The following is a 57,671-nucleotide window of genomic DNA, read 5'->3' on the forward strand; positions in this document are numbered from 1 at the left end:
TCTGCGATCTGGTTCTGGGATTCTTCGGTACTTATGGTGGTTCGCTGTGCCGATCTGCGATCTGGTTCTGGGATTCTTCGGTACTTATGGTGGTATGCTGTGCCGATCTGGTCCCTGTATTCTTCGATATTTATAGTGATACGCTGTGCCGATCCTGTTTCTGTATTCTTCAATACTTATAGGAATATTCTGTACCAGTCTGACATTTCAGGACAGGACGCCCAGTCCGCTTCCATCCCCCGCATGTTTTTTCCTGTCGATTGGAAGCGTCAGCCAGAGGAAGGTGGCATCGGGCCGGGCTGCTGCGGAGGAGGGGTGATTACTACTTGGGCTGCGGGAGACGGCGTTATTGCGGCAGGGCCTGCTATCTGAGCCGCAGGCGAGTTCTGGCCCTGCCGCAATGCTTTTAGCCGTCTCACGGAGCCCTAGTAGTATCCCCCGACGGAGTCCCTGCCCGGAGCGATGCCTCCTTCCTCTGGCGTCCCTCGACCACATCCACCTCTCAAAACCTCAAAAAACATCCCCAACTGCATCCACTCCCGGGCCAATGCCTCCTTCCTCTGGCGTCCCTCGACCACATCCACCTAACGAAACCTCAAACGTATCCCCGCCTGCCTCCAACGCTAAAAGCAGACGTCAAAAAAATCTCTCGCACAGACATGAGACTCCGGCATTCTCTTTCCCTGGCCTTCCGAAAAAAAATAAAATGTATTATACTTATTGACAAGCGGATAAAAACATCCGCCGCTGTTTATGGCAAATATCACACAAAGGGAGGTTTTTATCATGGAATACAGACGTTTTGGAAACACAATCTATCTTCGTCTTGATCCGAAGGAAGAGATCCTGGAGGAGATCGGCAAGGTTGCAAAAAAAGAGAATATCCGCCTTGCACAGGTCACAGGCCTTGGCGCCATCAATGATTTCACTGCAGGCGTATACAACACAGTGACAAAGGAATACCACTCTATTCAGTTCCAGGGAGCGTTTGAGATCGTATCACTTACCGGTACCGTTACCCGCAAAGACGGTGACGTTTATCTTCATCTCCATATCGCAGCCGGTGACGAGGAAGGCCATGTACACGGCGGTCATCTGAACCGTGCCATCATCAGCGCTACTGCCGAGATCCAGATCCAGGTGATCGACGGAGAGATCGGCCGTGAGTTCAGTCAGGAGATCGGTCTGAATCTGTTTAAATTCTGATTTTGCCAGAGGGATTCCGGACACAGTCTACTGCTTTACAGTTTAAAAATTTCATCACACATAAAAAGGGTGAAACTACACAGCATAATGCTGTCAACTCACCCTTTTCTTTAGCTTCAATATTACCCTCTCCCGCAATATCTGCAATACTGTCACTGCTGTCGCCAAACTCTTCCGCACTCTCTGTCACGGTTCCGGCTTCCGCCAGCGGCATTTCCTCCTGTGCATAGGCCGTCACTGTTCCCGCTGACAGAGATGTGACTGTCACGGACGCCGCAAGCAGCCAGGCCATGATGGTACTCGTCTTTTTCGCATACCTGTTCCTCCCTTTTCCTCTAATTCACTTTACAGTTTTCTGTAAAGCTGATATCACTGTGAATTTGCCTGATATTTTCTGCTCTGTCAACAAAGTGGATTTTAACAAAATCTGGTCCGACGGATGTTCGTAATTGAAACAGGGGACTTCCCTGATTCACCGACATTTACATTGACAAATTTCCCTGTTATGATATACTTTGATAATAAAACTATTTTATACTAAAATTATTTAACGAAAGCAAATGAATGTGAGGATCTGATCATTATGAAGAATTTTAAAATCGGTGATAAACTTACGAAATTTCCCCTGATCCAGGGTGGAATGGGCGTTGGTATCAGCCTTGGCCGTCTGGCAGGCACCGTTGCAAAGGAAGGCGGGATCGGAATCATTTCCACCGCTCAGATCGGCTACCGGGAAAAGGATTTCGACCGGAATACCGAAGAAGCCAACCAGCGGGCTATCCTGTCCGAGATGAAAAAAGCACGCAGGATTTCTCCTGACGGTATCATCGGCTACAACATCATGGTTGCACTGAAGGAGTACGCATCTCATGTAAAAGCCGCTGTCCATGCCGGCGCTGACCTGATCATCTCCGGTGCAGGACTTCCTACAGAGCTCCCTGCTCTTGTCAGCGGAAGCAAAACAAAGATCGCCCCCATTGTCTCAACGGACAAATCTGCAAAGGTTATCCTGAAATACTGGGAAAGAAAGTACAAGCGCACTGCAGACCTTGTGGTGATCGAAGGTCCCCAGGCAGGCGGTCATCTGGGCTTCCACAAGGAAGAGCTGGATTCCTATACACCGGAAGCCTACGACAATGAGATCCGAAAGATCGTCCAGACTGTAAAAAGCTATGCCGCAAAATTCGGCACGGAAATCCCTGTAGTAGCTGCCGGCGGCATCGCCACGCACGAGGATGTAAAGCATGTCCTTGATCTTGGTGTGGACGGCGTTCAGGTCGCCACCCGTTTTATCCCAACGGAAGAATGTGACGCAGACATCCGGCTGAAAGAATCCCTGATCCACGCCGCAAAGGACGACATTGCCATTGTAAAAAGTCCGGTAGGTATGCCGGGACGTGCCATTATGAACTCCTTCATGCAGCACGTCATGGCCGGTAAAAAAATCCCGCACAGTCCCTGCCACCGCTGCCTTGCCAAATGTTCCCCCGGCGAGATCCCTTACTGCATTACAGACAAGCTGATCGCCGCCGTAAAGGGCGACGTGGAAAACGGCCTGCTGTTCTGCGGAGCAAAGGCCTATATGGCAGATAAGATCGAAACCGTGCACGATGTGATCGCTGATCTGTTTGGCACAGAATCGGAGTGCATCCGGCTGTCATAAAGATAAACCTGCGCTGTCAGGCACCTAAACAAAAAGCCCCTGCTTTCATTGCTTTTCGCAGTGAAAACAGGGACTTTTTGTTTTTCTACCGGTTATCGATCTTTTCCGGGTACATGTCATGCTCTGTCAGACGTTTCCAGGCAATCTCCTCCCATCTGGTTCCGGCCTTTCCGTAATTGCAGTAGGGATCAATGGAAATGCCGCCTCTCGGCGTAAATTTTCCCCAGACCTCAATGTATTTCGGGTCCATAAGACGGATCAGATCCTTCATAATGATGTTCACACAATCCTCATGAAAATCTCCGTGATTGCGAAAGCTAAAAAGATACAGCTTCAGAGATTTGCTCTCCACCATTTTTTCACCGGGTACATAGGATATCGTGATCGTCGCGAAATCCGGCTGTCCAGTAATGGGACAAAGGCTTGTAAATTCTGGGCAGTTGAATTTTACAAAGTAATCGTTGTCCGGGTGCTTGTTCAAAAATGTTTCCAGTACCTCCGGAGCATAATTGTCCGGATATTTTACTTTCTGATTTCCGAGAAGGGTGATCCCTTCTTTTTCCAGGTTTTCTCTGCTCATATTTTTTTCCTTTCTATGGTCAGGCGGATATTTATGATCCGATCTATCTGTCAAGTGCCGGGTCCTTCACTCCATTGAGCCGGAATGCCTCTGCTCTGTCAATACAGGTTCCACACACACCACAGGGCTTTTCGCCGCCTTCGTAACAGCTCCAGGTCAGTTCATAAGGAACATTCAGCTCCAGGCCGGTTTTTACGACCTCTGCCTTTGTGCAGCTGACAAAAGGCGCCTCAACCTTCAGCTGGCCGCCGCTTCCCTGATAGATCGCCTCGTTGATCGCATTGTGAAACGCACTGCTGCAGTCCGGATATGCATTTCCGGCTGCATCATCCGCATGTGCTCCGTAATAGATCACACTGCAGTTTTTTGACAGCGCAATACTTGCTGCCGAGGAAAGAAACAATCCGTTCCGGAACGGCACATAGGTTGAAACCGGTGAGCCATCGGTTTCCTTCAGCTGCTCTGCATAGCTTTCGTGCGGGATCTCTCTGTCTGAATGCTTCAGAAGCGAACAGTCACTGTACCGGAAGATCGGCTCCAGATCCAGATAAAGATGCTCCACTCCGTAATATTCTGCTGTTTTTCTGGCAGCCTCGATTTCTTTTGTGTGCTTCTGTCCGTAAGCTACTGTTAATGCAATTACATTCTCTTTTCCATATTTGTTTACGGCAAGCCCCAGGCAGGTGGTGGAATCCACACCGCCGCTTGCAAGTACAAGTGCTTTCATAGCGTTCTCCTTTTCTGCGGTATTTCTTGTTATATTGTGATATGTTTTCCTGTCATACTCCCCGTTTCTGCGGGTCCCAGATCACCTTATGAAGCTGGATCTGAAGCTTTATATCGTTGAGCTTTTTTTCCATAAGGAAATCCACGATCTCCACCGGCTGGATCCTGCCAAATACAGGGCTGAAATAAACTGCCGTTTTTCCGACCAGCCTGTACTTTTCCAGGATTTCCAGGGCTTTTTCCATATCTCTGCGGCTGCTGACCACAAATTTCAGCGTATCCTCACTGCCCAGAAGCTCCAGATTGGAAAGGAGCATCTCTTTTTCCATGCCGCTGTCCGGTGCTTTATAATCCATGGTAAAGGACGGACGTTTTTTTAATATATGATAAGGCTTCAGATCCACGCTTCCATTGGTCTCAATCTCCACCCGCCGGGATGGATCCTCCAGGATTGCCTCGATCAGCTCCTCCATCCCTTTCCGCAAAAGTGGTTCCCCGCCTGTAAGTGTCACATTTTTTACGCCTGTTTCACGGATCCAGGAAAGGATCTCTTCTTCTGTCAGCCTTTCACTCTCACATCCCGGCTCATTTGCCCAGCTGGTATCACAATAGCTGCATTGAAGATTGCAGCCCTTAAACCGGATAAAAGCGGCAAGCTCTCCTGCCCGTCTGCCCTCTCCGTTGATGCTGACAAATTTCTCTACAACCTGATAGGTACTCATAGCCATACCGCCTCCGTTTCTTCTTCCGTTTCCCGGTAAGCTGCACAGTTATTTGGTGTTTCGTAAACAACAGCTCTTTTTACAGGATAGCCCTTTTCTTCCATTTTTCTGAAAAAATACTCTGAAAAATTCTCTGCTGTAGGGCGAAAGGGAACCTTCACCAGATGAAAGCCTTCCTCATCCAGTGCTTCCAGGGTTTTCGGACGTAATGTATTTTCTTCATAGATCAGCGTGTGATCCATGGAATCTGCCAGCTCCCGAAGATCCTTTTTCAGATCTCCGAAGTCTACCAGCATCCCGCGCTCCTGGCCGTTTTTCTCCAGCTTCCGGCTTTCGATCTCAATCTCCACATGCCAGCGATGACCATGGATGTTGGAACATTTGCCGGTGTAACCGGACAGAAAGTGTGCCGAATCGAAATCTGCTTCTGTTTTTAACTGATACATAAATTTTTCCTCCTTCTGGATCTGTCACACCAACCGAATATTTCCATAAATAAGAAAGAATCCTGCTTGCAGGATTCTCCGCCTGCGACGGGTCGCTTCAGCGACATTATTCCTCTCCGTCGCAGTGCGATCCTGCCCGGAGGGCTTTTTTATGTTATAGGAACATTACGGAGTAATTTCCTATAACATAAAAAAGCCGGGATTCCCGGCCTTGATCCTTCTGTGACCTGCATGTCAGGCGGATACTCGCGATCCGCATTCGCTGCGCAGCTTTAAACCGAATAACTGCTTGATCCGGTTTAAATAAAAAAGGGCAGACCCGCCACGAGTCTGCCCTGATTCTCACATCTTCTTCAGCCCTGGTTTTATTTATAGACAGGATGGTGCAAACGAACTGTCTTATATTAATTTGTATGGTATTTCCGGAGATACTGCATCAAACGATAAATCGGACCAGATCATCCGCGTTCGATGCTCACTCATGAGCGCAGTCGCTCCGCAACGATCTATGGGAACTTTCAGCTCCGGAATTACGGTAAATTTTCTGCAGAATTATCTTCTTCCGCAGCACTTCTTATATTTCTTACCGCTTCCGCACGGACACGGATCGTTGGGATAGATTTTTCTTGCAGATGCCGGCTGCATCGGCATTGCTGTCGGCACAAAGCTGTTCGGCATTGCAGTGTGCGGCTTGCCTGTGGCAAACGGCCATACTGCTCCTGAGATCTCATTCGGTGTGTAACCGCGGAATTCCAGCATTCTTGTGTTATTGTTTGCCTCCATGATCAGCTTTGTAAATTTCTCAAGCTGCTCATCGTTAAACTGGATTCCCTTCTGGTTCAGGTTTTCCATGATCACTGACATTCTGCCATCCATGGAGCATTCTTTGTAAATAAAGAACAGTACCTGATCCTTCACTGCATCGGAAACCTTCATCTCATCCAGCAGGAATCTGCCCAGTCTCTGGTAAGAAGCAGATTTTGTCGGATACCCGTTTTCGGAATAATCCAGGATCTCATCTACAGACGGAATATAGAATTTCCGTCCGCCCTGACGTCTCTCGATATCCTTGTAGATGTTATTGACCAGTGCGGATTTCAGGATCAGCTGATCCTCCGCAAGCTCACAGATGCAGGCCTTCTCCGGAATGGTATGATACAGCTCGATGAAGCTGTCATATCCGATGTCAAAGCCTTTTCTCTGCTTAAACATCTCATATACGGTCTTTGCCGGTGCAGATACATACAGATAGCTTACCATAATAAGGCAATCCTTCAGCCAGTTTACCTGGCTGCGAAGTGTCTGGAACTCCGGTGTATTGATCTGATCGTAAACAGCTGCAACCTCTGCCGGAACTTCTGCGTAATCATCACTGTAGGAAACAAGGTAGCCCATATCGTTCAGCCATTCTAACGTATTCCACTCATCCTCTGCAACATGGAAGCATTTTCTCTGAATAGCTGCCTCAAAAGCCAGTACCTCCTGATCGTCTGCTACGAGGAAGCTTGCTTTCATAACCTCCGGTTTAAGAACCTCTGCAGCAACCTTTGCGGCGATCTCTTCCTGATCCATTCCCTTGCAGTGAAGTCCAAGCTCACCTGCAATGCTGAGAAGGTCTTCTTTACGATAGGACATGAGGAAATCTTTTACTGTAGGATTTCTTCTGCTGCCTGTGGCTGCCTCATCTGCTTTTGCAGCTCTGGCTGCTGCCTCTACTGTTGCAACAATGTCTTCCGATGCTTTGGCTGTTTCCGCCTCAGTTTCAACTGCTGCAGTGCATCCCAGCTCCGGTGCCTCTGTCCAGTACGGATCATCCTCACCCTTTACTTCTTTTATAATAGAAGGAGCTTCTGCTGTTCCCTCGTCTTTCTTCTCAATATCAACTCTGTATTCCGGAGCTTCCTTATCCGCACCATACTGACGAAAGGTAAACCATTTCTCGGAATCCATAAGCTCTACAGTCTCTGTCTCGCCTGCATTTAATAATGTGAAATTATTCTTCGCTTCTCCGTCACCGTTCTCACGGATCTGTACTTTTTTCTGAAAAAATTCAATCTCATATAGGCTGCCTGCCGGATACTGAACCAGTTTTTCAAGCATGGCTGCCATATTTGCAAATGTAACGTCAGCCGCAACAGTACAGCGTCTCCATACCGGCGGTTTCGTTCCTTTTCTTGTGATTTTTAACTGATAAAACATTCCTGTGTTCCTCTCCTGTAAATATATGCCGGATCAGGAGATACGAATAACTCCTGATCCGGCGTAAGCAACTTCCCCTATGTTATACAAAAATAGAGAAATTGTCAATATTTGAGAGGCTTCTACAACACAATATCATATTTCTCAACCTGGATCACAGCATTTCCATCACTGTGAAACAGGATCTCATCTGCTTCCACTGGTGTTGGGATCACGGTAGTCGCAGTTTTGCTTCCATCATTGATAAAAAGCTCTATGGAGCTTCGATCCAAGATAAAACGCAGCTTCAGATTTTGTCTGTCATCTGTGATCTGGAGCTTTCTTGTACATACAACATCACGCTGCACCCCGCTCCAGGTTCTGTCGATTTCCAGTATCTGTCTTTTTCGATCATAGGTAAAGACCGTTGTATATTCTTCATTGCGTGCAAGCTCGATCCGGAACTCATTGTACACATCCAATGCTTCCTGATTTGGATTTCCGGAGTTCCTGCTTCCATCCATGATGCCATCTGCGTTCTGCAGTTCCACAGTCAGATCGATCATTCGGCCACGGACGCCTTCAAGGCTTAAGCTCTCACCCACTTTTACATTCTCATAACAGCAACGGTTTTTCCGATAATTCTCAATTTCCCGAACCGGCTTCTGCCAGATCTTTCCGTCACGATATTCCAGCTCTCTCGGAAGAGTCATCATTCCCTGCCATCTCTGCTTTTCCTTGATCACACAGCTATCCCAGGATTTCATCCAGGCGATCATCACTCTTCTTCCATCCGGAAGAAGGGTTGTCTGCGGCGCATAAAAATCAAGTCCGTAGTCCAGACTTACCGGTGCGTCTTTTTCAAATGTATGTTTTTCGCTGTCATAATCTCCCGTAAAATACAGGGAATTATGTCCATTATGAAACTCATACCCTTTTGCACGCATATGCTGCGGAGAACAGATCAGCACATGTTTATCCCCGAGCGGAAAGAAATCGGGGCATTCCCACATAACACCGATTTCTCCTGTGGAGTTCTCCGCAAGAATTGTTTCAAATTTCCATTCTTTCAGATCTTTACTGGAAAACAGAACTACCTGTCCAGGAATTTCTTCGCTGCGGCATCCTACGAGCATATGGTATGTTCCGTTATCTTCCCATATCTTCGGATCACGGAAATCAACTCTGCTGCATTTCTCCGGAAGCATATCCCCGGTGACTACCGGATTTTTCTCTGCCTTTACATAATCTTTTCCGTCACCCCAGGCAAGGCACTGATTCTGCCGGACTTCTTCTTTTCCATCAGGCAGCTTTTCTGTTGTAACTCCTGTGTAGATCAAAGCCTGTTTTCCATCCGCTTCAATAGCACTTCCGGAAAAGCATCCCTCTCGATCATATTCCTGATCCGGTGCAAGCGCTGCAGGAAGCTGCTCCCATCTGATCATATCCTCCGTCACACTGTGGCCCCAGTGCATAGGGCCCCAGTCACGGCTGTAAGGATGATACTGGTAAAAAAGATGTACCTTTCCTTTAAAAACAGAAAATCCATTGGGATCATTGATCCAGCCAACCGGTGCAGATACATGAAAGGCCGGTTTCTCTTCCTGCGGGATATTTTTTGCTTCCTCTATTTCATAAAGACGTGCTTTTTCAAGTTTTTCACTCATACTCTGCTCTCTCTTTCTTTTTTATGTTTCTGACCGGTATCTTTTTCTGTTTTTATTTCTCTGTCTCACTAAGAGACTTCTGATACTGGTCAAAATATTTCTGTTTGATTGCCAGATAATCAGACAGTCCATACTTCTCCATCTTTTTCAGATAGGAATCCCATTCTTTTTCGATGCCGCCATTCAGGATCCAGTCTGCTTTTTTCTGTTCCGCATACTTCTTGATATCCGTGTCGTACTGAGATACCTTATTGGTATCATCAATACTCATAAATACATTCGGATACACATATTTACTGTTCATATCCTTAAGATATGTTTCGTGCATATTGTCGAGACGCCATTTTGCATCTGCCGGCTCTGTTACATATACATCGTAATACTCGTTAAGTATTGCCAACGGTCCGTTTACAGACTGTGCTTCACGAACCTCTACCGGAGATGCATCTCCCAGATCCATATGTTTCAGCATCTGACCACCTTCTGCATTCTCGGACATCTCAAAGATATTAAATGAATCTTTTTCCCCGTAAGTACCCCAGTTATTCTGCGGAGACTGGATCGGTGCATACATCTGATCGATCCATGCTGCTGCCAGTGCCGTATTCCGACAGCTTGTAGTCAGAACGCAGCGTCCTCTGTCAAAGCCACTGGTTTCACTGTTATTCTGTCTTGTGATATTTACAAGACCATCCGGACCGGCCAGCGCCGGGAGCATTACATAATCTTCATTGTTATCAATATTTGCAATATCCCAGGTGAAACACAGACCATATCTGTGGTTCTTACCTTTTGCAACATAAGTTGACCATTCCTGGGTAAAAGCCTCCGGATCCACCAGCTTTTCTTCTACCAGCTGATGGAGCCACTGAATACCTTCTTTATAGCCTTCCTGTACAGTTGTATAAATAACGGTTCCATCATCTTTCACTGCAAAATGATCACCGGTGTCACCATATCCTTCTCCGAATCCGTTGATGAGAATTGCAGGATCCTGATCACCATTATTGATGATAAAGGACATCGGGATCACACCGCCCTCAATATCAAATTCTTGTTCCAGTTTATCTGCATTGTCGCGGAAAGCGATCAGAACCTGTTCCAGTTCCTCAGTTGTAGTCGGAACGTCCAGCTTCAGATAATCCAGCCATTTTTTATTAATGTAGGGAATATCTCCAATTGCCTGAATGGCTTCTTTCCCCGCACCAAGCTGCTCGATCCATGGGAAAGAATAAATATGTCCGTCCGGTGCTGTACACATTGTTCTGTATTCCGGGTATTTTTCAAATACAGCCTTAAGATTCGGCATGTATTTATCAATGAGATTTTCTACCGGAATAATGATTCCCTGTTTGGCATAACGAAGAAGATCATAATCACTCATCCCTGCGTTAAAAAGTCCATCCGGAAGATTTCCGAACTGTGCCAGCGCCAGATTTTTTTTGTCATTAAACTGATCCGATACAAAACAGGTCCAGTCAATGTGGACATTGGTCTGCTTTTCCAGTCTTTTAAAAATCGTTCTTTCATTAGGTTCCTGTGTAGATGTTGCAGGTGCACTGGTAATAAAAGACAGCTCTGCTTTTTCTTTCAGAGGAAAGGACACATCTTCCACCGGGATATCCGGATCTGTTTCTGCTTTCATGTGTTCTTTTCCGTTTCCACATCCGGCACTGCATACCATTATAATTGCAGAAAGCCCGATTGCCAATAATGCCTTCATTCTTTTTTTCATCATTATCAACCTCCTGTCATCAGCCTTTTACAGAACCAACCATAATGCCCTGGTCAAAATATTTCTGGAAGAATGGATACATGATCAGAAGCGGTAAACTTGATACAATGATCGTAGCATATTTCAGAAGTTCCGCTACCTTTGCCATCTGTGCAGTACTCTGGATATCTGCGATCATTCCGGGCTGCGGTGTATTCTGTACAAGGATGGAACGAAGTACCAGCTGCAATGGCTGCAGTTTCGCATCATTCAAATAAATCATAGCGTCAAAATAACTGTTCCACATTCCTACAAAGGACCACAGTGCAAGCACTGCGATGATCGGTTTGCATACCGGCATCATAATCTTGAAAAAATGCTCGATTTCCGTGGCACCGTCAATGGCAGATGCCTCTCTGAGTTCCTTGGGGATAGACTGATAATAGGTTCTGGCAAGGATCATGTTCCAGACATTAAACGCACCCGGAAGCAGGATTGCCCAGATTGTATTTACCAGATGCAGCTGATTGATCAGGATAAAAGTCGGGATCATTCCTCCACCGAAAAACATGGTAATGAGAAAAATAACATTGAAGAAATTTCTTCCCACAAATTCTTTCTTGGACATTGGATATGCTGCCAGCAGAGTTACCAGAACTGAAATAATGGTAAACACCAGGGAATAAAAAAATGAGTTTGCAAAGCCTCTCCAGATCATATTATTTTCAAGAACTCTGCGGTACGCATCGATCGTCCACTTCCGCACATCAAAGCTGATCCCCTGGCTGTTCAGCACATTCGGATCCATAAAGGATGCGATCACAACATATAAAAGCGGAACCAGAATGGAAAGTACAAATGCACCCAGAAGTACGTATCCGATTCCTAAAATGGCTTTGTCAGATGCCGAATATTTCTTTTTCTTTGCTTTTGCCATAACAGCACCTCCTATAATCCCTCTCCGTCATTCAGTTTCTTGACTACCCAGTTTACAAAGATCAAAAGAATTACATTGATCACTGAATTAAACAGCCCCACTGCTGTAGAATATCCATAGTCTCCATTCAGAAGACCGATTCTGTATACATAAGTAGAAAGAATCTCAGATGCAGGAAGGTTCATATCTGTCTGCAGTGCATATGCTTTTTCAAAACCAATGCTCATAATATTTCCGGCCTGAAGGATAAACTGGATCACAATGATGTTTTTAATAGCCGGAAGCTGTACATACCAGATCTGCTGCAGGATATTTGCACCATCCACCACTGCTGCCTCTTCCAGATCCTTACTTGCATTGGCAAGTGCTGCAGTATACATAATGGATGCCCATCCGGCTGTCTGCCAGATTCCGCTGGCTATGTAAATCGTACGAAATGCTGCCGGCATAGTCATCCAGTTGGCATCGGAACCGATCAGTTTATTCAGTGGACCTACAGGTGAAAGAAACATACGAACCATACCGCAGAGTACGATAACGGAAATAAAATTCGGCGCATAGATCAGAAGCTGAATTTTTTTCCTGATCCCGGCTCTCCGGATCTGATTCAGAAGAAGTGCCAGGATGATCGGAATCGGAAATCCCCACAGTAGTCCGTAAATACTCAGTTTCAGAGTGTTCACAAGATAATTCATAAAATCCGGTGATGCCAGAAATCTCCGGAAGTATTCCAGTCCTACCCATTTGCTTCCAAATACACCATCAATGACATTGTAGTCCTCAAAAGCGATCAGTACGCCACCCATGGGCACGTATTTGAAGATGATCGTCAGAAGAAGTGCAGGCAGCAGAAAAAACACATACAGCTGCCAGTTCTTTTTCACATACTGAAGCTTTTCTGCAGCAGTTCTTTTTCCTGCCGGAACAGCTTTCGCAGAACCTTTTTTCATTCTCTTTTCCTCCCTTTTTTGTTCTTTCGTTCTTGTTTAGTAACCGGTAAAGTAACCGGTTACTTTATAATTTGATACTACTATATGACATAGCTTCTGTCAACCTTTTTTGTTAATTTATTCAAGAAAAGTTACCGGTTACTTAACTGGTTATTTTTTTATTGCTATTTAACGTCTGTATTGTTATACTTAATTATATCAATCTAATCATCCTGTACGGTCTGCAGATTTCTCTTATATGATCACATCTGCTTTCCGTATCATAACTTTCTGCTGTTAAAAGGAGACTATTTTTTTATGGCTAAAAAACAGGTAACATTTGCCGATATTGCAGAATACACTGGTTTTTCCAAGACTACGATCTCCAGATATTTCAATCATCCGGATTCTCTGACCCTGGAAAATCAGGAAAAGATCGCAAAAGCCCTTGATGAGCTCGGCTACAGAAAAAACAAGCTTGCCAGGGTTCTTGCCAATGGAAAAAGCGAATTTGTAGGGATCATTGTCCCGAACCTTTATCTTCATTATTATTCCGAAATGCTGACACAGCTTCTTCGAAGTTACTCCGACTATCATTACAAATTTCTGGTTTTTGTCAGTGATGGCGGCCCGGAGAAAGAAATGCAGTATCTGGACGAGCTGATGGCTTATAAGATTGAAGGACTTATTGTTCTCAGCCATACTCTTTCCTCTGAAAAACTGGCTTCCTATAATATTCCTGTGATCGCCATTGAACGTGAAGCAGAACATATATGCAGCGTTACAACAGACAATTACATGGGCGGCATGCAGGCTACTTCTCTGCTGATACGCAATCAGTGTGATGTACTGATCCACATCAATGTCCATGTACCTGAGAATATTCCGGCTTATGACCGTATCCGTGCCTTTGAGGAAACATGCCGGGAATATCATGTTCCTTATGAACTGAACCTTAATGTTTCCGGTGATTCCTATCAGGAGCTTTTTGAACAGATGCGTGTGATCTTTCAGGATATTGACAGTAAATATTCCGGTCAGAAAAAAGGCATATTTTTATCCAATGATACTTACGCAAATATATTTCTCAATCTGATCTTCCAGAAATACAACTGTCTGCCGGATGAATATCAGATCATCGGATTCGATAATTCACCCATTGCTGCGGAGTCCATCATCCCGATCACTACTATTGGACAGCAGATTGATGTGATCGCACAGACTACCATGGAACTGCTTGTGGAACAGATGAACGAAATGAAGAAAAGAAAACCGGCACCGCTTCAAAAACCGATCCACAAAAAGATCACTCCTGTTCTGATACGACGGCAGACAACAGGAGACTGAAAATACTTACAACATTTTTCCATATTCCATAACAACCCGTATATTCATGTACCGGAAACTTCATGCTATAATTCTGTGGAAAAATGTCAGATAACCATTACCGCCGGGAAATGTTTTACAGGTTTCCCGACATCTATAAATATCTATTCAGGGAGGAAATCATGAAAAAAGATCAGGAAATTTTTCAGGAACGTTTAAACCATCATCACGACGAGCTTCGATGGCTGTACACAGAGCTTTATCACAATGACGATATGTTTGCAGAGCTCTGCGACCAGATGTACCAGTATTTTACAGCACGCCGCCGCGCGCTCAAAAACCGCGACCTGGAAAGAGAAAAAAATCCGGACTGGTTCCGCCAGAAGGATATGCTTGGCATGATGCTCTATATTGACAATTTTGCCGGCAACATCAAGGGAGTTTCTGCCAAGCTTCCATATCTTAAGGAATGCAACGTGAACTGTCTTCATCTGATGCCGTTCCTTGATACCCCGAAGGGCCGTTCCGACGGTGGTTACGCAGTAGCCGACTTCCGCAAAGTCCGCCCGGACCTTGGTTCCATGAAGGATCTGGCTGCCCTTGCAGATAAATGCCACAAAAACGGAATGAACCTGTGTATGGATTTTGTTATGAACCACACTTCCGAGGATCATGAGTGGGCCAAAAAAGCACGCCAGGGTGACGGCGAATATATGAGCCGCTACTTCTTCTACAATAACCGTGAGATCCCGGACGAGTACGAAAAAACCGTACCACAGGTATTCCCGACCACTGCTCCGGGGAACTTTACCTGGCTTCCGGATATCGGTCACTATGTCATGACTACCTTTTATCCGTACCAGTGGGATCTGAACTATGGCAATCCCCGTGTTTTCAATGAGATGATGTACAACTTCCTCTTCCTTGCAAACCAGGGAATGGACGTGATCCGTATCGATGCGGTTCCGTATATCTGGAAGGAACTGGGAACTCCATGCCGTAACCTGAAGCAGGTGCATACGATCGTTCGTATGATGCGTATGATCGCCGAGATCGTCTGCCCAAGTGTCGTACTTCTGGGTGAGGTCGTTATGGAGCCGGAGAAGGTTGTTCCCTATTTCGGAACCGTAGAGAAACCGGAATGCCATATGCTTTATAATGTAACAACCATGGCTACAACCTGGAACAGCATTGCCACTCGTGATATCCGCCTTCTGAAAAAACAGATGGATATTGTAAACAGCCTTCCGAAGCAGTACACCTTCCTGAATTATCTCCGCTGCCATGACGATATCGGCTGGGGACTTGATTTCGCCACCCTGAAAGAATGGGGCATGGATGAGCCATCTCATAAGCGTTACCTGAATGATTTCTTTACAGGAAAGCATCCGGGAAGCGACAGCCGCGGAGAGCTCTATAATGATGACCCGGTAACTCAGGATGCCCGCTTCTGCGGAACTACTGCTTCCATGTGCGGGATCGAGGCTGCTCTTTTTGAAAAAGATGACGAGAAGCTGAAAAGGGGTATCCGCGAGGATCTGATGCTTCACGCATATATGCTTACCCAGTCCGGAATCCCGATGCTTTACAGCTCCGATGAAATCGGACGTCTCAATGATTATTCCTATAAAGAGGATCCTGATAAGGCTGCAGATTCCCGCTATATCCACCGTGGTGCTTTCCAGTGGGAGCTTGCCGGAAAAAGAAACTCCAAATCCTCCGTTGAGGGACAGATCTTCCAGACTCTTAGCCGAATGGAGCAGATCCGCAGCCAGGAATCTGTTTTTGATAAGGACTGTGATGTATATACATACGATGTTCATGATGACAGCATTCTCTGCATCCTTCGCCAGAAAGGAAACGAACGTTTCATCGGAATCTTCAATTTCAGTGACAGCGAAAAAACTGCCTGGATGCAGGAGGAGGGAACCTTCCGTGATCTGATCACTGACCAGACACTGGAGCTTAAGGACGTGGAGCTTCCGGCTTATGGATTTATGTGGTGTAAGAGAATGTAACTGTTACTTGGTAAATAAAAAAGACGTGGCCTTACGGATCCACGTCTTTTTATTATGTTATATCTTTATTTTTTATAAGCTGTTCTGGTATTCAGAAATTACTTACAGGAGTTCCTCCCTCTGCATTGTAGATATTATTGCATAAGCTGTTCTGGTATTCAGAAATTACTTGCAGAGCTCCTCTGCCATTGCATCGATCTCTGCCACATTCTCATCACTGAGGGAAGACATGATCTTTACATTGTTCTCAAGCCATGTGATATTTTTACTCTTCTCGAACATTCCTTTCATGACTTTAGCTGCAGTCGGTGCCCAGCTTCCGTTCTCAATGAGGCCGATGGTGCGGTTCTGGTAATTACGCTCTGTCAGGTTCTCGATGAATGTACGCATAAACGGGAATGCTTCTCCGTTGTATGTAATGCTGGCCAGTACCAGCTTGCCGTAGCGGAAAGCGTCCTCCACTGCCTCTGCCATGTCTTCTCTTGCAAGATCGCAGACAACAACCTTCGGGCAGCCCTTTTCCTCCAGCTTCTGTGCAAGAAGCTCTGCTGCTTTCTTTGTATGTCCGTATACAGATGTGTAGGCGATCATTACTCCTTCACTCTCTACTTTATAAGAAGACCAGATATCATATTTCTCCAGATAATGTCCAAGATTTTCGGTAAGGATCGGTCCGTGAAGCGGGCAGATGGTCTGGATATCAAGAGTTGCTGCTGCCTTGAGAAGCTTCTGTACCTGCGGACCGTATTTTCCGACGATTCCGATATAGTAGCGACGTGCTTCGCAGTCCCAGTCCTCTTCTACATCAAGAGCTCCGAATTTGCCAAAGCCATCTGCGGAAAACAGAACTTTGTCTGTGCTGTCATATGTAACCATAACCTCCGGCCAGTGAACCATCGGTGCAAATACGAAGGTAAGGACGTGTTTTCCAAGTGTCAGGGTGTCACCGTTGGCTACAATATGTTTCTTTCCTTCCAGATCCATTCCACGGAAGAAATTCTCCATCATGGTAAAGGTCTTTGTGTTGGCAACAACAGTTGTATCCGGGTATGCTTTCATGAAATTCTCAATATTTGCTGCATGGTCCGGCTCCATATGCTGGACTACAAGATAGTCCGGTTTCGCGCCATCCAGAACCTCTGCAACTTTTCCCATCCACTCTTCTGTGAAGCCGGCATCTACAGTGTCCATAACTGCGATCTTCTCATCTCTGATCACATAGGAGTTGTAGGACATTCCGTTTGGCACTACATACTGTCCCTCAAACAGGTCTACCTGATGATCGTTTACTCCTACATAATAAATATCATTTCCGATTTTCATTGTATTGAGTTCCTCCTTAGTCTGCTGTATTTTATATTTCCAATATTTCTGAAAATACTTTTTTATTGCTCTCATTTATTATATCATTGTTCGTACTGAAATCAATGTAGAATCTATAAATAAAACCAAACCTCTGCGCCTGGTAAAAGAGCTATTTTCCCCTCTTTACAAACCTATTCCAACATAGTATTGTATACCTTGGATGAAGGAATTTTTTATAATTTTTATGAGGTAAACTATGTGTGAAAATGAAAAAAAGAAAACGTCTTCCATTGAGATGACCTCCGGCTCTCTCTGGAAAAATATCCTCCTCTTTAGCCTTCCCCTGATGGGGTCCCAGGTATTGGAGGTTCTTTTTAATTTAAGTGATGTTGCGGTTGTGGGGCGATTTGCAGATTACATGGCACTTGGAGCTGTGGGTTCCACAACTCTGCTGGTCACTTTATTTACCGGAATCCTGATCGGCATGGGCGCCGGAGTCAATGTTCGTGTAGCACACGAGCTTGGTGCCGAAAACAGAAAAGGTACCGAAGAAACGATCCATACATCTCTTCTTCTCTGTGCCATCGCAGGACTTCTGGTCTGTGTCGTCTGTCTTCTGTTTTCCGGACAGATGCTGTCCATGATAAATACGAAACCGGAGCTGATGGACCAGGCTGTTTTATATATGAAGATTTATGCTCTGGGTATGCCGGCCATGGCTGTATACAATTTCGGTAACGGCGTATTAAGTGCCCGCGGCGATACGAAGCGACCGCTGATCTATCTTTCCATTGCCGGAGTGATCAACGTTCTTCTGAACCTTTTTTTCGTTATCGTCTGTCATATGGCCGCCGCAGGTGTGGCAACTGCCAGCGCGATCGCACTGTATATCTCCGCAGCGCTGGTAATGATCCACCTCCTTCGGAGAAAAGACGAATGCAGGGTATCCCTGCGTAAGCTCCGTCTTCACCCGAAGGCCTGTAAAGCAGTACTGCTTCTTGGTATTCCCACAGGTCTGCAGAACGGGATTTTTGCCATTGCAAATCTGTTCGTACAGACCGGTGTCAACTCCTTCGATGCAGTCACGGTTTCCGGAAATGCCGCTGCCGCAAATGCAGACTCTCTGATCTACAACGTCATGTTTGCTTTCTATACTGCATGCGCGAGCTTCATCGGTCAGAACTGGGGTGCCGGAAATAAAAAACGTATGCTGAAGACTTATGGGATCAGCCTTACCTATGCCTTTATCGCAGGCGCGATCCTTGGTGGACTGCTTCTTGTTTTCGGTCCGCAGTTTCTGTCACTGTTTGCCACAGAACCGGCAGTCATCGATGCCGGCATGGAGAGGATCCGGATCATGGGCTTCAGCTATGCCTTCAGCTGTTTTATGGATTGCAGTATCGCCGCTTCCCGTGGCATCGGAAAAAGTATCCCACCGACCATCATCATCATTCTGGGATCCTGTGTATTCCGTGTCATCTGGTTCTATACGGTGTTTGCACACTTCCAGACCATTTCCTCACTTTATCTCCTGTATATTTTCTCATGGGGAATTACAGGCTTTGCGGAGGTTCTGTTCTTTGCTGTAAGCTTCCGGAAAATTCGGACCTGATACTTCAAATATATAGCGCCAGACGAAGCATTGATCTGGCGCTTTTTATATCTTTCTCGCGTTTTATGTACATTTGTCTTTACAAGGCGGACATAATTGTATATAATTATCCTGTTGTGCTTTTACGCGATGCAGTAATACCGGCTTAGAACGATCCGCCCTTTACACTGGATCGTTGCTTTGCGGCTCAGCATTTTTTTAGCACACTCACACAATAGGAAAGAGGAAACTAGTTATGAAAAAACTGATTCAAAAATGGAACAGCATCAACCTGATCAAGCGTATCATCTGTGGTCTGATCGTTGGTATCATTCTCGGACTTGCGATCCCTCAGGCATCTGTGATCTCCATTCTCGGTGATCTGTTCGTCGGTGCTCTTCGTGGAATTGCTCCGCTTCTGGTGTTCTTCCTGGTAATGAGCTCTCTGTGCCACATGGGAAAAGGCCAGAAAACAAACATGAAATTCGTTGTTGTACTTTATCTTCTGGGAAATATACTCTCAGCACTGGCAGCTGTGATCTCCAGCCGCCTGTTCCCGATCATGCTGACTTTTTCCGAAAATACAAATACTTCCGACGTCACTCCGCCAAGCGGTGTTGCAGAAGTCCTCAAAAACCTTCTGATGAACATTGTTTCCAACCCGGTTGACGCACTTGTCAACGCCAACTATATCGGTATCCTTGCATGGGCCATCATCTTCGGTATCGCACTGAAGGCCGCAAGTGAAACTACCAAGACTGTCATCGAAAACATTTCCGATGCAACCTCCACAGCCGTAAGATGGATCATCAGCCTTGCTCCATTTGGTATCATGGGCCTGATCTTCACAACCATCTCCGAGCAGGGGCTTGACGTACTGTTAAGCTATGGCCGTCTGATCTGTATACTGGTGGGAACCATGCTCTTTGTTGCACTGGTGATCAACCCGATCATTACTTTCATCTGCACACGCCAGAATCCGTATCCGCTGGTTCTGCGCTGCCTGAAGGACAGTGGTATCACAGCATTCTTCACAAGAAGCTCTGCCGCCAACATTCCGGTAAACATGGAGCTGTGCAAGGATCTCGGACTTGATGAGGATACCTACTCCATCTCCATCCCTCTTGGTGCGACCATCAACATGGGTGGTGCAGCGATCACCATTTCCATCATGGCTCTGGCAGCTGCACATACACTCGGTATCAGCGTAGACTTCCCGACCGCTCTGATCCTCTGCATCCTGGCTGCTGCAAGTGCAGCTGGTGCTTCCGGAGTTGCCGGCGGTTCTCTTCTTCTGATCCCGATGGCCTGCAGCCTTTTCGGAATCCCCAATGATGTTGCCATGCAGGTAGTTGGTGTCGGTTTCATCGTAGGCGTGATCCAGGATTCCTGTGAGACAGCACTGAACTCTTCCACAGACGTACTTTACACAGCATGCGCCTGCAGGATCAGAAAGAATAAATGATCACACTTATAAACCGTCAGGCGGGTATTCGTAATTGAAACAGGGGACTCCCTTGATTCGGTTAAAAGGAGCAGATCTTCCGTATTTGGAAAATCTGCTCCTTTTTTTGGCTTAACCTTCAGTTCCTGCAATATCTGCCCCATATAAAATTATCCGTAATCGGTAAATAAAACATCCTCTACATTCGAAAAAGCTTCCAGTTCTCTCCCATCTGCACAGCCAGATATACGATCTCAAAGATCACAGCTACAGATCCAAGCTTAAAAAGCAAGGAATCCACAAAGCCTCCTGCCTTACAGAAATCCAGCGCAATGCCTCCCGGCAGCGGATACAGAATCCGTACCCGTTTCCGGTTAAAGCAGTCCAGCACCAGATGTGATGCGAATCCAACCACAAAATAAAGGACCAGCTTCACGGACACCATGGATATGGCTGCACTTAAAATGGCCATAGCCATGATCGAATGCATAAATGACCGGTGCGGCTGATTTTTTCCAAAGGCGCAGACTGCAATAAAAATAATAACTCCCAGGGCAACCGGCGCCATAGACTGGTTATTGCGGATCTTTTCCCAGATAGAAAAATCATAAAAATAATTCAATGCGATCTCTGCTGCCACAAGCAGTACCGCGATCAGTGAGATCCGGTCCGCATCCTTATGGGATTTGGAGGTTCCTACATCAATGTCGCTGATCAATGCTCCAAGCATTCCTGTTCCTGCCGCAAGTACCAGACCGGAAACCGTAGAGGGCTGTGTAACTGCCAGCACTGTTCCGAGTCCGACTGCCGCGTGTGTTTTTCCTGTCATAATTCTCCCCTTATTGTAAGAAATCTTCCGTTATTCAGGATTATCCACTGCTACAGATCAGACACTCTCTTCTGATCTTCTGCATATATAAATGTATCACTTTATCATTTACCGCAGATCTGAAAATACAATAAGGCAGCTGTCAGCCTTACCTTTTACTGACAGCTGCCTCCACGAAACAGCATTATATCACATAAAAAATCACGATTCTATCTAAAATCTTTCTACTTTCTTTCACGTCCCGTTTAAATGGAATATGTCTCTTGGATCTCTCTTTTAATCAGACCAGTTCATACGTCCGTAGCGAAGTGCAATACCTTGGATCTCTTTCTGAAGCTTCACAGTCAGCTCCCTTTTGCGGATCCTCCACTTCCAGTTCTTTCCTACTGTGGAAGGCTGGTTCATTCTGCAGCTGTTATCCAGGCCCATATAATCCTGCATAGGGATCACACAGAGCTTTGCACTGCTTCTCATAACCAGGCTGATAAAGCATTTATGCAGCTCTTTATCCGGTGTATAGTTATCACAGAGATAATCCCTGGCAAGCTTACGCTCTTTTGCCATAATGCTCTTCCACCATCCGGCGATGGTCTCATTATCATGGGTTCCTGTGTATGCCACACTGTTCTCCGGATAGTTGTGCGGAAGATAATCGTTGGCACAGCCGGAATCTCTGGAATCAAACGCAAACTCCAGGACCTTCATTCCCGGGAATCCACTGTCATGGACAAGCTGACGCACAGAATCTGTCACATAGCCAAGATCCTCCGCAATGACCTGCTTCCAGCCAAGGGCCTGCTCCACTTTGCGGAACAGATCGATCCCGGGACCTTTTTCCCAGTGACCGCCAATGGCATTTTCTGCACCGTACGGAATAGAAAAATACTCGTCAAAGCCACGGAAATGATCGATCCTTACCACGTCATAAAGGCGGAATACGTAGCTCAGTCTGGAGATCCACCACTGATATCCTGTATTTCTGTGGTAATCCCAGCGGTACAGTGGATTTCCCCAAAGCTGTCCTGTTGCGGAAAAACCGTCCGGCGGGCATCCGGCTACAGCCACCGGCACATTCTCCTCATCCAGCTGGAAAAGTTCCGGATGAGCCCAGGTATCTGCACTGTCCATAGCTACATAGATCGGGATATCTCCGATGATCTGAATGCCTTTTTCGTTGGCATATTTTTTCAGTTTCATCCACTGCTCATAGAATTTGAACTGCATATACTGCTGGAATTCAATATCAAAATATAATTCTCTGCGATAGTAGTCCATGGCATTTGCCCAGCGAAGGCGGATATCCTCTGCCCATTTTGTCCACTCAACACCGCCGAACTGATCCTTTACTGCCATAAAAAGTGCATAGTCGGAAAGCCACCAGCTGTTTTCTGCAACAAATTTCTGATAATCCGGATTCTCGCTGATGTTGCTGTTTTCGTAAGCTTTGCGGAGAAGCTTGTAACGGCCTTTGTAGATTTTTTCATAGTCTACGCTGTCTGCTCTTCTTCCCCAGCTGACCTTATCACAGTCCTCCTTTGTAAGGACGCCTTCCTCCACCAGTGCCTTCAGGCTGATAAAATACGGATTTCCCGCAAAAGTGGAGAAGGACTGGTACGGAGAATCTCCGTAACTGGTAGGTCCCAGCGGAAGGATCTGCCAGTAGCTCTGTCCCGCTTCCTTCAGCCAGTCCACAAAATCATAGGCACTCTTTGAAAAACATCCGATGCCGTACTCTGACGGCAGGCTTGTGATTGGCATCAGAATGCCGGCTGCTCTTTTATCCATATCTTTTCTCTCCTTATGTTGAGCCCTGCATCTCAGAGCATCTTATCTATTATCCTCTCACGGATGCATATTCATATAATTTACGCAACCGTTTGCGTAAATTATACGTCCATTTTGCATGAAGTGCAATGCGTTTTTGTCTTTTCTACCTTTCTTACAATTTTTACATCCTGATTTTGTGCAGTTTTTCATTATGTCAAACAGAATCTGTCTGCATCTCACTACCTGATTTTCTGTGCATCTGTTTTTACGCAATTTCATGCAATTTTCCGTGCAATATGTTTGACAGTATCCTTGTTATGAACTACAATATCTCTATCAGACTGAGATAAAAAAGCCGGATCAGAGGCATACTTCCGCTTTGATCCGGCATATCCGTGAGGAGGCAAATTTATGGCAGTAACCATCAAAGATGTGGCAGCTCTGGCCGGGGTGTCCCCGTCCACCGTTTCCAGAACCTGCAAAAATAATCCATCTATCAGTGAAGAAACCAAGGAACGTGTACGCAGAGCCATGGCGGAGCTTGGCTATGAGCCGAATTTTCAGGCCAGTAACCTGGCAGCACAGATTTCCCGCTCCATCGGTATCATCCTGCCTCCGTCCCCAAAGGAGACATACGAGAATTCCTTTTACCTTGAGACGATCCGGGGGATCAGCCACTACTGTAACGCACATCAGTATATCAGCACCATTGTTACCGGTCAGAATGAAGAAGAGATCCTTAACGCAGTACGTTCCATGTCCAGAAGCGGTAAGGTTGACGGATTTATTGTTCTTTATTCCCGTGTGAATGATCCTGTTATTGATTTTCTTTTCAGTGAAGGACTTCTCTATATCCTGATCGGAAAACCGGCACAATACACCAATCATACGATCTATATCGATAATGACAACCTTCTGGCCGGACAGGAGGCAACGGAGTATCTTTATGCTCTGGGCCACCGGAAGATCGCTTATCTGGGTGTAGATAATTCCCTGGTCTTTTCCGCAGACCGCAAAACCGGCTATATGACTGCGCTGATCAGCCACGGATTAACCGTACAGCCCGAATACTGTATAGAGGTTCCTGCCGCTTCCCAGAATGAGTTTCAGGAGCTTCGAAAGCTGCTTTTAAGTGAGGAGCGCCCTACAGCTGTGCTTGTCAGTGATGATATTCTGGCACTTTCCCTGGAGCGGATCTGTATAGAAGCAGATATCTCCATACCGGAGGATCTGTCCATTCTTTCCTTTAACAACTCACTTTTTGCCAGACTGACTTCACCACAGCTGACCTCCATTGATATTAACTCCGGGCAGCTTGGAATGGAAGCAGCCACGCAGATAATCAGTCATATCGAAAATCCAAGCCTTCCGGCCACAAAGATCATTGTACCTCACCAGCTGATCGAAAGGGACAGCTGCTGGAAGATCTGATCTGCTTTCAAACAAAAAACAGGTATCTTCTCTGCTGACTGTGTATTGACCACCACTTATCGATCTGACATTGGTGGTCGATCTACCGCCCGGCAAAAAGATACCTGTTTTTCATTTTTTATAATGCTTTCTCATAACACCAGTACATATGTCCCCAGAGTTCACACTCTCCCACGTTCTCAAAATTCAGCTTATCATAAGAACGGAGTGCTTTTACATTGTCCTTCGCAACAAGAAGATGTACAGCTTTATAGCCCCGCTTCTTCAGTTCTTCCATCACACCCTTAAGAAGTTTCCCGGCAATCCCCTGATTCTGGAATTCCTGACATACTCCCACCCGGGAGACCTCCGCTGACGGCACCATGGTTTCTGACCAGCATGTGAGACATTCCACATTTGGATCATCATCAATGGAGATCACACCTGCGATATTTCCCGCATCGTCCCGCATACAGAACAGCGCATCTCTGGAAAGATCAAATTCCACTTCTTTTTCTGAAGGATACTCCTCTGTCCACACACAATAGGGCGTCCCCAGCAATGAACGGTACAGCTTCAGAACTGTATCTGCTTCTTCTCTTTTTACACGCTCGAAATTCATTTTATATCCTTTCTCCTGAAAATACATTCTTTTTCCGCCCGGATCCCGCCAGTATCAGGATCACAGCAAATGTAATGATCTCTGAACTCAGAAAGGAACTCCACACGCCATTGATCCCAAATAATCCGGACAAGATCACCGCACTTGCAGCAATAGCGATCACACCACGCATAAGCGATCCCACGATTGCCGGAACTGCACGATCCACCGCCGAAAAATACGCCACCAGCATAATATTGATCCCCGCAAACAGGAATCCCAGGAAGTAGATCCGCAGGCCCACATGTGCATAATCCAGAAGCTGCTGGTTATTTTCACTGTTAAAAACAGCGACCAGATTGTCTGTAAAGCCCCACACCACTAGGATCGTCACCGCTTCCAGCACTGCACAGGAAACCAGACTCCAGCGAAGCAGGCTTTTTACATGGTCACGCTGTCCTTCTCCGTAGCTTTTGCTGATAAGCGGCTGTGCTCCCTGCGCCAGTCCGTTAAAAATAGACATTGCCACAAGGGAAAGATTAGCCACTACTCCGTAGGCTGCCACGCTTACATTTCCTGCAATCCCAAGAAGAAGCATGTTAAAAATGATCGTAATGATCGCTGAGGAAAGCTCTCCGACAAAGGCCGAAATCCCAAGCTGACAGCATGAGATCAGATGGCGGATGGAAGGCCGTACCCACCGGAAACCTACATGATTCTTTTTTCCAAGATAATGAGTTGTACAGATCGCCATTGTGATGGCAGGGCTGATGGCTGTTGCCAGCGCCGCTCCGGCAAGCCCCAGCTTCATTGGAAACATAAAAATATAGTCAAACACAATATTGAAAAGACTTGCGGAAATCGCCCCTGCCATGGCAGTGGAGGTTCCCTGGTCATTTCTTGCAAAAGCAGTAAACGTATAATTGGCCATAAACAGCGGCGTAGTGATCAGCATGATGCGGAGATAGCTTTTTCCAAGGGCAGTCAGACCTGCATCTGCGCCAAGAAGGTGAAGAAATTTCTCCGGTGCAACAATACCTGTGATAATAAATGGCACACTGCACAGAACGCTCCAGAAAACAGACTGCAGAAAATAGTGATCCGTATTCTCACCCTTGGCTCTGTTGATCCCGAATCGGGTAGCAGAACCGATACCAATCATTGCCCCGATAGCATATACCAATCCATACACCGGAAGGATCAGATTCAGAACTGCCAGGCCATCTGCGCCTGAATGAACTGATATAAAAAATGTATCCGCCAGAATATAAACCGATATTCCGATCATACCTGCAATGCTTTGAAAAATATATTTAAAAAACTGTCTCAGCATATATGCACCATGTCCTTTCCTGATTCTGGTTTTCATCCCATTTATCATTTATTCTAACTCAAAAAAGCTTCTCTTTTTATTACTGATAATAACATCTTTCGCTACACCCCGCCGGAAACACTATCCGTTTTAACGTACATTTAAATTCCCTCTCATTTTCTGCAGCGTCCAGAATTTCCAGCGCTTTTCGCAAATTCCGGATATCTTTTTCCATGTGATCCACATAGTTTCCCCGGCCAACCAGCTTCAGATGCGTGATCCCTGCCTGCTTCAGCTGATACAGTGCACACAATCCACAGCCTGTCTCACCACAAAGATATCCGGATTCATCATATGCTTTCAGATCCGGTTCCTGATCCCACGCCTGCTCCTGAAGAGCCACTATTTTTTCCGGAACAGCCTCACCATTCCGTACAGTTCCAAGCCAATAGGGCACCCTGCAAAGATATCCCATCTCATCACAGTGAAGCGAATTACAGAATGCTCCCGTAAACTGGCACATTTCATTCAGCACAAAGGCCTCGAACTCCATTCCCGCCTCCGGTCGGATCCCGGCCTGTTTTTCCACTTCTCTCTGAGATGCAATAACAGACTGCATATCCCGGAACGTGTTTTTCCGATGAAAGATCAATCTCTTCAGAGGAAAGCGCCGGAACATCTTCAGCATTTCGCTGTTCACTTCCCCTGTCTCTCCGCTGAGATGGATCTCACAGGAAATCCCCCTGTTTTTCAGATAAACAAGAAGCGCCGGATCTGCAATGATATAGCTTCGAAATCCAATTCCCATGCACTTTTCTATGATATCTCCGATCTCCGGATACTGTTCCGGAAGATAATACAGGGAATTGAAGGTGAGATGCACCGGCTTTTTATATTTTTTTACCATCCGGGAAAGGATTTCCAGCTCACTGTATGCTCCAAGCTGAACATTACAGCAGAGAACCTCCCTGCGATTTAACGGCATTACTGTGCCGTATTTTTCCGCCCAGAAAAATGGTACATAGCCACAGAAAAATTCATCTGCTCCTGCCTGCACAAAACGTTCATATTCATCTATGGAGCCTAACCCGGCTGTTATTTTCATACCGTTATCCATGTCCTGTTCCTTTTTTTGAAATGTATTTTTGTCAAACGGATATTCGCGATCTACCTTCGCAGCCTGCTCATCACCTGTCATATATTAACAACAATGCGATCCGGCTTTGTGCCTTTTATATTTTTCCACATTTCCGTTGACTCCGGAAGTGTTTTATCCACACCAAACAGGGAGTTATACCGCCCTGCCATGTGTAAATGTTCCGGATAAAGCAGTGCGTATTTTTCACAGAATTTCGGACAGTGCTCCGCAAGCTGCTGTGTACCGCGATCTCCGGTGGTGCACAAAGCATACAATGGACAGTACTGCGAAGTGTTTGTCTGATAAAAAGGCAGATGCAGACTGTTTTTTCCCGGCGGAAGCTCCTGTGGATATCCGCAGGACTCCCATTCGTATCTGTGGATATGAAATTCTTCAGCCAGAAAATCCCGATAAACCCCCGCATTCAGGCTGTTTTGCTGAAATAATAAGGTATCACCGGATTTATATTTCATTCGCGGATCCTTTTTTCGTTTATTGAGCAATGTCCCCAGAACAGGACGCAGGCGGGATGTTTTTCCACAAAGCATTTCCACCATAGCCCAGTCATTGACTACGATTTCCACATTCACCCCATGAATACAGCACCAGTTATCCACCTTTTCCAGAAGCTTTCCCACAGACGAAAGCATAAATTCCCGGATATAAGATAATACCAGTGTGATCTCCGATCCCTCCGAATACATTTTATCCATGATAGAAAAAAGCTGCTCTTCTGTCGGAAACAGATTATGGCAGAACTGATTTCCAATATAAAATCTGTCCGGTATCCGACCTGCAAAATAACTGTGAGTGAGATAATTCTTCTGCCAGTAAGACGCCAGAAAAGCCTGCAGCGGCTGGCACAGATATTCTTCATACAGGGAAGTGCAGTTTAATTCCAGGGCAAACTCTGCATTATCCAAAAGCCTTAATTCTTCTGCACCCATTGTATCCTGTGGATTTCCGGAAGCCTTTTCATTTTCTCTGAAAAACCACCGCTTCTTCTGTTCCTCCAGACTCCTGCAGTGCATCTCATCCAGCTCCGCAGGATAACCGGTCAGTGATTTCGCCAGCTCTCCATCGTCTCCTTCCAGCTTCAGACGGATATATCTGTTGTACTCTCCGGCCAGCCGCCGAACCTCCTGTACATAATCCTTCTGTTCCACTCTCACAGAATATTCCCTGTAAAAATATTTTCCGGTTTTCTTTTCAACTGGCTGTTGATCCTGCAGGCATTGCTCCTCTGCTGCACTCATCCAAAACCTCCGGATCTCCACTCTCCTGTACCCGGCTTTTTTCATATCATAAAAACAGATCAGAAACTGCTCCGGTTCCGGGCATTCCTCTGCCAGCCGAAATCGAAATCCATCTTCACCCAGCTCTGTGATCCGGATTTCTTTGCTGTCCATAAAACCGGACAGTAATCCAAATGGTATCATAGAGATCCTCATCAGGAAAGCTTCCTCCCTTCAGACAAAAAAGGAGATGCCATATGCTCCCATACAGCACCTCCCACTGTTCCTGCTTATTTCACTTCTACTAATTCAATTCTGAAATTCAGCTCTTTACCTGCCATCTCATGATTAGCATCGAAAGTAATGGTTTTTTCATCTTTTGCGTTAACTTTAACCGGGAACGGCTGACCATACTGATTGGAGAGGTATACCTGCTGTCCTACAGTAAGATCCTCAGCACCCGGAAGCTGTTCGATCTCAAGTGTAAAAATCGCATCCGGATTCGGCATACCGTAAGCTTCCTCAGGCATCAGATGAACATCTACCACCTGGCCAACCTCCATGTTTGCAACTGCCGCATCAAAGCCTTTGATCATCTGTCCTGCTCCGCAGATGAATTCCAGTGGCTCGCCACGGTCATAGGAAGAATCGAACTGTGTTCCGTCATTAAAGGTTCCTCTGTAATGTGTACGGCAGGTTTTTCCGACATTAGGGCCTGTGATAGATGGCTGGGAACCACATCCTCCGCCACAGCCTCCGCAGGAATGTCCGTCTTCATGACCGCCGCAGGAATGTCCATCCTCATGGCTTCCGCAGGAATGTCCATCCTCATGATGGTGATGATCACAGTTCACACCTGTGGATACCAGCTCGCCCTTCAAATAAGCATCCACAGCTGCATCTACGTCACCCTGTGCTCCGGAACATAACTCAACACCAGCCTCAGCAAGTGCTGTCTGAGCGCCGCCGCCGATTCCGCCACAGATCAGAACGCTGATTCCCTGATCTGCAAGAAGTCCGGCAAGTGCACCATGTCCGGTGCCATTGGAGCTGATCACTTCACTGGAAACAACCTTGTTATCCTCCACCTCATATACCTTGAAAAACTCCGTTTTTCCAAAGTGCTGAAAAATGTTTCCATTATCGTATGTTGCTGCAATTTTCATTTGTAAAACCCTCCATTAGTCAGATATGTATTATATTAGTATATCGTGCAGGCAGGATAAAAGCAAGGTTTAACTTCTCTCACAAAAAACACCTCGCGGGACATTGCCAGTGAACAGCAACCTCTTGCTGTCATTCAATGAATCCAGTATAATAGAAGCATCTGTAAAAATAAAAGATTTTTTAAATAAGAAGGTTTGAACTAAAATGAAATCATACGAAGAATTACTTTCAGATATTGAAGAAGACATGGAGCTCATGGGTTCCTCACACATTGTTTATTCCATGGAAGAGGACGGCGTTGTTACCGATTATGATTATCTTCCATCCGATTCCTGTACGATCTCCATTACCTTAAAGGAACTTCAGGAAAAGCTTCAGCTGCAAATGCTCTATACAAAAGTTTCCGCTCATACAGCCGGAGCAGATAAAAATGCCCCGAAATTAGCTGTTGTTTTTCCGGGCATCGGATACACTGCCGACAAGCCGCTTCTGTACTATACCAGCCGCCTTGCCAGCAAACAAGGCTACCAGATCCGCACGGTATCCTATGACAACCTCCCGGAAAATGTCAAAGGAGATCCCGAAAAAATGAAACAGGCCTTTGACCTCGCCCTGGAACAGACAGAACGCGCCTTAAGCAGCATCGACTGGAATTCCTATGGCAGCGTTCTGTTTATTTCCAAAAGCATTGGTACCGTCATCTCCTCTGCCTATGCTTCCCGACACGATCTGACTGTAAAAAGCATCCTGTTCACGCCTCTTGCGGAGACCTTTTCCTTCCCACTAGCCGGAAGCATCGCCTTCCACGGCACCGCAGATCCCTGGGCCGAAACCGATTCCATACGGGAACTGGCAGCGCAGAAAGATGTCCCTCTCTTTCTCACCCAAAACGCCAACCATTCTCTGGAAACCGGTGATGTACTGACGGATATCTTTATTCTAAAAACCACAATGGAGCGGGTCCAGCGTTTTATTTAACGCCGGCCCGCTTATTTTTCTCCACCCACTAAAAACTGAGGTGTCAGCTTGTTCAGCTCACGTTCCATGGAAGTTCTGGAAATATCACTGATGTCCTTCAGGGCAAACACTTTGGAAAAGCCGATCTCCATCATGTAATCCAGATCCCATACCGGACGCTTTTTATCACTCATAAACAGCTTACTGCTGAGCTCTTTCCCTGTTTCCGCATCTTCATGAGCATGGATACCTCTTCCATATTTTTCCCACATAGCAGCATCATGTGCCTCGTAAATCTTTTTCTTTTCTTCATCATAAAGATGCAGATACCAGCAGGCGTCCGATACCAAAAGACGTCCGCCTTTTTTCAGTACACGCAGCCACTCCTTGTAAGCCTTCTGTGGATCGTCCAGCGTCCATGTGATATTTCTGCAGATAACCATATCAAATGTCTCATCCGGGAAATTCAGATTGTGGCAGTCCATAGTCATCAGATCTGCGGATAAACCTGCTGCCTTTACATTTTCCTTTGCTTCATGGATCATATTTTCAGTAATATCGATCCCGGTCACATGATGTCCTTCTTTTCCCAGCATAATTTCAAAAAATCCCGGCCCGCAGCCTACGTCCAGTGCTTCCAGATGTTCTTTTTCCGGCGCATACTCCAGAATCAGATTCTTCCAGTTTTCTGCTGTTTCACTTTTCAGTTCTGCCTTGATCCCTTCGCTGTAAATGCCGGCTTCTCCTTCCCAGTACTCTTTGATCTTATCGTTTTGCATGTCACTTCTCCTTCTTTGTGGCTACTACAATAAATTTTTTTCCCTGATATCCGTATTTCCAGAAATCCATCGTCCATGGTCTGTTTAGCCAGCGGTTCTCTCTGATCTGGATCCTGGCAAAGCGTACCTTTTTTAATATCCGAAAGTCCGCTTCCGGACGCTTCTGTGATGTAAATGGCAGCTTTTCATAAATTCCGCTGTTTTCCTTCACGTCAGATCCATATATTTTTCTTTCTGTAACATAAATAAGAAAATCAGCAATTTTCATATGGATCTTATTTTTTAATGTGGGTTCGATAGTACGATAGTCCCCATCAAAATAAATGATCCTTCCGCCTGGTTTTAATACAGCCTTCCAGCGTCTGAAAGCTTTTTCCGGATCATATAATGTCCACACCGCATCTCTGGAAAGTATCACATCATAGCTTTGTTCCTGTTCCAATGGCAAAGTTACACCATCTTCCTCACAGATTTCCACCTGCTGATGATACTGTCGCATATTCCTTCTGGCTTTTTCTACCATTCCTGATGAACCATCGATCGCTTTTACATCATGTCCCAGACGCGCTGCTATGATGCTCATAAAACCCGGGCCGCAGCCCACTTCTAAAATACGAAGGGGCTCAGGTCCAAGAAGTCTTTTCAATTCTTTTGTCCAGTGAGATACCGTTCTTTTGTTACTCAATTGTTTTTGGATCATATCATCATAATCACCGGAATCTTCTGTCCATTTATTCTCGATCTTTTCAAACATTTTTTACTCCACTACATCCAGTGTTGCCCAGTTAATGCCTTCATAGGCAGTCGGTGCAAGCTCTACATTGGTCAGTCTGGTATTGTTATAGATATAATCACGGTTCGGATAATACAGCGGCACTGTTACTGCCTGATCATTGATACGTGTGAGGATCTTATCGTATAATTCCGTCCGCTTTTCTTCATCCTGTGTCTTTAATACTTCTCCGAGATCTTTGTTCAGCTCCTCATCGTACCAGTTTACTGCCTTTGCTCCATCTTCCGCACAGAACATTGATTTCAGGAATCCATGAGGCATCCAGGAATCTTCATAGCTGCGGTAAATGCACAGATCGTAATCTCTGGTGTTCCAGATCTCATCATAGTAAGCTGCGGATTCTTTTTCTACCAGTTCAATACCTACACCGACCTTCTCATATTCAGATTTCAGGAATTCACAAAGAGATTTCCATGAAGCATATTCTTCAGTCTGGAATACCAGTCTGAGGCTCAGTGGTTCTCCGTCTTTTTCTACAATACCATCTCCATCTGTATCCTCATATCCTGCTTCCTTTAACAGTTCCTTTGCTTTATCCGGATCATATGGATAGCCCTTGCTGTTTTCTTCTGTTACATAAGGAACTGTCGATGACATAAGTCCGGTTGCCGGATTGCCGTAACCATCCAGCAGATCATTTACAATGCTTTCTTTATTTGTTGCATAATTCAGTGCCTGACGTACGTTTACATCCTGAAGCGCCGGTGTATCATAATTTTCGATCAGATAGTAAGAAAGTGTGGAAACCTGCTGTTCTGTCGATAAATTTTTATCTGCCTGGATAATACTGAAGCTTTCGGATGGAATATCCTGAAGATTCAGATCTGCCTCTCCACTCTGAAGTGCCATCACTCTGGCATCACCGTCTACCACCTGTTTCAGAACTACTTTATCAATATTTGGTTTCTCACCGTAATAATTAGGATTTGGTACCAGGACAACCTCCTGACCGCTTTCATAACTGTCGATCATCCACATTCCGGTACCCACTTCCTGACAAAATTCTCCGTCTTCATCCAGTGCACTTTCACAGGTGAAACGGAATGGTCTTGGATAGCTGAATTCGATCAGCAGTGTATAGCATGGTTCTGCGAACTTAAATTCTACAGTATAATCATCTACCTTTGTAACATTTTCCAGTTTGGCCGAAAAGTTACCGGTCACATCCTGTTCCACCCATCTGTTATAATTCCACATCACATTGTCTGCATTAAACACTGTACCGTCTGAGAATTTCACATCTTTTCTTAAATGAAACGTATAGGTTGTGCCATCTTTGCTGATATCCCAGGATTCTGCCAATGCCGGTTTAATTTCTCCATTTTCTCCATAACGCACCAGTGGATCATAGATCATTTCATAAAGACGAAAGTCCGGACCACTTTTTATAGGGTCACAAAGTTCAGGAGTCAGATCAATGGATGTCATTGCCGTAACTACTTTTTCCTCTTTTGCCTGTACATTGACACCTGTCAGTAAAGTTGCCGCCACCATGCTCAATGCTATCAGTTTTGCTACACGTCTTTTCTTCATTTCTTCCTCTCCTTTGTTTGTTTTATATTTTACAGCATATGACATGCCGCAAAATGTCCTGTTTCAATTTCTGTCAATTCCGGTATATGCTCTCTGCATATATTTGTACATCTTCTGCACCGGTTCTGATATGGGCAGCCCTGTTCCGGAATGGTATCTGAAAATATTTTCTTTTCCTGCGATCCGATTCTTCGCATTTTCGGTTCTTTTACCGGAATAGAATCAAACAGATCTTTTGTATAAGGATGTACGGCAGTCTCCTTTAAGCTGTCCGTATGATCGATAAACTCGACCACGCGTCCCTGATACATAATAGCCACCTCTTTGCAGAGATATGGAACGTTGGACAGATCGTGAGTGATCAGTAAATAAGTCATCTCATATTTTTCCTGCAGCTCATTTAACAGATGCAGGATCTGCTTTCGTATGGAATAATCCAGACTGGATACAGGTTCATCACAGATCACAAGTTCCGGTCTTAATACCAATGCTCTCGCAATATTAGCTCTCTGACACTGACCTCCTGAAATCTGTCCAACATAACGGTTGCGGATATCCGGATCAAGCCCCGTCTGGATCAAAGCCTCCTTTACTCGCTCTTCATACTCACCCTCTTGCAGTTTTTCATGTAATTTCAAAATTTCCAGAATATTTTCTCCAATGGTATAACCGGGATCAAATACCCCGCTGCTGCTTTGAAAGACCATCTGAAGATTCTTGCGATATGGACGAAACTGCTTTTCAGACAAATCCTGCATTTCCTGTCCCTGAAACCAGACTTTTCCATCTGTAGGTTTCTCCAGGTCGGCGATCAGCTTTCCGAATGTAGTTTTACCACTTCCACTTTCACCGATCAGAGCCATGGATGATCCTGCATGGATTTCCAGACTTACATCATCCACTGCCTTCACAATTTTTTTCTTGCCATAATATTTTTTTAAATGTTCTGTCTTTAGTAACGTACTCATACTTTTCCCCTATAAAACTGCATCCAGCAGTTTTTTTGTATATGAATGCTGCGGATGATAAAAGATCTCTTCAACTGTTCCGTTTTCCACTATTTCGCCGTCTTTCATGATTGAAACATCATCTGCGATCTCTGCCACCACACCCAGATCATGCGTAATAAATAACACGCCCAGATTTTCTTTCCTGGATAGCTGATAGATTTCTTCCAGGATCTGCTTCTGTACGGTTACATCCAAGGCTGTCGTCGGCTCATCTGCGATCAGATAATCCGGTTTCATGGACATGGCAATGGCGATCATAACACGTTGGCACATACCGCCAGACAATTCGTAAGGTTTTTTCTTCATCAGTTCTTCCGGATCACGCAGATTCATCATCCGCAGACTTTCCAACGCAACTTCCCTTGCCTGTTTTTTGCTCATTCTGCGATGTTTTCTCAGTCCTTCCAGAAGCAGTTGTTCAACTGTAAAGAGCGGATCGAGAGCAGCGGTCGGATTCTGAAAGATCATTCCGATCCTGTCTCCGTATAACTGTCGTTTTTCTTTTCCTGATAACTTCAGAAGACTCTTTTCGTTCAGTGTCACATCTCCGGATATCACCTTTCCATTTCCTGCAAGCAGATTCATAATCGTCAGAGAGGTAACTGACTTGCCGCTTCCGCTTTCTCCCACCAGAGCATGGATCCTTCCGCGTTTTACTTCCAGGCTGACATCTTTTACTGCATGAACCATTCCGTGAGAAGTCTGAAACTCCACATGTAGTCTTTTTACCTTTAGAACATCATTTTTGGGCTGTTCCATTCTGTATTCCCTCCCCCAGATAATTAAATGCCAGAACAATGATCATGATCAGTATGCCCGGATAAAACATCAGTCTTGGATAAGTCTGAATATAACTTCTACTGTCACTGAGCATGATCCCCCATTCCGGTGTCGGTGCCTGCACACCAAGGCCGATAAAGGAAAAACCGGCAATTGACAGAATGATCGAACCGATTTCCATTGTTGCCAGTGCAATCACAGATGGCAGGATATTTCTCAATACATGCCTGAATATGATCCTTGCGTGGCCGCAGCCGCCGGCTTTTAGTGCGGTCATATAATTTTTATTTTTTTCCTGAAGTGTCAATGCCCGGGCAAGCCTTGCATATTCTGCCCAGGATACGACCGATAAGGACAGGATCAGATGAGCGCCGCTGGCTCCTACGGTTCCTGCAATGGCAAGTGCCACAATAAAGACCGGCATAGCCATAAATACATCAATGATCCTCATAATTATGGAATCGATTTTTCCACCTACATATCCGGCAAACAGTCCGATCGGCACCCCGACACATACAGTGATCAGAAGCACCGTAAAGCTATAGCTCAGTGAATACCGGCTGCCCCAGAGAAGTCTTGATAAAATACATCGTCCCAGCTGATCAGTACCTAAAGGATATGCCGCCGACGGATTCTTTAATTTTATCGAAACATCCACAAGCAGTGGATCATGCGGCGCCAGTACAGGTGCAAAAATAGCTGCCAATGCAAAAATTATGACCACCATCAATCCTATTTTCGTTTTCGGTGACCGGAATACCTGTTTCCAGTACAGATTCTGGATCATGCTTTTTTCTGTTTTCTGCTTTCTTCTGCTTCCCATTCTATGATCTCTCCTTTACTTTAACTGGATTCGCCGGTCAATCGCAGAATAGGCGATATCCACAAGAAAATTTAATACTACAATGCCAACAGCCAGAATAAAGATAAAACATTGCAGCACCGGAGTGTCTTTTGAGATCACGGATTTCAATGCCAGATTTCCGATTCCCTGAATTGAAAAAATACTTTCTATCACAGCTGAGCCACAGAAAAAACCGATCACAATTGATACCAGACGTGTCAGCACAGGAATCAGGATATTTTTCAGACCATGACGCAAAATTACATTTACAGATGACAATCCCTTAGCTCTGCTGGCACGTATGTAATCCTGCTTCAGCACCTGTATCATATTGGTACGGATCAATCTCGTCATAATTCCAAAGAAACTGATATCCATGGCAAATGCCGCAAGAATCGGGATGCCTCCGGCATCTCCTCCGATCACGGAAATCACTTTTAGCTTTACTCCAAATATATAGAGCAGCATCAGACCGATCCAGAAAGACGGCATAGATACACTGAGGGACGACAAAATGCGAATGACTTTATCCAGAACTCTGTTTTCATAAATTGCCGACAAAATTCCAAGAGGGACTGATACGATCATCAACAATAAAAACGAAGTAACTGCCAGTTTAAATGTCTGTGGAAAATATCTTTTTAATTCCTCAAAAGCCGGTTTTCTGGTAGAATATGATTTCCCAAAATCGCCATGAAGTGCCTGATCCAGCCATTTCCCGTATTGTACCAGCACCGGCTGATCCAGCCCTTCCTCATGACGTACTTCTTCTATCTGCTCTGGTGACGGATGCTCGTATTTTTTCTCCGCCAGAACTCTGGCCGCATCACCTGCCGATATAAAACTCAGCATGAAAATAATAAATGTAACCGCCAGAACTACCGGAATCATAAATATAAAACGCTTTGCAATTACTTTTCCCATTTTCATTTCTCCTCATTTTTCATCTGTTTATTCGGTTAAAATAAAAAAAGCTGATATGATCCAGCATCATATCAGCACAAAAAACAAACCTCTACCTCAGGCAGAGCTTATTCCTTCTGTATCCCATCCGAATCAGAATTCTTCTGTCAAAAAGGCAAGTCTCCTGACTCCAGTTCTTCCTACTTACCATCTTCCCGGATCTCTCCAGTGATATTTTGGTTTTCGTCCCTGTCACAGTAGCGGTGGCTGTTCTGGCATTTCACCAGATTCCTTATTAAGTACTTTGTACACCCTTCTGACTATTCAATTTTCATAGTTGCAATGAATAAGTATTATAATATCATACTTTTCTTTTTATATAAATAGTTTTTTGTCAAATATAAAATATCTGAACATTTCATAGTGAAACCCGGATATTTTCTGCCTGTATTATTATAGATCCCTTAAGTAAATAACATTATGTATGAACGGTGACTTCTTTATATTTCCGTATAATGATCATATAACTTACGAATAATAAAACAGCTGCACTGCTCCATGCACAGATCTCTGCATAGTATATTCCATCTTCACCGATCAGTTTTGGCAGCAGCAGCGCAACACTGATACGCATTATAAATTCTGCAATGCCGCTGGCAAGCGGAATCAAAGTATTACCCAGGCCCTGGATAGCGGAACGATACACATACAGCAGATACAGCACCCACAAAAAGACAGCCATGATAAACAAATACTTATATGCTATATCCAATACCTGTCGGGTCTGATCCGGTTCACCGGATACAAACAGGGACAGTACATTACGTCCAAACAGCACCATCATGCCGGAAATGAAAGCCGAAGTGAGCACTGCCATATAAGTGCCGCTGCGCACGCCTTTTCGAATCCTCTGATATTTCTTTGCACCAAGATTCTGGCCCACATATGTTGTAATAGCATATCCATATGAAACGGCAGCCATCTCCAAAACCCCATACAGCTTATTCGATGCCGTAAATCCCGCCACAAACAGAAAACCAAATCCATTGATCACATACTGTACCACAAGTCCTCCCACGGAGATGATCACATTCTGTATTGCAAGAGGAACCGCCAGTTCCAAAAGTCGCAAACTCATAGAGGGCTGCCTGTAAAAATCCTTCTTTTCCAGGCGGATATCCGGGATTTTACGTAATACGATCAAACAGTACAAGGCAGAAAATCCCTGCGCGATAACGGTCGCCACTGCTGCTCCGGCTATACCCCAGCCAAAAACCGCCACAAACAACAGATCCAGTCCCACATTGATCACTGCTGCCACTGTCATTGCGATCAACGGAGATCTGCTGTTTCCAAGTGCCCGAAGGATCGCTGCAAATATATTATAAGCAGCTATGATCGGGATTCCTGCAAAGATCAGCCGCAAATATAGCATTGTCAGATCAATGACATTATCCGGTGTCTGTAAAAATAAAAGAACATGATAAACTGTACCTTCACTTACTGCGAGTACGACCACAGACAGTAATGCTGTCATGATATAGCTTTTCGCTACTGCACATTTCAGATTTTCCTTTTCCCTTGCTCCATAATACTGAGATACAAGAATAGAAAAACCCTGTGTGATACCTGTCATGATCCCCAACACCAGCCATACCAGCCAATCTCCGGCACCTACTGCCGCCAGTGCCTTAACTCCTACCACTTGTCCGACGATCATTGTGTCTGCCATTGTATAAAACTGCTGAAAAATATTTCCAAGCATCATTGGTATGGCAAAAGTTATGATCAGTTTTCCGGGGGATCCGGCAGTCATATCTTTTTCATTGGTTCCCATAAGAGTCTCCTTTTCTTTTCATCCTTGTCCGCTATTTTACAAGGGGCTCTTACGAAACACAAGCCTATTTTTTCACAAAGTTTTTCTCATATTATTGGTAGCTATTACATCTTTATGATCATTATTTTTAATGGATCATTTTTGTCACGCCTATCTTAAAACTCTTTCTTCTTCATGGCGCTCATACTATACTTATACGAAGCAAACCATATAAGCAGACTTAGCACAATAAGGGCAATCCCGATTTCAAGATCCCCTATTCCCCCTATCATATGCAGAATACTTTCTTTTAATCCCAGGTTAGCCTTCACAAAAGATCCAATTGTATAACAAATCGCAAAAATAATTAAAATTGCGATTGGCAGCACAATTCGCCCTTTCTCTCCTTCGAACCTTATCCTGATCGCAATCATAATTCCCGCAATTGCCTGAAACACAAAAAATGTGATCAACTCCATTGCCAGCATTTCCAGATCAAACACCTCTTCAGGATTTATGAGTACCATAATTCCTGCACAGATCATTCCAATGCACCATCCACATGCTGTCATGATAAAGGAAAAAATATATTTTTCTCTGACATATATTTTTTTATTTACGGGTAAAGAAAATAAATATGTGTAGCCATGGCCATTTTCATCATAACTGATCGTATTACCTGAATATATCGCCAGAACAGATGGGATATACATTGCAATGAAAGCAGCTCCCGTTTTTCCTGTAAGTATAAAAAACAATGCTACAAACACTAACACCAAAAAAAGATTACCACCCTGCCGAAAAAACAATCGAAAATCCTTTTCCAAAAGACCTCTGATTCCTTTCATCATCTTTCGCCCCCTGTCAACATCAGGATCACCTGATCGAGTGATCCGCTCTCTACTACGATTTCCGGATAATTTTCTATATAATACTGCTTCTCGTTCGTCAGACAGGCAACTCCAAAAAACTCTTTTTTCTCTTTCAAAAGATACCTTTTATCTACTGCCTGATATTGTTCCTCACTGACCTTCAACACTGCATATTTTTCAAGAATCGTATCCATCTCTTCATGAAGTATGATCCTTCCTTTATGTATCACATAAATGTCATCACACAGATGTTCTAGGTCCGAAGAAATATGTGAACTGATCAGGATACTTCTCTCCGGTTCTTCTTCCATATACTCTCTTAAAATATCCAGCATCCTTTCCCTCGCTCCGACATCAAGCCCTGCTGTCGGCTCATCCAGCATCAGGAATTCTGCCTGATGTGTCAATGCAATGATCAGATTCAGCTTTGCTTTCATTCCTGTTGAGTACTCTTTTATAAATTTATCCAACGGAATCTGATATTCTTCACACATCTGATGAAATTTTTCTGCTTCAAACTTTGGATACAATTTGGCAAGGACTGCCTCAACATCTTTCCCTTTCAAGTATCCACTGAATCCGGCTTCTGCCAGGACAACTCCCAGCTCTTCTTTCTCTTTTTCACTTAACTCTTCCGGTATTTTTCCCAGGATCTTTATCTCACCGGCATCATAAGAAATGAGTCCGAGCACTGCCTTGAACAAAGTACTCTTACCGGCTCCGTTCTCTCCAACCAGACCGGTGATTCTTCCTTTTTCTACATTTAACGAACAGTCTAACTGAAATTCACCGTAGCTTTTCTTTACTCCTTTGATCTCCAACATAATCATTCATCCTCCATGATGAGTTCAAACAACGAACGGATCTCTTCCTCCTTCATTCCGCAGCGCCTTCCCTTCTGAATTGCTGCTTCCAGATCCGCCTCAACCTCTTTCCTGCGCTCTTCTTCCATCAGCTGTGTATTCGAAGCCGCTACATACGTTCCTTTCCCATGAACTGTGACTGTCATGCCCTCTGCTTCCAGATTGTCATATGCTTTCTTCACAGTAAGTGCACTGATCTTCAGTTCCTTTGCCATTGTTCTCACGGACGGCAATATATCATTTTCTTTTAACTCTCCGGAGATGATCTGCGCCTTGATCTGCTCCATGATCTGTTCATAAATTGGTACCATCGAGGTATTATTGATTATAATCTTCATATGTTCCCTCCTGTTGTAAACAGTATATAACAGTATAATACTGTTGTCAACTGTTATATACTGTTTTGCAGTAGTTGACTGCCGGGATTCTGTCATCTGCCATCAGAAGGTATGGGAAGTCTTAGTCATTTACTTTTCATGATCATTAATTTTTATTTGTTACGCAAAATGTATTGACTTTATAGACTGATTAGTCTATTTTGTAAATAACTACAACAAAAATATTCTTGGAGAAATATATGACGAAAGCTATCAATAATTATGATAAAACAAAAATTTCAATGGCACATGTTTTCCTGCAATATGATCAGGCTACAATGATACATAAATATTCATTAGATTACAATTCTGACTGGTTATATATTACTTTTATTAACCGTACCTATCGTATTAACCGAAAAACGGGAAGTGTTCAGTGGTCAGATAATGATTTTGAAATAGTTCATGAAGCCAATCATAATGAAGCAATGACTATTTATGATGTTTTATGTTATTCAAAGGATAGATGCCATCTGTCACATGAATTTGTAAATATAAACAGCCTTTCCTCTGTCCGAACAGGAAATCTCTCGCCGAACAGAGGATTTTTTCAGAATACCGCTGACTTTTTTAACGGAAAAACCGTTGAATTGCGTAATGCCTGTATATCACTTTCCGGAAAGGAACTGGAAAAAGGAGATGTTGCTTTTAAATTAAATCTTTTTCCTTTTTTGCCGATTATCATCCGTTTCTGGGAAGCTGATGACGAGTTCCCGGCAAGTCTTCAAATTCTTGCAGACAGGAATACTTTAGATTACATGCATTATGAAACGCTTATGTTTGCACTTACACATCTGTTTTCCAGACTGAAGGAGGAAATGCGAATTGAAAAAGGGTGAAGAATCCAGACAACGCCTGATCGAGTGTGCTGCTGAATTATTTTGGAAAAATGGGTATTCTGCTACTGGAATCAGCGAAATCCTCAAACAAACAGACCTTCCAAAAGGATCTTTTTATTTTTATTTCAAAAGCAAGGATGACCTGGCAACAGCGGTAACGGAATACTATCAAAAAATCTTACTGGAACAATTTCAAAATAGTTCTCAGGGAAATGACTGGGAAAGTTTTATTGAAGAAATCTTTGATTTTTTATCTGAAAGGACAAATGGACAAACATTTGCAGGCTGCCCGTATGCGGTGATGGGCATGGAAACAGCACTTAGCAAGCCTGCAGTTGCATCTGTATTTATGGAAGGACTGAAAAAATTTGAGCAGATTTTTCAGGAAGTATTGTTATGCTCCGGATTGTCTCCAGATCATGCAAAAATTCTTTCTCAGCGCATGCTTTCTATCTATCAGGGATATTTTCTTCTTGGACGAATCAGCGCCGATACTTCTTATTTGAAAAATGCAAAAAAAAATATGATTGAAATGTACCGGGAATACCGGGCATTGCTGTCAAGGTTGCCAGTCGGCTCGTCTGCTAATGTCAAGTAAGGACTTAAAAAATCCTCCGGATTTTTCGAGAGTATGAAACTTTTTCTGTAAAATAATGTTTATAAGGTTCTTCTATGATACAATAAATATCATTAGGAGGGCCTTTTATTATGGCAAGACAAAAGAAACCTGTACATCGTGTACAAATGACAGAAGGAAAACGAAACATCATCCATCAGCTCCTGGAAGAGTACGATATCCAGTCTGCAGAAGACATTCAGGATGCGCTCAAGGATCTTTTAGGCGGCACCATTAAGGAAATGATGGAAGCTGAAATGGATGATCATCTTGGTTACGAAAAATCCGAACGCTCAGATAATGATGATTATCGCAATGGTTATAAGCGGAAACAGGTCAACAGCCGGTATGGCTCGATGGAAATCGAAGTGCCACAGGATCGCAAATCAACGTTTGAACCACAGGTTGTGAAAAAACGTCAGAAAGATATTTCCGATATTGATCAGAAGATCATTTCCATGTATGCCAAAGGAATGACTACCCGGCAGATTTCCGAAACCATCGAAGATATTTATGGCTTTGAAACTTCTGAAAGCTTTATTTCTGATGTGACTGATAAGATCCTGCCACAGATCGAAGACTGGCAGAACCGGCCACTGGACGAGGTCTATCCCATTCTCTACATTGATGCAATCCATTATTCTGTAAGGGATAATGGCGTGATCCGAAAGCTTGCTGCTTACGTGATTCTGGGAATCAACACGGAAGGAAAAAAAGAAGTTTTAACCATCAGTGTTGGCGATAACGAAAGCGCAAAATACTGGCTTTCCATTATGAATGAACTGAAAAATCGTGGTGTCAAAGATGTATTAATCATCTGTGCCGATGGTTTAACCGGAATCAAAGAAGCGATCGCAGCAGCTTTTCCAAAGACGGAATACCAGCGCCGTATTGTACACCAGGTAAGAAACACGTTGAAATATGTCCCGGATAAAGACAGAAAAGCCTTCGCTACGGATCTGAAAACCATTTATCAGGCCACAGATGAAAAGAAAGCTCTGGCAGCCTTAGAGCGTGTAACAGAAAAATGGACACCGAAATATCCGAATTCTATGAAGCGCTGGAAGGATAACTGGGACGCAATCTCGCCGATCTTTAAATTTTCAACGACGGCCAGAACGGTGATTTATACTACAAATGCTATTGAATCCCTGAATTCTACCTACCGGAAACTGAATCGCCAGAGAAGCGTATTTCCAAGCGATACAGCTCTATTAAAGGCACTGTATCTTGCCACATTTGAAGCTACGAAGAAATGGACCAGTACGATCCGCAACTGGGCACAGGTGTATGGTGAACTGAGTATTATGTACGAAGGACGCCTCCCAGAGTAACGAATAAACAGGCGAATAAGACGGGCGGAAAACCGCCTGCTCTTGACATGCCATTCAACAACTGTTATATATAAAACAAAGGTAATATCATCAGGTGTAAGTGGTAAATTCTTCTCCGACCATTCCATAATAAGCTCCGGGTGTACTTCTGCTAAACTGTTGTTCATAGCCAAACCTCAACCTCCTTGTGTTTAGAGTATATGAAGTTTTGACTTTATCTTGTAGTTTGCGAATATCCGTATAAATAGAAAAAGCCCTTTGAGAAAAGGATTTCTCCTCTCTCAAAGGGCAACCTGACAAACTGGAATTTGGCGTTCCATCACTATTAGTTCAAAAGGATGTGCATCAGAAAACCAATTAAAACGCAAACAACAAATGTTGTCAACGCAGTACCTATAACTAAAAGAATTTTTTGATAAGGACGTTTGCCTATTTCTCGTTGCTTATGAATATCATCCAAAAGTTTTCCCTCAGAAAATGCGACAATTTCTTTATAGGTTTGAACATCATTATCTTTTTTTACCTTTTCAACCTTAAAGGCAAAGTACATAGAGATTGCCCAAATGATTCCCCAAGGAATGAATGCCCAAACACCAAGCCACATAAATAGCGGAACTGCAGAAACAGCAGTTGCAATTAGCATTATAGTGTAGGATTTTCCATAGCGATTCATCTTTTCAATTTCTTCTTTTTGAATTACATCTTTCATAACTTCAATATCTCCTTTGATTAGATTGTCAAGGGAAATTTGAAAGATTTCACTCAGTAATACCAAACTATTCACATCTGGATAGCTTTTATCATTTTCCCAATTTGAGATTGTTTGCCTTGAAACATAAACACGATTGGCTAACTCCTCTTGGGATAAATGTGCTTCCTGACGATGCATTTTTATTTGCTTTCCAAGTTCCATCTCGTCACCTCCTTGCATACTCATACTAATCGAAAGGTCTTATTTTCGCTATCAAAGTGCATTGACATCTATGTTTTCCGTGTGTCAAAGGTCTTTTACAGACCGTAAACTTCCGATTTGTATTTCTGTTTGTTTTAAAAATGGGCAACTCCGATTGGAATTGCCCACTCATTGTACTAATTATGCGATTTTTTCTTGCTTGCACCGATTTCTGCATCAAATGATGTAAGTTTGATGTAAATCGCTGTTTTTTTAGTTTTTTATCAAATGAAGTACGTCCCGTCTATTCGGTAAAACGGTACATCTTTACATCATCTTAATAGAGCTTTGCACCTGCTGGAATATGGTCATCAACCATCAGAAGATGGAGCTTTTCTTCGCCTTCTTCTTCGTGAATAGCACTGAGGAGCATACCGCAAGAGTCAATACCCATCATAGCTCTCGGTGGAAGATTTATGATAGCGATAAGAGTTTTTCCAACCAGTTCTTCAGGCTCATAAAAGCTATGAATACCACTTAAAATAGTTCTGTCTGTGCCTGTTCCGTCATCAAGAGTGAACTGTAAGAGTTTCTTTGACTTCGGTACTGCAACACACTCTTTAACCTTTACTGCACGGAAATCTGACTTGCTGAATGTGTCAAAATCAACTGCTTCCTCAAACAAAGGCTCAATCTTTACCTTAGAAAAATCAATCTTTTCAGGCTCAGCTTTCACTTCTGCAGCTGCAGGAGCTGCTTCGGAAGTCTTATTTGCCTTCTTGTCAGCGTCCAGTGACTTCATCGTCGGGAACAGAAGTACGTCACGAATTGCCTGGCTGTCTGTCAGGAGCATAACGAGACGGTCGATTCCGTATCCGATACCACCTGTTGGCGGCATACCGATCTCCAGTGCATTCAGGAAGTCTTCATCTGTGTGGTTGGCTTCCTCATCACCTGCGTCTGCAAGAGCATCCTGTGCTTTGAAACGCTCTCTCTGATCGATCGGGTCGTTGAGCTCGGAATATGCATTACACATTTCCCATGTATTGATAAAGAGCTCAAAACGCTCTACCTTGTTCGGATCGGAAGGTTTCTTCTTGGTCAGCGGAGAGATCTCGATCGGATGATCCATGATAAATGTCGGCTGGATCAGCTCTTTCTCACAGTACTCCTCGAAGAAGAGGTTGATGATATCACCCTTCTTATGACGATCCTCATACTCGATATGATGCTCGTCAGCAAGCTTCTTGGCTGCCTCATCATCTGCTACTTCGTCAAAGTCGATTCCTGCATATTTCTTGATGGCATCGTTCATGGTCAGACGTGCGAAAGGCTTTCCAAGATCGATCTCGATACCATTGTAGGAAATCTTTGTGGAACCGCAGACCTTCTCTGCAAGGTAACGGAACATGGACTCTGTCAGCTCCATCATTCCCTCATAATCAGTATATGCCTGATAAAGCTCCATCAGAGTGAACTCCGGATTGTGACGGGTATCAACACCCTCGTTACGGAATACACGGCCGATCTCGTAAACTCTCTCAAGTCCGCCTACGATCAGTCTCTTAAGATAAAGCTCCAGGGAGATACGAAGCTTAACGTCTTCGTTCAGTGCGTTATAATGTGTCTCAAATGGTCTTGCAGCTGCACCGCCTGCGTTGGAAACCAGCATTGGTGTCTCAACTTCCATGAAGTCACGTCCTGCAAGGAAGTTACGGATCTCCTTAAGGATCTGGGAACGTTTGATGAATACATTCTTGCTGTCCTGGTTCATGATAAGATCCACATATCTCTGACGATAACGGGTATCTGTATCTGTCAGTCCGTGGAATTTCTCAGGAAGGATCTGTAAGCTCTTGGAAAGAAGAGTCATCTTCTCTGCATGAATGGAGATCTCACCTGTTCTTGTTCTGAAAGCAAATCCCTCCAGACCAAAAATATCACCGATATCAGATTTCTTGAAATCTGCATAGGAATCGGTTCCAATGGCATCTCTTGCCACATAAACCTGAATGTTACCCTGTAAATCCTGGATATTGCAGAAAGAAGCTTTTCCCATTACACGCTTGAACATCATACGTCCTGCGATCGATACATGGATCGGGCTTGCGTCCATGATGCTTCTTCTTTCTTCATAATCCTTCTTCTGAGCCTCTTTTGCCTGCTCTTCATCAAGACCTGTTACATCAAGCTCCTTGCGATCTTTGAGAAGCTCTGCCTCATGTGCTTCATAGAGATTCTTTACCTCAAGGGAATGATGTGTCTGATCAAATTTTGTGATCTGAAACGGGTCCCTGCCATTTGCCTGAAGGTCTGCCAGTTTGTCACGACGTACCTTAAGCAGCTGGTTTACATCCTGCTTCTTCTGCTCTGCCACTTGTTGGCCTCCTTAATCTATCTGTCATTCAAGCGGATCTGTGCGATCCGCTCCGTTGTCTGCTTTATACGTTTCTCTGGATCTCAAGAACCTTGTATTTCATGATTCCGGACGGCATCTCAACCTCAACGATATCGTTGGTGTGTGCACCGATCAGTGCTTTACCTACCGGAGACTCATTGGAGATCTTTCCCTCAAGGCTGTTAGCCTCTGTGGAACCTACGATCTTCAGCTCCATATCTTCCTCAAATTCATAATCATGAACCTTAACCTTGCAGCCTACGCTGATTCTGTCAAGATCGACTTCGTCCTCTACTACAACCTCAGCGTTCTTGAGGATCTTCTCGATCTCCTCGATACGTGCCTCGATATCTCTCTGCTCATCCTTTGCTGCATCGTACTCTGCGTTCTCAGAAAGGTCTCCCTGCTCTCTGGCCTCTTTGATCTTTCCTGCTACTTCTTTTCTCTTAACAACTTTCAGATCGTGCAGCTCGTCTTCCAGTTTTCTAAGTCCTGCGTATGTGAGTAAGTTCTTCTTTGCTTCTTCCATTTTGCCTTACTTCCTTTCAAAACCGTGCTGTTTTTTCTGAAAAAAATACAGCTTCGGATATTTCTGTTGCTACCATTCCCAAGAGCTCTTTTTTCTAAAAAAGGGCGTAAAAATCTCAGGATATTCACAATTCCTGTATTATACCGAAAAGCCCCAGTATTGTCAAGCATTCCACGTCGAAAAAGGGTCCCTGAAATATGCAAAAAAAGCCGTGCGAAATCTCAGATTTCAACACGGATTTTCTGTATTATCCTGCCCGGTCTGATTCCTTATTTCTTCTCCGGAAAAAGATCTTTATAACGATTAGTCACCATCTGTGTCTGATACTCAAAATCCTGTTTATGCTGATTGACCAGTGTAGAAAGGATGATCCCGGAAAACCAGCAGATGATAGCTGTCAGAATCACAAACCCGCTGACGATCAGTGTTGGGATCTTTTCCACTGTCCCAACCTCCAGAAAATGTACCAGCACCGGAATAAAGAATACCATTCCCACCACAAACAGCACTGCTGCGATAAGGGAGAAGAACTCCAGCGGCTTGTAATTTTTGAACATTTTCACAATAGTCTTCAGGACCTTAAATCCATCTGCATAAGTATTCAGCTTGGACTCACTTCCCTCCGGCCTGTCACGATATTCAATGACTACATTCTCAACCTGCATGTTCTTATCGATGGCGTGGATCGTCATCTCTGTCTCGATCTCAAAATTCCTGGAAAGTACTGGGAATGTTTTTACAAAGCGGTAACTCATGGCACGGTAACCTGTCATGATATCCTTGATGTTGCTTTTGAAAAGACGGTTAATGGAACCTCTTACGATGCTGTTTCCAAAGTTGTGGAAAGGTCTCTTGTTCTCTGTAAAATATGTAGAAGAAAGGCGGTCACCAACCACCATGTCTGTGCCTTTCTCCAGAACCTTGCTGCACATTTCAGCTGCAAACTCTGCCGGATAAGTATCGTCGCCATCTACCATAAGGTAACACCGCGCATCGATATCCCGAAACATACTGCGGATCACGTTTCCTTTTCCCTGCTGATACTCATAACGGACAACTGCCCCTTCTTTTCTGGCGATCTCGTCTGTTCCATCTGTAGAGTTATTATCATATACGTAGATCACAGCTTCCGGAAGTGCTTTTTTCATATCGCGGATAACCTTTGCTACCGTCTTGCTTTCGTTGTAGCAAGGAATTAAAACTGCTATTTTATCTGCCATTATTTTTCTCCTGTAAAACAAAAAAACTTTCTGCGGATTCCCGCTAACTGACTGTAGCACGCGCCCCGTTCCTTGTCAATAGAACGTTTCGTTTTCTCCGGCATACTTTTCTCTTTTATCGCTCCAGTACCATGTCTGTAAGCTTTTTCAGTTCTTCATAGTTTGAAATATTATTAGATTCTCTCCGGATTCCCGCACTGTGCCGCATACCGGCTGTATACCAGGCTACATGCTTCCGCATTTCGCGGATCCCGATATACTCACCCTTTATCGCGATCTGATCTTCGGCATGGCGCAGGATCATCTCGCAGACTTCCTCTGCGGTTGGTCTGGGAAGCTTTTCCCCGGTGCGGAAATAGTGGTTCAGTTCCCGGAAGATCCACGGGTTCCCACGTACTGCACGGCCGATCATCACCGCATCGCAGCCAGTCTCTTTAAACATGGCTTCTGCAGTTTCCGGTGAAACGATATCTCCGTTTCCTATCACCGGAATAGTCACCGCTTCCTTCACCCTGCGGATAGCATCCCAGTCCGCCTGACCGGAATAATACTGCTGTCTGGTCCTTCCATGAACTGCGATGGCTGCTGCACCGGCATCCTCCACCCGTTTTGCGATCTCCACCACATCCACCGGCGTATTTTCATCAAAGCCAATGCGGACCTTCACCGTTACCGGCTTGGAAACTGCTCCGGAAACACTGCGGACGATCTCTTCGATCAGCTGAGGATCCTTCAGAAGAGCTGAGCCCTCGCCATTATTTACCACCTTGGGAACCGGACATCCCATATTGATATCGAGAATGTCAAAGGGACGCTCCTCAATGCTTTTTGCCACCTCTGCCATAAGGTCCGGCTCGCTGCCGAAAAGCTGCATGGATACCGGATGCTCCCCGGGATCGATCTCCATCAGCGCCTCTGTATTCTTATTATGAAAAGAGATCGCCTTGGCACTGACCATTTCCATACAGATCAGGCCTGCACCCTGCTCCTTGCAAAGTCTTCGAAATGCCAGATCCGTAACCCCTGCCATCGGTGCAAGCACAAAGGGGTTCGGTATCTCCACATTTCCGATCTTCCACTGCATCTTCATGGATCATTCCTCAACGGCATCTGCTTTTTTCTGCAGTTCCTCATCCGGGATATCTCCCAGGAAAAATACCTTGTAATACATTTCCAGAGATTCCAGAAGCTCTCTTTTGTCCCGCTGGAGTTCCTTGATCTTCAGTGCACTTCCGATCTCGTCAAAACGGGCATCTGCCTCCAGGGCCTCAGTCTTAAACTGCAGACTGCCGTCCTCATCAAATTCCAGTGTCAGGATCCCGCCTACATCCTCTGTGAAAAGCACACACATGATCTGCAGCTCCTGCTTTACCGTCTCAGGAAGAGACGCAAAATCCTGGTTAAAATAATATTTCTGCTCATAAGAGCTTGCTCCGCAGAGCACAATGTTATCCTGATACATAAAATCTCCTTTATTTATAACTTGACACTCCCCACAGCTAAAGCAGGGAGATTCTTGTTTTTTCCACTACTGCAATAAAACATCAACGGAAAATCGCTGCCGGAAATTTTATCCGATCTGTGCTGCATGTTTTACACATAGCTGTATAAACCACGTACAGAAACCTCTCCGGAGTTTACTTCCTCGACTGTACCGTCTGCACGCTCTACCAGAAGCTCTCCGCCGGCATTGATCCCTCCTGCGATTCCCTCATATGGATCATTCTGATCCAGTACACGTACCGGCTGGTTCAGATTGGCCAGCATTTTCTCATAATCCGGTTTCAGGCCGCTGAGATCCTCTGTCTGTACAAATCTCTCATAATTTTCCTCAAAATGCTTCATCACAAGTCCGACTACCTGTGCCCGGTCAAAGGGATGTCCGCTTTCCAGATACAGAGAGGTAGCCTTATCTGCCATTTCTTCCGGGAAGCTTTCCATATTTACGTTAATCCCGACTCCGATAACTGCACAGCCGATCTTATCCTGCTTCATGGTCATTTCGGTTAAGATACCGCAGATCTTTTTGCGGGAAACAACTACATCGTTAGGCCATTTGATCCCTACCTCAAGACCGAGCTCTGCTACTGCCTGTGCAACTGAAAGTCCCATAACAAGTGTCAGCATCGGCGCCTTCTGCGGAGAAAATTCCGGGCAGATAAGGATACTCATAGTAATGGCACTGTCCGGCGGCGCACTCCATCGTCTTGTAAAACGTCCGCGTCCTGCGGACTGATATTCTGCCACAAACAGCTCTCCGTGTCCTGCGCCTTCTTCCCTCCAGGCACGTTTTCCCCAGAGGTTAGTGGAATCTGTTTCTCTTGCAAAATGGACGGTTTTGCCCGCCCATTTTGTATGTGTTGCCTGTGAAATTATTTCTTCATTAAATAAATCTGACATTATTTCTCCGGCTCTCCTAATGTTGCAACGATCACAGCCTTAATGGTGTGCATACGGTTCTCAGCTTCGTCGAATACCTTGGACTGCGGAGACTCGAATACTTCGTCTGTAACCTCCATATCTGTAAGGTTGAAACGCTCGCCCATCTCTTTTCCGATCTTTGTCTTAAGATCATGGAATGCCGGCAGACAGTGAAGGAAGATCGCCTTTTCACCGGCGTTCTCCATTACATGTCTGGTAACCTTGTATGGTGTCAGGTCGTGGATACGCTCTGTCCATACTTCGTCAGGCTCGCCCATGGATACCCATACATCTGTGTAGATGATGTCCGCATCTTTTGTTCCTGCCTCCACATCCTCTGTGAGAGTGATGGTGGAACCTGCCTCTTCTGCCCACTGCTGACACTGTGCTACAAGCTCATCATTCGGGAAATATTTCTTATTGGTGCAGGCTACGAAATCAAGACCAAGCTTGGAGCATACAACCATCAGGGAGTTACCCATGTTGTAACGGGCATCGCCCATGTATACAAGCTTCAGGCCTTTCAGTTTGCCGAAATGTTCACGTACTGTCAGCATATCTGCAAGCATCTGTGTCGGATGATACTCGTTTGTCAGACCATTCCATACCGGTACACCTGCATGCTTCGCAAGCTCCTCAACAATATCCTGACCAAAGCCACGGTACTCGATTCCCTCATACATTCTTCCGAGAACTCTTGCAGTATCTGCGATGCTCTCCTTCTTTCCGATCTGGGATCCTGTGGGATCCAGATAGGTAGAACCCATTCCCAGATCATGAGCTGCCACTTCGAAGGAACAGCGTGTTCTTGTGCTTGTTTTCTCAAAGATCAGGGCAATATTCTTACCTCTGTAATACTCATGAAGCTCTCCTGCTTTTTTCTTGGCCTTCAGATCTGCTGCAAGGTCGATCATGTAAGTGATCTCTTCCGGTGTAAAGTCTTTCAGTGTCAGGAAATTTCTTCCTTTAAGATTCATAATATGTCCTCCTCACGGCCGCAGATTTATTTCTGCTCTGCCGGTTTATCTGTCATGATTTCCTTCAGGGATGTTGCCAGCCCTGCGATGCCCTGTATCTCGGACGGAATGATGATCTTCGTTGCCTTGCCGTCAGCAACTTTTGTAAGAGCCTCCAGGCTCTTCAGAGTAAGAACAGATTCATCTGCTCCTGCTTCCTTGATCATACGAAGTCCTTCTGCAGTTGCCTGCTGTACTTTAAGGACTGCCTGTGCCTGTCCTTCAGCCTCTTTGATCATACGCTCCTTCTGAGCCTCCGCATGAAGGATCGCTGCCTGCTTCTCAGCCTCAGCATCCAGGATCGCGGACTGTTTTTTACCCTCTGCAACAAGGATGGTGGAACGTTTCTCTCCTTCTGCTTTCAGAATGGCTTCTCGTCTCTCACGCTCAGCCTTCATCTGTTTCTCCATGGCATCCTGGATGGCTGCCGGAGGAATGATGTTCTTAAGCTCCACACGGTTAACCTTGATTCCCCATGGATCTGTAGCCACATCAAGGGAAGCACGCATCTTGGTATTGATAACCTCTCGGGATGTCAGTGTCTCATCCAGCTCCATATCACCGATGATGTTACGAAGTGTTGTAGCAGAAAGATTCTCGATCGCCATGATCGGATTCTCAACGCCATATGCGTAAAGCTTCGGATCTGTGATCTGAAAAAATACAACCGTATCGATCTGCATGGTTACATTATCTTTGGTAATTACCGGCTGCGGTGGAAAATCCACAACCTGTTCTTTCAGGTTTACTCTTCTTGCAACACGCTCAATGAACGGAACCTTGAAATGGATTCCTGTACCCCAGGTAGCCTTGTAAGCGCCAAGACGTTCCAGTACCACTGCATAGGCCTGCGGTACAATGCGGATACAGGATGCAAGTACCCACAGCACAAGAATGATGACTACAAGCAAAACAACAACTCCACCCATAATTTAGCCCTCCTTGCTAATTTCTTTTACGATCAGCTTCACTCCGCGGATCTCTTCGATCTCAACCACTGCACCTGTTGGAATTTCTTCCCCGTCATCTGCGGTCCGTGCAGTCCACTCGATGTCATTGATCCTCACCTGCCCGGTCTGGGCCAGGTTGTTGACCGGCTGTATCACTACGGCTCTTTTTCCCAGAAGGCTCTCTGCATTGGTCTTTTCCACGCCCTTGTTCATGTAGCGGACCGCCAGAGGTCTGGTAAAGATCAGAAGCACCACGGAAACTCCGAAAAATAAAAGGAGCTGTACAACAATCCCCCCACCAAGCCACGAGGCAATACACGCCACAAAAGCACCGCCTGCAAACCAGACAGTGGTAAGTCCTACCGTGATCGCTTCAATTACCAGTAAAATTGCCAGTATTCCAAGCCAGGCCAAAGGTGTCATAAAACCCCTCCTCTCTTATTCTCTTCTCTGTCTTGCAGCTTCGTACATCAGGATTCCTGATGCCATGGCAGCATTCAGCGATTCTACCTTTCCGCACATGGGAATGCGGATCAGACAGTCTGCTGCCTCCGCCGCCTGATCAGTCAGGCCCTTTCCCTCGTTTCCAATGAAAAATGCGGTACCGCCCTTATAGGATTCCTGATCATAGGAATTCTCACCCTTCAGATGAGCTGCAAAACTGCGGATTCCCTTTTCTTTCAGCTTCTTTTCTAATAATACCACATCTTCCACGTATAGAAAAGGCATTCTGTAAATGGAGCCCATGGTAGAACGGATCACCTTGGGATTTGTGATATCCACGCAGGTTTTTGTGAGGAAAACTCCGCTTACGCCGGCGCCCTCACCGGTCCTGAGAATGGTTCCCGCATTTCCCGGATCCTGAAGATCCTCCAGAACCATGACCAGAGGATTTTTTCCCGCCAGTACCTCCTCCTCGCTCCAGGAAGGCAGCTTCAGAACTGTCAGGATCCCCTGGGGAGTCTTGGTATCACACATCTGACGGAATACGGAATCCTTCACGATCTCACAGGGATATTTTTCTGCCTGAGACATCAGCTCTCCATCCCGGGAAACGGTCTCGGAGACAAACACCTGGGAAACCCAGCTTTCCGGTGCTTCCAGAAACATTTTCCGGCCTTCTGCCACAAAAAGTCCCTGCTCTCTTCTGGCTTTTGCCTTCTGGTTCAGCTGCATGACATTTTTTATTTTTGCATTTGATACACTGGTTATCATACTTTTATTTCTCTCCTTCCGGCAATCCGTATTCGGTTAACGTAATTCCTCACGACTTGCATTCAGATCCTTGTTTTTTCCGATGGCGATTATGGAACAGTTGTCCGGAAGCGGTTCGGAAGGATCCAGATCTACCGTGACATTTTCACCCTGCTTGATGCCAATGATATTAATGTGAAAACGCTCCCGTACATTCAGATCTACCAGATTTTTTCCACTCCAGGATACCGGCATGGAAAACTCCGCCATACTGAACTCCGCTGAAAGCTCAAACACATCCAGATACCCGCCGGACATAAGATTTCTGGCAACCCGCAGTCCCATGGACTGTTCCGGATAAATGATCTTATCTGCACCAATTTTGTCGAGTATACGTCCATGAAGAGAATTCATACTTTTTGCAACTACAAAGGGCACTCCCAGATCCTTGGCCTGCATGGTCGCGGAAATACTGGCTTCCAGATTTTCGGCAACTGCGATAATGGCTACATCCACATTCTGAACTCCCAGAGCCTTCAGGATTCCCGGTTCACGGACATCTGCTTTTACCGCATAGGTTACTTTTTCGGAAATCTCTTCGATATTTTCTTCTTTGTCATCAATGGCAAGGACATCACAGTCTGACTCTGCCAGCGTCACCGCCAGAGTCATTCCAAACTGTCCAAGCCCGATCACGGCAAAAGATTTATTTTTCATTCTATTCTCCTGTTTAACCGATCATGATATCTTCTTCACCGAGATGCGTGGTGCTTCCCGGCCTGTTGCGTACACGCATCACAACTGCTGTTCCAAGTGTCAGCGGTCCGATACGTCCCAGATACATGGTAAGGATCACGATCCACTTGCCTGCCACATTCAGCTGAGGTGTCAGTCCTCTGGAAAGTCCTACTGTAGCTCCCGCAGAAGTGATCTCATATAAAACATCTGCCAGATCCACTCCCGGCATTACTGCGGACAAAAGCACCGTCATGTTAAAAAGGATCAGCACACTGGTTCCTGCAACAACCATGGCAGAACGGAGATAGCTCTCACGGATCCTGCGGCCGTATACCTCTACATCCTTTTTTCCCTGAAGATATGCTGCAATGGAAAGAATCAGAACCGCAATGGTAGTAGTCTTCACACCACCGGCAGTGCCCATGGGTGATCCTCCGATAAACATCCACAGCAGGGAAATGCTCACGGTAGGTGTGGACAAAAGCGACTGATCCATGGTATAAAATCCCGCCGTACGTGTTGTCACTGACTGGAAAAAGGATGCCATGAGCTTTGTTCCCAGTGGTGCCCCCTTCAGCGTGGAAGGGTTTCCGGATTCAAAAATAAATACCAGAAATGCTCCTGAAAATACCAGGATCCCGGTCATCGTAAGGACCAGCTTGCTCTGAAGCCGCAGTACACGAAAAACTCTGGATGGGGAAAGCTCTTTTCTCAGAACCTTGCGGAATTTATCCCACAGATCCCACCAGACGATAAATCCAAGACCTGACACAATGATCAGGCCAATCGTAGTGATATTGACCAGCGGATTGCTCACATATACCGAAAGGCTTGTTTCCCCGAAAAGATCGATCCCTGCGTTGCAGAATGCAGATACCGCCAGAAATATGGCATGCACCAGACCTTTTTTTATCCCAAATTCCGGTACAAAGCAAAACGCATACAGGACCGCACCGATTCCTTCTGCAAGAAACACGCATTTCACCACACTGCGGACTACAGCCACGACTCCACCCATTTCATCCAGGTTATAGGATTCCTTGATGATCCGCCGGTTTTTCAGGGAAATTTTCCGCCGGAGGCTGATGAATATCATATTCGCCAGTGCGATCAGTCCGATCCCGCCGATCTGTATCAGGCACAGGATAACCGTTTTTCCAATGGGGCTCCACTGGACTGCCATAACAACTGTGGAAAGTCCTGTCACACATACGCTGGTCGCCGCTGTAAAAACAGCATCCGGGAAGGTAACAGCCTGCCCGGGTGCACTGCAGAACGGCAGCCATAAAATAAGTCCGCCTACAAAAATCACCCCCGCAAAGCCGAGGGCAATTATTTGTGACGTATTCAGTTTATGCAATCCGTCTGAAACTTTTTTCAAGTTCATATTTTTTATTTATTGTAGTTGTGAGAAAGGGAATTGCAAACCTCCCACATGTATGGATCTATATTCTTCTGCATTGCAAGAGCCTCATTGATGTCGAAATCAACAAACTCACCATGACGGTATCCAACCACACGGCTGCGTTTTCCGGCAACAAGAAGATCTACTGCAAGAGCACCCATCATGGACGCATATACACGGTCCTTACATGTAGGGCTTCCACCACGCTGCATGTGACCAAGGATCGTTGCACGTGTCTCGATACCTGTTGCAGCCTCGATACGCTTCGCCATAGCCTCTGAATGGCCGATACCCTCAGCATTTACGATGATATGGTGTTTCTTACCTTTCTTACGGCTCTCTACGATATTGTCAATAAGCTTCTGCTCGTCGTAATCATATTTCTCCGGGATCAGGATATCCTCAGCACCGTTTGCGATACCGCACCATACTGCAAGGTATCCGGCGTTACGTCCCATAACCTCGATGATACTGCATCTCTCATGGGATGTGGATGTATCACGTACCTTGTCAATAGCTTCCATAGCTGTATTTACAGCAGTATCGAAACCGATGGTGTACTCGGTACATGCGATATCAAGGTCAATAGTTCCCGGCAGGCCAATGGTATTGATTCCAAGGTTCGCAAGCTTCTGAGCACCTGCGAAGGATCCGTCTCCACCGATAACAACAAGGCCGTCG

The 57,671-nt window shown here is 45.0% G+C and carries 54 protein-coding genes, 1 pseudogene and 1 riboswitch (1 of these 56 running past the window's edge); of the genes and pseudogenes, 12 read left to right on the top strand and 43 right to left on the bottom strand.

Annotation, left to right across the window (positions count from 1 at the left end; all coding sequences use genetic code 11):
* Positions 1-182 (top strand): hypothetical protein (locus tag ACTNDQ_RS08755; RefSeq protein WP_441064408.1); only part of this gene is annotated, 182 nt, incomplete at its 5' end.
* 604 nt (positions 183-786) lie between these two features.
* Positions 787-1,206, top strand: coding sequence for a PPC domain-containing DNA-binding protein (locus ACTNDQ_RS08760; RefSeq protein WP_044962367.1), 420 nt, complete (start codon positions 787-789; stop codon positions 1,204-1,206).
* On the opposite strand, the gene ACTNDQ_RS08765 is transcribed toward ACTNDQ_RS08760, so the two are convergent.
* Positions 1,196-1,498, bottom strand: coding sequence for a hypothetical protein (locus tag ACTNDQ_RS08765; protein ID WP_278795072.1), 303 nt, complete (start codon positions 1,496-1,498; stop codon positions 1,196-1,198). The genes ACTNDQ_RS08760 and ACTNDQ_RS08765 overlap by 11 nt on opposite strands.
* A gap of 291 nt (positions 1,499-1,789) precedes the next feature.
* On the opposite strand from ACTNDQ_RS08765, the gene ACTNDQ_RS08770 reads away from it, so the two are divergent.
* On the top strand, positions 1,790-2,869 hold the full coding sequence (locus ACTNDQ_RS08770) for an NAD(P)H-dependent flavin oxidoreductase (RefSeq protein WP_441064409.1): 1,080 nt from the start codon (positions 1,790-1,792) through the stop codon (positions 2,867-2,869).
* An 85-nt stretch (positions 2,870-2,954) separates the two neighbouring features.
* Here ACTNDQ_RS08770 and queF read toward each other — a convergent pair whose 3' ends face one another.
* From queF to ACTNDQ_RS08815, 9 genes are all read right to left on the bottom strand, one after another.
* The gene (gene queF, locus ACTNDQ_RS08775; RefSeq protein WP_015526640.1) at positions 2,955-3,449 is read right to left on the bottom strand and encodes a preQ(1) synthase; all 495 of its coding nucleotides are present in this window, start codon (positions 3,447-3,449) and stop codon (positions 2,955-2,957) included.
* Positions 3,450-3,492: 43 nt separating this feature from the next.
* A complete protein-coding gene (queC, locus tag ACTNDQ_RS08780) occupies positions 3,493-4,209 on the bottom strand; it encodes a 7-cyano-7-deazaguanine synthase QueC (protein WP_256164017.1) in 717 nt (238 codons plus the stop codon).
* Positions 4,210-4,228: 19 nt separating this feature from the next.
* Positions 4,229-4,897, bottom strand: coding sequence for a putative 7-carboxy-7-deazaguanine synthase QueE (gene queE, locus ACTNDQ_RS08785; RefSeq protein ID WP_278795076.1), 669 nt, complete (start codon positions 4,895-4,897; stop codon positions 4,229-4,231).
* Positions 4,894-5,343, bottom strand: coding sequence for a 6-carboxytetrahydropterin synthase QueD (queD, locus tag ACTNDQ_RS08790; RefSeq protein ID WP_021652906.1), 450 nt, complete (start codon positions 5,341-5,343; stop codon positions 4,894-4,896). Before queD ends, queE begins: the two co-directional genes overlap by 4 nt.
* Before the next feature lie 552 nt (positions 5,344-5,895).
* Positions 5,896-7,542 (bottom strand): SEC-C metal-binding domain-containing protein, encoded by a 1,647-nt coding sequence (locus ACTNDQ_RS08795; RefSeq protein ID WP_441064410.1) that lies wholly within the window; start codon positions 7,540-7,542, stop codon positions 5,896-5,898.
* A 122-nt stretch (positions 7,543-7,664) separates the two neighbouring features.
* Complete coding sequence (locus tag ACTNDQ_RS08800) at positions 7,665-9,188, bottom strand: glycoside hydrolase family 32 protein (RefSeq protein ID WP_288787493.1); 1,524 nt, start codon at positions 9,186-9,188, stop codon at positions 7,665-7,667.
* Positions 9,189-9,240: 52 nt separating this feature from the next.
* Positions 9,241-10,872 carry an ABC transporter substrate-binding protein gene (locus ACTNDQ_RS08805; protein ID WP_441064424.1) on the bottom strand — a complete coding sequence of 544 codons (1,632 nt, stop codon included), beginning with the start codon at positions 10,870-10,872 and terminating at the stop codon, positions 9,241-9,243.
* Positions 10,873-10,942: 70 nt separating this feature from the next.
* Positions 10,943-11,839 (bottom strand): carbohydrate ABC transporter permease, encoded by an 897-nt coding sequence (locus ACTNDQ_RS08810; protein ID WP_015526648.1) that lies wholly within the window; start codon positions 11,837-11,839, stop codon positions 10,943-10,945.
* 11 nt (positions 11,840-11,850) lie between these two features.
* On the bottom strand, positions 11,851-12,789 hold the full coding sequence (locus ACTNDQ_RS08815) for an ABC transporter permease (RefSeq protein ID WP_015526649.1): 939 nt from the start codon (positions 12,787-12,789) through the stop codon (positions 11,851-11,853).
* 297 nt (positions 12,790-13,086) lie between these two features.
* Here ACTNDQ_RS08815 and ACTNDQ_RS08820 point away from each other — a divergent pair, with 297 nt between their 5' ends.
* Both ACTNDQ_RS08820 and ACTNDQ_RS08825 read left to right on the top strand, forming a co-directional pair.
* Entirely contained in the window at positions 13,087-14,115 is a 1,029-nt protein-coding gene (locus ACTNDQ_RS08820) for a LacI family DNA-binding transcriptional regulator (RefSeq protein ID WP_059086410.1), read from the top strand.
* Positions 14,116-14,276: 161 nt separating this feature from the next.
* The gene (locus tag ACTNDQ_RS08825) at positions 14,277-16,112 is read left to right on the top strand and encodes an amylosucrase (RefSeq protein ID WP_186292811.1); all 1,836 of its coding nucleotides are present in this window, start codon (positions 14,277-14,279) and stop codon (positions 16,110-16,112) included.
* A gap of 168 nt (positions 16,113-16,280) precedes the next feature.
* Here ACTNDQ_RS08825 and ACTNDQ_RS08830 read toward each other — a convergent pair.
* Positions 16,281-17,435: pseudogene (locus tag ACTNDQ_RS08830) on the bottom strand (FprA family A-type flavoprotein); the annotation flags it as partial.
* A 238-nt stretch (positions 17,436-17,673) separates the two neighbouring features.
* Between ACTNDQ_RS08830 and ACTNDQ_RS08835 the strand changes: the two are divergent.
* Positions 17,674-19,029, top strand: coding sequence for an MATE family efflux transporter (locus ACTNDQ_RS08835; RefSeq protein ID WP_320810893.1), 1,356 nt, complete (start codon positions 17,674-17,676; stop codon positions 19,027-19,029).
* A gap of 235 nt (positions 19,030-19,264) precedes the next feature.
* Positions 19,265-20,473 carry a serine/threonine transporter SstT gene (gene sstT / locus ACTNDQ_RS08840; RefSeq protein WP_278795088.1) on the top strand — a complete coding sequence of 403 codons (1,209 nt, stop codon included), beginning with the start codon at positions 19,265-19,267 and terminating at the stop codon, positions 20,471-20,473.
* Between the two features lie 178 nt (positions 20,474-20,651).
* Here sstT and ACTNDQ_RS08845 read toward each other — a convergent pair whose 3' ends face one another.
* Both ACTNDQ_RS08845 and malQ read right to left on the bottom strand, forming a co-directional pair.
* A complete protein-coding gene (locus ACTNDQ_RS08845) occupies positions 20,652-21,281 on the bottom strand; it encodes a metal-dependent hydrolase (protein ID WP_441064411.1) in 630 nt (209 codons plus the stop codon).
* Between the two features lie 276 nt (positions 21,282-21,557).
* Positions 21,558-23,066: a 4-alpha-glucanotransferase gene (gene malQ, locus ACTNDQ_RS08850; RefSeq protein ID WP_015526658.1), complete on the bottom strand. Its 1,509-nt coding sequence runs from the start codon at positions 23,064-23,066 to the stop codon at positions 21,558-21,560.
* A 393-nt stretch (positions 23,067-23,459) separates the two neighbouring features.
* Here malQ and ACTNDQ_RS08855 point away from each other — a divergent pair, with 393 nt between their 5' ends.
* Positions 23,460-24,479 (top strand): LacI family DNA-binding transcriptional regulator, encoded by a 1,020-nt coding sequence (locus tag ACTNDQ_RS08855; protein WP_441064412.1) that lies wholly within the window; start codon positions 23,460-23,462, stop codon positions 24,477-24,479.
* A gap of 118 nt (positions 24,480-24,597) precedes the next feature.
* Here ACTNDQ_RS08855 and ACTNDQ_RS08860 read toward each other — a convergent pair whose 3' ends face one another.
* From ACTNDQ_RS08860 to ACTNDQ_RS08880, 5 genes are all read right to left on the bottom strand, one after another.
* A complete protein-coding gene (locus ACTNDQ_RS08860) occupies positions 24,598-25,080 on the bottom strand; it encodes a GNAT family N-acetyltransferase (protein WP_021650238.1) in 483 nt (160 codons plus the stop codon).
* 1 nt (position 25,081) lies between these two features.
* On the bottom strand, positions 25,082-26,392 hold the full coding sequence (locus ACTNDQ_RS08865) for an MATE family efflux transporter (RefSeq protein ID WP_279200702.1): 1,311 nt from the start codon (positions 26,390-26,392) through the stop codon (positions 25,082-25,084).
* A 79-nt stretch (positions 26,393-26,471) separates the two neighbouring features.
* Positions 26,472-27,488, bottom strand: coding sequence for a U32 family peptidase (locus ACTNDQ_RS08870; RefSeq protein ID WP_441064413.1), 1,017 nt, complete (start codon positions 27,486-27,488; stop codon positions 26,472-26,474).
* Positions 27,489-27,565: 77 nt separating this feature from the next.
* Entirely contained in the window at positions 27,566-28,948 is a 1,383-nt protein-coding gene (locus ACTNDQ_RS08875; protein WP_441064414.1) for a hypothetical protein, read from the bottom strand.
* A gap of 86 nt (positions 28,949-29,034) precedes the next feature.
* Entirely contained in the window at positions 29,035-29,910 is an 876-nt protein-coding gene (locus ACTNDQ_RS08880) for a NifB/NifX family molybdenum-iron cluster-binding protein (RefSeq protein WP_021650242.1), read from the bottom strand.
* 205 nt (positions 29,911-30,115) lie between these two features.
* Here ACTNDQ_RS08880 and ACTNDQ_RS08885 point away from each other — a divergent pair, with 205 nt between their 5' ends.
* Entirely contained in the window at positions 30,116-30,889 is a 774-nt protein-coding gene (locus tag ACTNDQ_RS08885) for an alpha/beta hydrolase (RefSeq protein WP_279200707.1), read from the top strand.
* Positions 30,890-30,900: 11 nt separating this feature from the next.
* Here the strand turns inward: ACTNDQ_RS08885 and ACTNDQ_RS08890 are convergent, their stop codons facing one another.
* The 11 genes from ACTNDQ_RS08890 to ACTNDQ_RS08940 form a co-directional block, all read right to left on the bottom strand.
* The gene (locus tag ACTNDQ_RS08890; RefSeq protein WP_288787510.1) at positions 30,901-31,647 is read right to left on the bottom strand and encodes a class I SAM-dependent methyltransferase; all 747 of its coding nucleotides are present in this window, start codon (positions 31,645-31,647) and stop codon (positions 30,901-30,903) included.
* 1 nt (position 31,648) lies between these two features.
* Positions 31,649-32,401, bottom strand: coding sequence for a class I SAM-dependent methyltransferase (locus ACTNDQ_RS08895; protein ID WP_279200709.1), 753 nt, complete (start codon positions 32,399-32,401; stop codon positions 31,649-31,651).
* Between the two features lie 3 nt (positions 32,402-32,404).
* Positions 32,405-33,973 (bottom strand): nickel ABC transporter substrate-binding protein, encoded by a 1,569-nt coding sequence (locus ACTNDQ_RS08900; protein WP_279200711.1) that lies wholly within the window; start codon positions 33,971-33,973, stop codon positions 32,405-32,407.
* A gap of 29 nt (positions 33,974-34,002) precedes the next feature.
* On the bottom strand, positions 34,003-34,941 hold the full coding sequence (locus ACTNDQ_RS08905; RefSeq protein ID WP_320810897.1) for an ABC transporter ATP-binding protein: 939 nt from the start codon (positions 34,939-34,941) through the stop codon (positions 34,003-34,005).
* A gap of 9 nt (positions 34,942-34,950) precedes the next feature.
* A complete protein-coding gene (locus tag ACTNDQ_RS08910; protein WP_441064415.1) occupies positions 34,951-35,742 on the bottom strand; it encodes an ABC transporter ATP-binding protein in 792 nt (263 codons plus the stop codon).
* Positions 35,723-36,586, bottom strand: coding sequence for a nickel transporter permease (gene nikC / locus ACTNDQ_RS08915; protein WP_021650926.1), 864 nt, complete (start codon positions 36,584-36,586; stop codon positions 35,723-35,725). Before nikC ends, ACTNDQ_RS08910 begins: the two co-directional genes overlap by 20 nt.
* A 15-nt stretch (positions 36,587-36,601) precedes the next feature.
* A complete protein-coding gene (locus ACTNDQ_RS08920) occupies positions 36,602-37,531 on the bottom strand; it encodes an ABC transporter permease (RefSeq protein WP_118626465.1) in 930 nt (309 codons plus the stop codon).
* A gap of 136 nt (positions 37,532-37,667) precedes the next feature.
* Positions 37,668-37,841: riboswitch (cobalamin riboswitch) on the bottom strand.
* A 147-nt stretch (positions 37,842-37,988) separates the two neighbouring features.
* Positions 37,989-39,347, bottom strand: coding sequence for an MATE family efflux transporter (locus ACTNDQ_RS08925; protein WP_279200715.1), 1,359 nt, complete (start codon positions 39,345-39,347; stop codon positions 37,989-37,991).
* Positions 39,348-39,502: 155 nt separating this feature from the next.
* On the bottom strand, positions 39,503-40,177 hold the full coding sequence (locus ACTNDQ_RS08930) for an ABC-2 transporter permease (RefSeq protein WP_441064416.1): 675 nt from the start codon (positions 40,175-40,177) through the stop codon (positions 39,503-39,505).
* Entirely contained in the window at positions 40,174-41,022 is an 849-nt protein-coding gene (locus ACTNDQ_RS08935) for an ABC transporter ATP-binding protein (RefSeq protein ID WP_441064417.1), read from the bottom strand. Before ACTNDQ_RS08935 ends, ACTNDQ_RS08930 begins: the two co-directional genes overlap by 4 nt.
* 2 nt (positions 41,023-41,024) lie before the next feature.
* A complete protein-coding gene (locus ACTNDQ_RS08940) occupies positions 41,025-41,399 on the bottom strand; it encodes a GntR family transcriptional regulator (RefSeq protein WP_015526677.1) in 375 nt (124 codons plus the stop codon).
* 239 nt (positions 41,400-41,638) lie between these two features.
* Between ACTNDQ_RS08940 and ACTNDQ_RS08945 the strand changes: the two genes are divergently transcribed.
* From ACTNDQ_RS08945 to ACTNDQ_RS08955, 3 genes are all read left to right on the top strand, one after another.
* Positions 41,639-42,277, top strand: coding sequence for a DUF3786 domain-containing protein (locus ACTNDQ_RS08945; RefSeq protein WP_059086425.1), 639 nt, complete (start codon positions 41,639-41,641; stop codon positions 42,275-42,277).
* A complete protein-coding gene (locus tag ACTNDQ_RS08950) occupies positions 42,264-42,875 on the top strand; it encodes a TetR/AcrR family transcriptional regulator (protein WP_278795122.1) in 612 nt (203 codons plus the stop codon). Before ACTNDQ_RS08945 ends, ACTNDQ_RS08950 begins: the two co-directional genes overlap by 14 nt.
* 110 nt (positions 42,876-42,985) lie before the next feature.
* Entirely contained in the window at positions 42,986-44,227 is a 1,242-nt protein-coding gene (locus ACTNDQ_RS08955; RefSeq protein ID WP_441064418.1) for an IS256 family transposase, read from the top strand.
* 325 nt (positions 44,228-44,552) lie between these two features.
* Here ACTNDQ_RS08955 and ACTNDQ_RS08960 read toward each other — a convergent pair whose 3' ends face one another.
* The 14 genes from ACTNDQ_RS08960 to pfkA form a co-directional block, all read right to left on the bottom strand.
* Complete coding sequence (locus tag ACTNDQ_RS08960) at positions 44,553-45,140, bottom strand: helix-turn-helix domain-containing protein (protein WP_110103169.1); 588 nt, start codon at positions 45,138-45,140, stop codon at positions 44,553-44,555.
* Between the two features lie 316 nt (positions 45,141-45,456).
* The gene (lysS, locus tag ACTNDQ_RS08965) at positions 45,457-47,496 is read right to left on the bottom strand and encodes a lysine--tRNA ligase (protein WP_441064419.1); all 2,040 of its coding nucleotides are present in this window, start codon (positions 47,494-47,496) and stop codon (positions 45,457-45,459) included.
* Between the two features lie 64 nt (positions 47,497-47,560).
* Positions 47,561-48,046: a transcription elongation factor GreA gene (gene greA / locus ACTNDQ_RS08970; protein ID WP_015526720.1), complete on the bottom strand. Its 486-nt coding sequence runs from the start codon at positions 48,044-48,046 to the stop codon at positions 47,561-47,563.
* Between the two features lie 269 nt (positions 48,047-48,315).
* Complete coding sequence (locus ACTNDQ_RS08975; protein ID WP_278795317.1) at positions 48,316-49,266, bottom strand: glycosyltransferase family 2 protein; 951 nt, start codon at positions 49,264-49,266, stop codon at positions 48,316-48,318.
* Positions 49,267-49,381: 115 nt separating this feature from the next.
* Complete coding sequence (dusB, locus tag ACTNDQ_RS08980; RefSeq protein WP_441064425.1) at positions 49,382-50,350, bottom strand: tRNA dihydrouridine synthase DusB; 969 nt, start codon at positions 50,348-50,350, stop codon at positions 49,382-49,384.
* A gap of 9 nt (positions 50,351-50,359) precedes the next feature.
* Positions 50,360-50,728, bottom strand: coding sequence for a DUF6145 family protein (locus tag ACTNDQ_RS08985; RefSeq protein WP_015526724.1), 369 nt, complete (start codon positions 50,726-50,728; stop codon positions 50,360-50,362).
* A 131-nt stretch (positions 50,729-50,859) separates the two neighbouring features.
* Positions 50,860-51,666 (bottom strand): biotin--[acetyl-CoA-carboxylase] ligase, encoded by an 807-nt coding sequence (locus ACTNDQ_RS08990; protein ID WP_441064420.1) that lies wholly within the window; start codon positions 51,664-51,666, stop codon positions 50,860-50,862.
* Complete coding sequence (argF, locus tag ACTNDQ_RS08995) at positions 51,666-52,664, bottom strand: ornithine carbamoyltransferase (protein WP_015526726.1); 999 nt, start codon at positions 52,662-52,664, stop codon at positions 51,666-51,668. The genes ACTNDQ_RS08990 and argF overlap by 1 nt, the downstream gene beginning before the upstream one ends.
* A gap of 26 nt (positions 52,665-52,690) precedes the next feature.
* Positions 52,691-53,632, bottom strand: a complete 942-nt coding sequence (locus tag ACTNDQ_RS09000; RefSeq protein ID WP_278795316.1) for an SPFH domain-containing protein — start codon at positions 53,630-53,632, stop codon at positions 52,691-52,693.
* A gap of 3 nt (positions 53,633-53,635) precedes the next feature.
* Complete coding sequence (locus ACTNDQ_RS09005; protein WP_278795315.1) at positions 53,636-54,076, bottom strand: NfeD family protein; 441 nt, start codon at positions 54,074-54,076, stop codon at positions 53,636-53,638.
* A gap of 15 nt (positions 54,077-54,091) precedes the next feature.
* Positions 54,092-54,868: a TrmH family RNA methyltransferase gene (locus tag ACTNDQ_RS09010; protein ID WP_278795314.1), complete on the bottom strand. Its 777-nt coding sequence runs from the start codon at positions 54,866-54,868 to the stop codon at positions 54,092-54,094.
* Between the two features lie 36 nt (positions 54,869-54,904).
* Positions 54,905-55,564 carry a potassium channel family protein gene (locus ACTNDQ_RS09015; RefSeq protein ID WP_015526730.1) on the bottom strand — a complete coding sequence of 220 codons (660 nt, stop codon included), beginning with the start codon at positions 55,562-55,564 and terminating at the stop codon, positions 54,905-54,907.
* 13 nt (positions 55,565-55,577) lie between these two features.
* Positions 55,578-56,966 carry a potassium transporter TrkG gene (locus tag ACTNDQ_RS09020; protein ID WP_330664882.1) on the bottom strand — a complete coding sequence of 463 codons (1,389 nt, stop codon included), beginning with the start codon at positions 56,964-56,966 and terminating at the stop codon, positions 55,578-55,580.
* Between the two features lie 11 nt (positions 56,967-56,977).
* On the bottom strand, positions 56,978-57,671 hold the 3' portion of the coding sequence (gene pfkA / locus ACTNDQ_RS09025) for a 6-phosphofructokinase (RefSeq protein ID WP_279198621.1). Its footprint extends 296 nt past the window's final position; the window shows 694 of its 990 coding nt (coding positions 297-990); the start codon falls outside the window, past its right edge; the stop codon is at positions 56,978-56,980.

This window comes from Blautia massiliensis (ex Liu et al. 2021), assembly GCF_052064225.1.
Lineage (GTDB): Bacteria > Bacillota > Clostridia > Lachnospirales > Lachnospiraceae > Blautia_A > Blautia_A fusiformis.

Bases quoted from the DNA above. Each gene is read 5' to 3' on its own strand.
- queF (WP_015526640.1), bottom strand. From the start codon at position 3,449: ATGAGCAGAGAAAACCTGGAAAAAGAAGGGATCACCCTTCTCGGAAAT.
- malQ (WP_015526658.1), bottom strand. From the start codon at position 23,066: ATGGATAAAAGAGCAGCCGGCATTCTGATGCCAATCACAAGCCTGCCG.
- ACTNDQ_RS08960 (WP_110103169.1), bottom strand. From the start codon at position 45,140: ATGGAACTTGGAAAGCAAATAAAAATGCATCGTCAGGAAGCACATTTA.
- dusB (WP_441064425.1), bottom strand. From the start codon at position 50,350: ATGCAGTGGAAGATCGGAAATGTGGAGATACCGAACCCCTTTGTGCTT.
- ACTNDQ_RS08920 (WP_118626465.1), bottom strand. From the start codon at position 37,531: ATGGGAAAAGTAATTGCAAAGCGTTTTATATTTATGATTCCGGTAGTT.
- ACTNDQ_RS09005 (WP_278795315.1), bottom strand. From the start codon at position 54,076: ATGACACCTTTGGCCTGGCTTGGAATACTGGCAATTTTACTGGTAATT.
- argF (WP_015526726.1), bottom strand. From the start codon at position 52,664: ATGAATCTTAAAGGAAGAAATTTCCTGACACTGAAAGACTTTACACCG.
- ACTNDQ_RS08760 (WP_044962367.1), top strand. From the start codon at position 787: ATGGAATACAGACGTTTTGGAAACACAATCTATCTTCGTCTTGATCCG.
- queD (WP_021652906.1), bottom strand. From the start codon at position 5,343: ATGTATCAGTTAAAAACAGAAGCAGATTTCGATTCGGCACACTTTCTG.
- ACTNDQ_RS08795 (WP_441064410.1), bottom strand. From the start codon at position 7,542: ATGTTTTATCAGTTAAAAATCACAAGAAAAGGAACGAAACCGCCGGTA.
- ACTNDQ_RS08925 (WP_279200715.1), bottom strand. From the start codon at position 39,347: ATGGGAACCAATGAAAAAGATATGACTGCCGGATCCCCCGGAAAACTG.
- ACTNDQ_RS08945 (WP_059086425.1), top strand. From the start codon at position 41,639: ATGACGAAAGCTATCAATAATTATGATAAAACAAAAATTTCAATGGCA.
- ACTNDQ_RS08865 (WP_279200702.1), bottom strand. From the start codon at position 26,392: ATGCTGAGACAGTTTTTTAAATATATTTTTCAAAGCATTGCAGGTATG.
- ACTNDQ_RS08805 (WP_441064424.1), bottom strand. From the start codon at position 10,872: ATGGTATGCAGTGCCGGATGTGGAAACGGAAAAGAACACATGAAAGCA.
- ACTNDQ_RS08845 (WP_441064411.1), bottom strand. From the start codon at position 21,281: ATGACAGGAAAAACACACGCGGCAGTCGGACTCGGAACAGTGCTGGCA.
- ACTNDQ_RS08860 (WP_021650238.1), bottom strand. From the start codon at position 25,080: ATGAATTTCGAGCGTGTAAAAAGAGAAGAAGCAGATACAGTTCTGAAG.
- ACTNDQ_RS09015 (WP_015526730.1), bottom strand. From the start codon at position 55,564: ATGAAAAATAAATCTTTTGCCGTGATCGGGCTTGGACAGTTTGGAATG.
- sstT (WP_278795088.1), top strand. From the start codon at position 19,265: ATGAAAAAACTGATTCAAAAATGGAACAGCATCAACCTGATCAAGCGT.
- ACTNDQ_RS08955 (WP_441064418.1), top strand. From the start codon at position 42,986: ATGGCAAGACAAAAGAAACCTGTACATCGTGTACAAATGACAGAAGGA.
- ACTNDQ_RS08875 (WP_441064414.1), bottom strand. From the start codon at position 28,948: ATGATACCATTTGGATTACTGTCCGGTTTTATGGACAGCAAAGAAATC.
- ACTNDQ_RS08985 (WP_015526724.1), bottom strand. From the start codon at position 50,728: ATGTATCAGGATAACATTGTGCTCTGCGGAGCAAGCTCTTATGAGCAG.
- ACTNDQ_RS08855 (WP_441064412.1), top strand. From the start codon at position 23,460: ATGGCAGTAACCATCAAAGATGTGGCAGCTCTGGCCGGGGTGTCCCCG.
- ACTNDQ_RS08975 (WP_278795317.1), bottom strand. From the start codon at position 49,266: ATGGCAGATAAAATAGCAGTTTTAATTCCTTGCTACAACGAAAGCAAG.
- ACTNDQ_RS08880 (WP_021650242.1), bottom strand. From the start codon at position 29,910: ATGAAAATTGCAGCAACATACGATAATGGAAACATTTTTCAGCACTTT.
- ACTNDQ_RS08890 (WP_288787510.1), bottom strand. From the start codon at position 31,647: ATGCAAAACGATAAGATCAAAGAGTACTGGGAAGGAGAAGCCGGCATT.
- ACTNDQ_RS08800 (WP_288787493.1), bottom strand. From the start codon at position 9,188: ATGAGTGAAAAACTTGAAAAAGCACGTCTTTATGAAATAGAGGAAGCA.
- ACTNDQ_RS08825 (WP_186292811.1), top strand. From the start codon at position 14,277: ATGAAAAAAGATCAGGAAATTTTTCAGGAACGTTTAAACCATCATCAC.
- ACTNDQ_RS08895 (WP_279200709.1), bottom strand. From the start codon at position 32,401: ATGTTTGAAAAGATCGAGAATAAATGGACAGAAGATTCCGGTGATTAT.
- ACTNDQ_RS08990 (WP_441064420.1), bottom strand. From the start codon at position 51,666: ATGTCAGATTTATTTAATGAAGAAATAATTTCACAGGCAACACATACA.
- ACTNDQ_RS08835 (WP_320810893.1), top strand. From the start codon at position 17,674: ATGTGTGAAAATGAAAAAAAGAAAACGTCTTCCATTGAGATGACCTCC.
- ACTNDQ_RS08765 (WP_278795072.1), bottom strand. From the start codon at position 1,498: ATGGCCTGGCTGCTTGCGGCGTCCGTGACAGTCACATCTCTGTCAGCG.
- ACTNDQ_RS08870 (WP_441064413.1), bottom strand. From the start codon at position 27,488: ATGGATAACGGTATGAAAATAACAGCCGGGTTAGGCTCCATAGATGAA.
- ACTNDQ_RS08905 (WP_320810897.1), bottom strand. From the start codon at position 34,941: ATGAGTACGTTACTAAAGACAGAACATTTAAAAAAATATTATGGCAAG.
- ACTNDQ_RS09000 (WP_278795316.1), bottom strand. From the start codon at position 53,632: ATGGGTGGAGTTGTTGTTTTGCTTGTAGTCATCATTCTTGTGCTGTGG.
- ACTNDQ_RS09010 (WP_278795314.1), bottom strand. From the start codon at position 54,868: ATGATAACCAGTGTATCAAATGCAAAAATAAAAAATGTCATGCAGCTG.
- nikC (WP_021650926.1), bottom strand. From the start codon at position 36,586: ATGGGAAGCAGAAGAAAGCAGAAAACAGAAAAAAGCATGATCCAGAAT.
- ACTNDQ_RS08815 (WP_015526649.1), bottom strand. From the start codon at position 12,789: ATGAAAAAAGGTTCTGCGAAAGCTGTTCCGGCAGGAAAAAGAACTGCT.
- ACTNDQ_RS08770 (WP_441064409.1), top strand. From the start codon at position 1,790: ATGAAGAATTTTAAAATCGGTGATAAACTTACGAAATTTCCCCTGATC.
- queE (WP_278795076.1), bottom strand. From the start codon at position 4,897: ATGAGTACCTATCAGGTTGTAGAGAAATTTGTCAGCATCAACGGAGAG.
- ACTNDQ_RS08810 (WP_015526648.1), bottom strand. From the start codon at position 11,839: ATGGCAAAAGCAAAGAAAAAGAAATATTCGGCATCTGACAAAGCCATT.
- ACTNDQ_RS08940 (WP_015526677.1), bottom strand. From the start codon at position 41,399: ATGAAGATTATAATCAATAATACCTCGATGGTACCAATTTATGAACAG.
- ACTNDQ_RS08935 (WP_441064417.1), bottom strand. From the start codon at position 41,022: ATGTTGGAGATCAAAGGAGTAAAGAAAAGCTACGGTGAATTTCAGTTA.
- ACTNDQ_RS08820 (WP_059086410.1), top strand. From the start codon at position 13,087: ATGGCTAAAAAACAGGTAACATTTGCCGATATTGCAGAATACACTGGT.
- ACTNDQ_RS08900 (WP_279200711.1), bottom strand. From the start codon at position 33,973: ATGAAGAAAAGACGTGTAGCAAAACTGATAGCATTGAGCATGGTGGCG.
- ACTNDQ_RS08930 (WP_441064416.1), bottom strand. From the start codon at position 40,177: ATGATGAAAGGAATCAGAGGTCTTTTGGAAAAGGATTTTCGATTGTTT.
- ACTNDQ_RS08910 (WP_441064415.1), bottom strand. From the start codon at position 35,742: ATGGAACAGCCCAAAAATGATGTTCTAAAGGTAAAAAGACTACATGTG.
- greA (WP_015526720.1), bottom strand. From the start codon at position 48,046: ATGGAAGAAGCAAAGAAGAACTTACTCACATACGCAGGACTTAGAAAA.
- ACTNDQ_RS08885 (WP_279200707.1), top strand. From the start codon at position 30,116: ATGAAATCATACGAAGAATTACTTTCAGATATTGAAGAAGACATGGAG.